General features: G+C 63.8%; 57 protein-coding genes and 1 riboswitch (2 of these 58 only partly in view). Of the genes, 22 read left to right on the forward strand and 35 right to left on the reverse strand.

All coding sequences use genetic code 11. From position 1 onward, the window contains the following. The 3 genes from AB0323_RS13995 to AB0323_RS14005 form a co-directional block, all read left to right on the forward strand. Positions 1-359: the end of an ABC transporter ATP-binding protein gene (locus AB0323_RS13995; protein WP_366177852.1), read on the forward strand. It extends 1,276 nt beyond the left edge of the window; only the last 359 of its 1,635 coding nucleotides appear in the window; the start codon falls outside the window, past its left edge; it ends in the stop codon at positions 357-359. Then, positions 356-1,159, forward strand: coding sequence for an energy-coupling factor transporter transmembrane component T (locus AB0323_RS14000; RefSeq protein WP_366177853.1), 804 nt, complete (start codon positions 356-358; stop codon positions 1,157-1,159). Before AB0323_RS13995 ends, AB0323_RS14000 begins: the two co-directional genes overlap by 4 nt. A gap of 140 nt (positions 1,160-1,299) precedes the next feature. Further along, positions 1,300-2,823, forward strand: a complete 1,524-nt coding sequence (locus tag AB0323_RS14005) for a UDP-N-acetylglucosamine 1-carboxyvinyltransferase (protein ID WP_366177854.1) — start codon at positions 1,300-1,302, stop codon at positions 2,821-2,823. Between the two features lie 142 nt (positions 2,824-2,965). On the opposite strand, the gene AB0323_RS14010 is transcribed toward AB0323_RS14005, so the two are convergent. After that, positions 2,966-3,547 (reverse strand): DUF559 domain-containing protein, encoded by a 582-nt coding sequence (locus AB0323_RS14010; RefSeq protein WP_366177855.1) that lies wholly within the window; start codon positions 3,545-3,547, stop codon positions 2,966-2,968. Positions 3,548-3,697: 150 nt separating this feature from the next. Here AB0323_RS14010 and AB0323_RS14015 point away from each other — a divergent pair, with 150 nt between their 5' ends. Further along, positions 3,698-4,987, forward strand: a complete 1,290-nt coding sequence (locus tag AB0323_RS14015) for a glutamate--cysteine ligase (RefSeq protein ID WP_366177856.1) — start codon at positions 3,698-3,700, stop codon at positions 4,985-4,987. A gap of 11 nt (positions 4,988-4,998) precedes the next feature. Here AB0323_RS14015 and AB0323_RS14020 read toward each other — a convergent pair whose 3' ends face one another. The 4 genes from AB0323_RS14020 to AB0323_RS14035 form a co-directional block, all read right to left on the reverse strand. Then, positions 4,999-6,207, reverse strand: coding sequence for an O-succinylhomoserine sulfhydrylase (locus tag AB0323_RS14020; RefSeq protein ID WP_366177857.1), 1,209 nt, complete (start codon positions 6,205-6,207; stop codon positions 4,999-5,001). Beyond that, entirely contained in the window at positions 6,208-6,618 is a 411-nt protein-coding gene (locus AB0323_RS14025) for a rhodanese-like domain-containing protein (protein WP_284983557.1), read from the reverse strand. It abuts the gene before it with no gap. Further along, complete coding sequence (locus tag AB0323_RS14030) at positions 6,615-6,872, reverse strand: DUF1737 domain-containing protein (RefSeq protein ID WP_284983558.1); 258 nt, start codon at positions 6,870-6,872, stop codon at positions 6,615-6,617. Before AB0323_RS14030 ends, AB0323_RS14025 begins: the two co-directional genes overlap by 4 nt. Positions 6,873-6,882: 10 nt before the next feature. Beyond that, a riboswitch (SAM riboswitch) is annotated at positions 6,883-6,995 on the reverse strand. A 103-nt stretch (positions 6,996-7,098) separates the two neighbouring features. Continuing rightward, positions 7,099-7,458: a hypothetical protein gene (locus AB0323_RS14035; RefSeq protein WP_366177858.1), complete on the reverse strand. Its 360-nt coding sequence runs from the start codon at positions 7,456-7,458 to the stop codon at positions 7,099-7,101. Positions 7,459-7,513: 55 nt separating this feature from the next. Here AB0323_RS14035 and AB0323_RS14040 point away from each other — a divergent pair, with 55 nt between their 5' ends. Beyond that, positions 7,514-7,945: an Lrp/AsnC family transcriptional regulator gene (locus AB0323_RS14040; protein ID WP_366177859.1), complete on the forward strand. Its 432-nt coding sequence runs from the start codon at positions 7,514-7,516 to the stop codon at positions 7,943-7,945. 158 nt (positions 7,946-8,103) lie between these two features. Next, the gene (locus AB0323_RS14045) at positions 8,104-9,135 is read left to right on the forward strand and encodes an ornithine cyclodeaminase (protein ID WP_366177860.1); all 1,032 of its coding nucleotides are present in this window, start codon (positions 8,104-8,106) and stop codon (positions 9,133-9,135) included. A 66-nt stretch (positions 9,136-9,201) separates the two neighbouring features. On the opposite strand, the gene AB0323_RS14050 is transcribed toward AB0323_RS14045, so the two are convergent. From AB0323_RS14050 to AB0323_RS14070, 5 genes are all read right to left on the reverse strand, one after another. Continuing rightward, positions 9,202-9,729: a cupin domain-containing protein gene (locus tag AB0323_RS14050; RefSeq protein ID WP_366177861.1), complete on the reverse strand. Its 528-nt coding sequence runs from the start codon at positions 9,727-9,729 to the stop codon at positions 9,202-9,204. Continuing rightward, entirely contained in the window at positions 9,726-10,127 is a 402-nt protein-coding gene (locus tag AB0323_RS14055) for a PAS domain-containing protein (RefSeq protein ID WP_366177862.1), read from the reverse strand. The genes AB0323_RS14050 and AB0323_RS14055 overlap by 4 nt, the downstream gene beginning before the upstream one ends. Next, positions 10,124-11,872 carry a GMC oxidoreductase gene (locus tag AB0323_RS14060; protein WP_366177863.1) on the reverse strand — a complete coding sequence of 583 codons (1,749 nt, stop codon included), beginning with the start codon at positions 11,870-11,872 and terminating at the stop codon, positions 10,124-10,126. Before AB0323_RS14060 ends, AB0323_RS14055 begins: the two co-directional genes overlap by 4 nt. A 174-nt stretch (positions 11,873-12,046) precedes the next feature. Next, positions 12,047-12,577 (reverse strand): PRC-barrel domain-containing protein, encoded by a 531-nt coding sequence (locus AB0323_RS14065; RefSeq protein ID WP_366177864.1) that lies wholly within the window; start codon positions 12,575-12,577, stop codon positions 12,047-12,049. Between the two features lie 102 nt (positions 12,578-12,679). After that, positions 12,680-13,888: an SLC13 family permease gene (locus AB0323_RS14070; protein WP_366177865.1), complete on the reverse strand. Its 1,209-nt coding sequence runs from the start codon at positions 13,886-13,888 to the stop codon at positions 12,680-12,682. 82 nt (positions 13,889-13,970) lie between these two features. Between AB0323_RS14070 and AB0323_RS14075 the strand changes: the two genes are divergently transcribed. Next, a complete protein-coding gene (locus AB0323_RS14075; RefSeq protein WP_366177866.1) occupies positions 13,971-14,480 on the forward strand; it encodes a DinB family protein in 510 nt (169 codons plus the stop codon). Positions 14,481-14,558: 78 nt separating this feature from the next. Here the strand turns inward: AB0323_RS14075 and AB0323_RS14080 are convergent, their stop codons facing one another. After that, complete coding sequence (locus tag AB0323_RS14080; RefSeq protein ID WP_366177867.1) at positions 14,559-15,500, reverse strand: aminodeoxychorismate lyase; 942 nt, start codon at positions 15,498-15,500, stop codon at positions 14,559-14,561. A gap of 107 nt (positions 15,501-15,607) precedes the next feature. Here AB0323_RS14080 and cls point away from each other — a divergent pair, with 107 nt between their 5' ends. Further along, positions 15,608-17,080 carry a cardiolipin synthase gene (gene cls / locus AB0323_RS14085; RefSeq protein WP_366177868.1) on the forward strand — a complete coding sequence of 491 codons (1,473 nt, stop codon included), beginning with the start codon at positions 15,608-15,610 and terminating at the stop codon, positions 17,078-17,080. 3 nt (positions 17,081-17,083) lie between these two features. On the opposite strand, the gene AB0323_RS14090 is transcribed toward cls, so the two are convergent. Then, positions 17,084-17,533 carry a MarR family transcriptional regulator gene (locus tag AB0323_RS14090; RefSeq protein WP_366177869.1) on the reverse strand — a complete coding sequence of 150 codons (450 nt, stop codon included), beginning with the start codon at positions 17,531-17,533 and terminating at the stop codon, positions 17,084-17,086. Positions 17,534-17,645: 112 nt separating this feature from the next. Here AB0323_RS14090 and AB0323_RS14095 point away from each other — a divergent pair, with 112 nt between their 5' ends. Continuing rightward, on the forward strand, positions 17,646-18,743 hold the full coding sequence (locus tag AB0323_RS14095) for an FAD-dependent oxidoreductase (RefSeq protein ID WP_366177870.1): 1,098 nt from the start codon (positions 17,646-17,648) through the stop codon (positions 18,741-18,743). A 36-nt stretch (positions 18,744-18,779) separates the two neighbouring features. Here the strand turns inward: AB0323_RS14095 and AB0323_RS14100 are convergent, their stop codons facing one another. Continuing rightward, positions 18,780-19,244, reverse strand: a complete 465-nt coding sequence (locus AB0323_RS14100) for a phage tail protein (protein WP_366177871.1) — start codon at positions 19,242-19,244, stop codon at positions 18,780-18,782. 137 nt (positions 19,245-19,381) lie between these two features. Here AB0323_RS14100 and AB0323_RS14105 point away from each other — a divergent pair, with 137 nt between their 5' ends. Then, on the forward strand, positions 19,382-20,962 hold the full coding sequence (locus tag AB0323_RS14105) for an NCS1 family nucleobase:cation symporter-1 (protein WP_366177872.1): 1,581 nt from the start codon (positions 19,382-19,384) through the stop codon (positions 20,960-20,962). Between the two features lie 3 nt (positions 20,963-20,965). On the opposite strand, the gene pabB is transcribed toward AB0323_RS14105, so the two are convergent. The 5 genes from pabB to AB0323_RS14130 form a co-directional block, all read right to left on the reverse strand. Continuing rightward, positions 20,966-23,041 (reverse strand): aminodeoxychorismate synthase component I, encoded by a 2,076-nt coding sequence (gene pabB, locus AB0323_RS14110; RefSeq protein WP_366177873.1) that lies wholly within the window; start codon positions 23,039-23,041, stop codon positions 20,966-20,968. Further along, the gene (locus tag AB0323_RS14115; RefSeq protein WP_366177874.1) at positions 23,038-23,598 is read right to left on the reverse strand and encodes a low molecular weight protein-tyrosine-phosphatase; all 561 of its coding nucleotides are present in this window, start codon (positions 23,596-23,598) and stop codon (positions 23,038-23,040) included. The genes pabB and AB0323_RS14115 overlap by 4 nt, the downstream gene beginning before the upstream one ends. Positions 23,599-23,701: 103 nt before the next feature. Beyond that, complete coding sequence (locus tag AB0323_RS14120; RefSeq protein ID WP_366177875.1) at positions 23,702-24,646, reverse strand: ribokinase; 945 nt, start codon at positions 24,644-24,646, stop codon at positions 23,702-23,704. Next, complete coding sequence (locus AB0323_RS14125; RefSeq protein WP_366177876.1) at positions 24,643-26,070, reverse strand: MFS transporter; 1,428 nt, start codon at positions 26,068-26,070, stop codon at positions 24,643-24,645. The genes AB0323_RS14120 and AB0323_RS14125 overlap by 4 nt, the downstream gene beginning before the upstream one ends. Further along, a complete protein-coding gene (locus tag AB0323_RS14130; protein WP_366177877.1) occupies positions 26,071-27,090 on the reverse strand; it encodes a nucleoside hydrolase in 1,020 nt (339 codons plus the stop codon). 162 nt (positions 27,091-27,252) lie between these two features. On the opposite strand from AB0323_RS14130, the gene AB0323_RS14135 reads away from it, so the two are divergent. After that, the gene (locus tag AB0323_RS14135; RefSeq protein ID WP_366177878.1) at positions 27,253-28,290 is read left to right on the forward strand and encodes a LacI family DNA-binding transcriptional regulator; all 1,038 of its coding nucleotides are present in this window, start codon (positions 27,253-27,255) and stop codon (positions 28,288-28,290) included. Between the two features lie 76 nt (positions 28,291-28,366). Here the strand turns inward: AB0323_RS14135 and AB0323_RS14140 are convergent, their stop codons facing one another. The 7 genes from AB0323_RS14140 to AB0323_RS14170 form a co-directional block, all read right to left on the reverse strand. Next, positions 28,367-28,990, reverse strand: a complete 624-nt coding sequence (locus AB0323_RS14140; RefSeq protein WP_364539007.1) for a LysE family transporter — start codon at positions 28,988-28,990, stop codon at positions 28,367-28,369. A 65-nt stretch (positions 28,991-29,055) separates the two neighbouring features. After that, on the reverse strand, positions 29,056-29,454 hold the full coding sequence (locus AB0323_RS14145) for a type II toxin-antitoxin system VapC family toxin (protein WP_366177879.1): 399 nt from the start codon (positions 29,452-29,454) through the stop codon (positions 29,056-29,058). Beyond that, entirely contained in the window at positions 29,415-29,666 is a 252-nt protein-coding gene (locus tag AB0323_RS14150) for a type II toxin-antitoxin system prevent-host-death family antitoxin (protein ID WP_366177880.1), read from the reverse strand. The genes AB0323_RS14145 and AB0323_RS14150 overlap by 40 nt, the downstream gene beginning before the upstream one ends. Positions 29,667-29,748: 82 nt before the next feature. Continuing rightward, a complete protein-coding gene (locus AB0323_RS14155; protein WP_366177881.1) occupies positions 29,749-30,210 on the reverse strand; it encodes a hypothetical protein in 462 nt (153 codons plus the stop codon). 48 nt (positions 30,211-30,258) lie between these two features. Then, entirely contained in the window at positions 30,259-31,512 is a 1,254-nt protein-coding gene (locus AB0323_RS14160) for a sigma-70 family RNA polymerase sigma factor (RefSeq protein ID WP_366177882.1), read from the reverse strand. Between the two features lie 3 nt (positions 31,513-31,515). Further along, the gene (locus AB0323_RS14165; protein WP_028267572.1) at positions 31,516-31,875 is read right to left on the reverse strand and encodes a YciI family protein; all 360 of its coding nucleotides are present in this window, start codon (positions 31,873-31,875) and stop codon (positions 31,516-31,518) included. 122 nt (positions 31,876-31,997) lie between these two features. Next, complete coding sequence (locus AB0323_RS14170) at positions 31,998-32,813, reverse strand: methyltransferase domain-containing protein (protein WP_284983586.1); 816 nt, start codon at positions 32,811-32,813, stop codon at positions 31,998-32,000. A 188-nt stretch (positions 32,814-33,001) separates the two neighbouring features. Between AB0323_RS14170 and AB0323_RS14175 the strand changes: the two genes are divergently transcribed. Beyond that, positions 33,002-33,400, forward strand: coding sequence for a nuclear transport factor 2 family protein (locus AB0323_RS14175; protein ID WP_366177883.1), 399 nt, complete (start codon positions 33,002-33,004; stop codon positions 33,398-33,400). A 15-nt stretch (positions 33,401-33,415) separates the two neighbouring features. Continuing rightward, a complete protein-coding gene (locus AB0323_RS14180; RefSeq protein ID WP_366177884.1) occupies positions 33,416-34,897 on the forward strand; it encodes a cytosine permease in 1,482 nt (493 codons plus the stop codon). A gap of 202 nt (positions 34,898-35,099) precedes the next feature. Here the strand turns inward: AB0323_RS14180 and AB0323_RS14185 are convergent, their stop codons facing one another. The 3 genes from AB0323_RS14185 to AB0323_RS14195 form a co-directional block, all read right to left on the reverse strand. Next, the gene (locus tag AB0323_RS14185) at positions 35,100-36,326 is read right to left on the reverse strand and encodes a pyridoxal phosphate-dependent aminotransferase (protein ID WP_364539021.1); all 1,227 of its coding nucleotides are present in this window, start codon (positions 36,324-36,326) and stop codon (positions 35,100-35,102) included. Positions 36,327-36,361: 35 nt separating this feature from the next. Beyond that, positions 36,362-37,015, reverse strand: a complete 654-nt coding sequence (locus AB0323_RS14190) for a hypothetical protein (RefSeq protein ID WP_366177885.1) — start codon at positions 37,013-37,015, stop codon at positions 36,362-36,364. Positions 37,016-37,167: 152 nt separating this feature from the next. Continuing rightward, the gene (locus tag AB0323_RS14195) at positions 37,168-38,103 is read right to left on the reverse strand and encodes an NAD-dependent epimerase/dehydratase family protein (RefSeq protein ID WP_366177886.1); all 936 of its coding nucleotides are present in this window, start codon (positions 38,101-38,103) and stop codon (positions 37,168-37,170) included. Between the two features lie 157 nt (positions 38,104-38,260). On the opposite strand from AB0323_RS14195, the gene AB0323_RS14200 reads away from it, so the two are divergent. The 7 genes from AB0323_RS14200 (at position 38,261) to AB0323_RS14230 (ending at position 45,319) form a co-directional block, all read left to right on the forward strand. Continuing rightward, the gene (locus AB0323_RS14200; protein ID WP_366177887.1) at positions 38,261-38,986 is read left to right on the forward strand and encodes a WHG domain-containing protein; all 726 of its coding nucleotides are present in this window, start codon (positions 38,261-38,263) and stop codon (positions 38,984-38,986) included. Between the two features lie 22 nt (positions 38,987-39,008). After that, on the forward strand, positions 39,009-39,845 hold the full coding sequence (locus AB0323_RS14205) for an oxygenase MpaB family protein (protein ID WP_366177888.1): 837 nt from the start codon (positions 39,009-39,011) through the stop codon (positions 39,843-39,845). Positions 39,846-39,852: 7 nt separating this feature from the next. After that, the gene (locus AB0323_RS14210; protein ID WP_366177889.1) at positions 39,853-40,707 is read left to right on the forward strand and encodes a DUF817 domain-containing protein; all 855 of its coding nucleotides are present in this window, start codon (positions 39,853-39,855) and stop codon (positions 40,705-40,707) included. A gap of 334 nt (positions 40,708-41,041) precedes the next feature. After that, positions 41,042-42,907: a molecular chaperone DnaK gene (dnaK, locus tag AB0323_RS14215; RefSeq protein ID WP_366177890.1), complete on the forward strand. Its 1,866-nt coding sequence runs from the start codon at positions 41,042-41,044 to the stop codon at positions 42,905-42,907. 2 nt (positions 42,908-42,909) lie between these two features. After that, the gene (locus AB0323_RS14220; RefSeq protein WP_364539035.1) at positions 42,910-43,593 is read left to right on the forward strand and encodes a nucleotide exchange factor GrpE; all 684 of its coding nucleotides are present in this window, start codon (positions 42,910-42,912) and stop codon (positions 43,591-43,593) included. A 311-nt stretch (positions 43,594-43,904) separates the two neighbouring features. After that, a complete protein-coding gene (locus AB0323_RS14225; RefSeq protein WP_366177891.1) occupies positions 43,905-44,867 on the forward strand; it encodes a DnaJ C-terminal domain-containing protein in 963 nt (320 codons plus the stop codon). A 29-nt stretch (positions 44,868-44,896) separates the two neighbouring features. Then, positions 44,897-45,319, forward strand: coding sequence for a helix-turn-helix transcriptional regulator (locus AB0323_RS14230; RefSeq protein WP_364539040.1), 423 nt, complete (start codon positions 44,897-44,899; stop codon positions 45,317-45,319). Between the two features lie 4 nt (positions 45,320-45,323). On the opposite strand, the gene AB0323_RS14235 is transcribed toward AB0323_RS14230, so the two are convergent. Genes AB0323_RS14235 through AB0323_RS14260 form a run of 6 tightly spaced genes read right to left on the reverse strand, consistent with a single transcriptional unit; the run spans position 45,324 to position 52,345 of the window. Then, positions 45,324-45,959 carry a hypothetical protein gene (locus AB0323_RS14235; RefSeq protein WP_366177892.1) on the reverse strand — a complete coding sequence of 212 codons (636 nt, stop codon included), beginning with the start codon at positions 45,957-45,959 and terminating at the stop codon, positions 45,324-45,326. Between the two features lie 10 nt (positions 45,960-45,969). Then, positions 45,970-48,360 (reverse strand): bifunctional salicylyl-CoA 5-hydroxylase/oxidoreductase, encoded by a 2,391-nt coding sequence (locus AB0323_RS14240; protein ID WP_366177893.1) that lies wholly within the window; start codon positions 48,358-48,360, stop codon positions 45,970-45,972. A gap of 14 nt (positions 48,361-48,374) precedes the next feature. Then, the gene (locus tag AB0323_RS14245; protein ID WP_366177894.1) at positions 48,375-50,033 is read right to left on the reverse strand and encodes an AMP-binding protein; all 1,659 of its coding nucleotides are present in this window, start codon (positions 50,031-50,033) and stop codon (positions 48,375-48,377) included. Positions 50,034-50,074: 41 nt separating this feature from the next. After that, a complete protein-coding gene (locus tag AB0323_RS14250; protein ID WP_366177907.1) occupies positions 50,075-50,965 on the reverse strand; it encodes an acyl-CoA thioesterase domain-containing protein in 891 nt (296 codons plus the stop codon). Between the two features lie 5 nt (positions 50,966-50,970). Beyond that, a complete protein-coding gene (locus tag AB0323_RS14255) occupies positions 50,971-51,453 on the reverse strand; it encodes a cupin domain-containing protein (RefSeq protein ID WP_366177895.1) in 483 nt (160 codons plus the stop codon). A 34-nt stretch (positions 51,454-51,487) separates the two neighbouring features. After that, entirely contained in the window at positions 51,488-52,345 is an 858-nt protein-coding gene (locus AB0323_RS14260; protein WP_366177896.1) for a fumarylacetoacetate hydrolase family protein, read from the reverse strand. 168 nt (positions 52,346-52,513) lie between these two features. Here AB0323_RS14260 and AB0323_RS14265 point away from each other — a divergent pair, with 168 nt between their 5' ends. Both AB0323_RS14265 and AB0323_RS14270 read left to right on the forward strand, forming a co-directional pair. Next, on the forward strand, positions 52,514-52,912 hold the full coding sequence (locus tag AB0323_RS14265) for a RidA family protein (protein WP_366177897.1): 399 nt from the start codon (positions 52,514-52,516) through the stop codon (positions 52,910-52,912). 48 nt (positions 52,913-52,960) lie between these two features. Then, entirely contained in the window at positions 52,961-54,391 is a 1,431-nt protein-coding gene (locus AB0323_RS14270) for an amino acid permease (RefSeq protein WP_366177898.1), read from the forward strand. Here the strand turns inward: AB0323_RS14270 and AB0323_RS14275 are convergent. Then, positions 54,388-55,200: the 3' portion of a PaaX family transcriptional regulator C-terminal domain-containing protein gene (locus AB0323_RS14275; protein ID WP_366177899.1), read on the reverse strand. 60 nt of this gene lie beyond the right edge of the window; only the last 813 of its 873 coding nucleotides appear in the window; its start codon lies off the right edge, out of view — the gene reads right to left on this strand; it ends in the stop codon at positions 54,388-54,390. The two genes, AB0323_RS14270 and AB0323_RS14275, sit on opposite strands and share 4 nt — an antisense overlap.

The following is a 55,200-nucleotide window of genomic DNA, read 5'->3' on the forward strand; positions in this document are numbered from 1 at the left end:
GCCCCAAGCACCTTGGCCACGGCGAGGATCGGGTGGACGAGTTGCTGGAGCGGTTGCGGCTGAGGCATCTCGTGGACGCCAATCCTTACACGCTCTCCGGGGGCGAAAAGCGGCGGCTATCCGTGGCCACGGTGCTCGCCGCCCACCCCCGCGTCCTGGTGCTGGACGAACCGACCTTCGGCCAGGACGCGAACACTTGGGCCGAGCTTGCGTCGTTCCTGTCCGAACTGCTCGACGCCGGAACCTCCGTGGTTTCCGTGACCCACGACCAGGAATTCAGCGACGTCCTGGGCGGCACCGAGATGCGGCTCGAGCCCGCGTTCCATGGCGGGGCCCGGCAGGAAGCGGGTGCGGCATGAGGGAAACCCTGACCCTGCGCGGCAATAATGCCCTCCTGACACGCGCGAATCCGCTGGCCAAGTTCGTCTCTGTCTTTCTGATCACCCTGGTGTTGGCGTTGTCCATCGACTTGGTGTCCGCCTCGACGGCGCTCCTCGGCGAACTGGCGCTGTTCCCCCTCGCGGGGCTCACCGTGCGCTTGCTGTGGAAGCGCGGCTGGCCCCTGATCATGGCGGCAGCGCTTGGCGGCTGGAGCACTGCGATCCTGTCGGCCGACAGCGGCAGGATACTGCTCGACGTCGGGATCTGGTCGATCAGCGAAGGCTCGCTTCAGCTGGGACTCGGGTTCATGCTGCGCGGCTTGGCGATCGCACTGCCGGCCATCCTCCTCATGAGCTGCACCGACCCCACCGACCTCGCCGACGCCCTGGCGCAGAAGGCGAAACTGCCGCACCGTTTTGTCCTGGGCACCTTGGCCGCGCTGAGGCTCGTAGGGCTCATGGCGGAGGAGTGGCAGACCATCGGCATGGCACGGCGCGCGCGGGGTGTCGGCTCGCACGGGAGCCCGCCGCAACGCTTCAAGGCCATGCTCGGCCAAAGCTTCGGGCTGTTGGTCCAGGCGATCCGTCGGGCGTCCCGCTTGGCTGTGACCATGGAGGCGCGCGGCTTCGGCGGTGGACGCCGGACCTGGGCCCGCGAATCCACCTACAGCCGCCTGGACCTTTGGGTCCTGGCCGGCGGTTTGTTCATCGCAGCCGCGGCCGTACTGGCCGCTCAATGGGCAGGTACCTGGCACTTCGTCTGGTTGAAGCAGGGCTAGCGGAGGGCTGGCTTGCTTACGGGGGCAGCTGTCAACCCTTGACAACGTGTATATCGCACGAGACGACTATCATGCCCTAGATTTGGCGTGTTGCATCACAAGTCCTCCAGTCAATAGACCATTTGTGATATTTTCTGGTTATGACGCAACCGACTGCCGAACATGTAGGTCTCCTTCTTCGCGACGCCCGTAGTGAAAAGGGCTGGACACAGGGGCAGCTCGCCTCGGAACTGGGCACCAGCCAGAGCGCCATTGCCCGAATGGAACAGGGCAAGCAGAATCTCAGCCTCCGCATGATCGAACGCCTTGAGTCGATCTTCGGGCGAACCATCGTCAAAGTCGGCAAACGGCAGATGACCCACCTGCGCGTGGAGGGCGGACGCACGCTCTCCGGCTCCGTGGACGTCAACAGCAGCAAGAATGCCGGCGTCGCACTGCTTTGCGCGAGCCTCATCAACCGCGGCACCACCACCTTGCGCCGGCTGGCCCGGATCGAAGAAGTCAACCGGATCGTCGAGGTTTTGACCTCCATCGGTGTCGAGTGCACCTGGCTGAACGGCAACGACCTGCGCATCCGTCGCCCGGAAATCCTTGACCTCGCCTCCATGGACGTCGAGGCCGCACGCCGCACCCGCAGCGTCATCATGCTGCTGGGCCCCCTCCTCGATGAAGCGGCCTCGTATCAGCTGCCCTACGCCGGCGGTTGCGATCTTGGGACTCGAACCGTGGAACCGCACATGCAGGCGTTGCGGCAGTTCGGACTCTCGGTGGAGGCCAAGTCCGGCTTCTATTCCGTGCAGGCCCCGCCGGCCGACGCCGACCACCGCACCTTTGTCCTCACGGAGCGCGGTGACACCGTGACGGAGAACGCCATCATGGCCGCCGCGCACCGCAGCGGTACCACCGTGATCCGCAATGCCAGCCCCAATTACATGGTGCAGGACCTCTGTTTCTACCTGCAGGGGCTCGGCGTCGTGATCGACGGCATCGGGACAACCACCCTGAAGATCACGGGCCGCCCGGCGATCGACGTCGACATTGAGTACTTCCCGTCCGAAGACCCGATCGAGGCCATGAGCCTCATCACCGCGGGCATCGTGACCAACTCGGAAGTGACCGTGTGCCGGGTCCCCATCGAATTCATGGAGATCGAACTGGCCACACTTGAGCAGATGGGCCAGCAGCTCGACATCTCCGGCGAGTACTTTGCCCGCAACGGACGGACGCGCCTGGTGGATGTCACCACCAAGCCGTCACGGTTGCGTGCCCCTGAGGACAAGATCCATCCGATGCCGTTCCCCGGGTTGAACATCGACAACTTGCCGTTCTTCGCGGTCATCGCCGGCAACGCCGAGGGCCAGACCATGATCCACGACTGGGTCTACGAAAACCGGGCGATCTACTTGACCGAGCTCAACAAGCTTGGCGCCCAGGTGCAACTGCTCGATCCGCACCGCATCTACGTCAATGGCCCCACCAAATGGCGCGGCGCGGAAGTCGGATGCCCTCCGGCACTCCGACCCGCCGCGTGCCTGCTCTTGGCCATGCTGGCGGCCCGCGGCACATCCGAGTTACGCAACATCTACGTGATTGAGCGCGGATACGAGGACCTGGCCGAGCGGCTCAACACCATTGGCGCCAAGATCGAGTACTTCCAGGACTGACTAGGTCGGATTTCGGGGCGGGACTCGGACTTCCGGCGGAACATTCTGCTGGATCACCCAGAGTGTGCTTCCTCCCAGGCGCGGAAACTCTGGGGTGTCCGTTCCACCAGAGGCGGTGATCCAGCAGAATCCGCCGTTGCGGTCACTTCCGTTCGCTGTACAGGGCCAGGACGGCGCGGATTTCCTCCATCACCTGCTCCGGGTTGTTCCAGATCTTCTCGGGGGCGAAGCTCAGGACGTCAAAGCCACGTACCTGCGCAGCGTTCAGTCGTGCCATGTCTTTCCTCCATGCCTCCCGGGAGCTGTGGAAGGCATAGCCATTGACTTCAACGATCAACCGCCTGCCAATCAAAAAGTCGACCCGTCCGACACCGGGGATATGAACTTGGCGGCGGAATGGCAGGCCTTCTGATTCGAACAGCAGGCGGGCGCTGATTTCGGGTACGGATTCGGACAGTCCGTCTGCCTTTGCCAACAGCCTTCTGGCGTTTCCGTAGTAGTCGGCAGAGATCTCACTTTCGATCATGGCCTGCGGGATGCCGAACTGCCGCATGGCCGATTGTGCAATGGAAATAGCATCCACGTCCGGCAAACAGGTCAGAGCGTGAATGACGGTGTCTTCTACGGATGCCACGGGGACGGCATTCTCCGGAGAGAGGCGAAGCCCGCCGTGCCTGACGAAACCGCTGCCCCGGCAGTGCCGCGTAGCCAGATGCAAGCGCATGGGCCTGTCTTTGATCCACAGGCCGTAGCGTAAAGCTGCACTCGCCGGGGAATACCGTCCGCCTGGCAGGAGTGATCCGGCAGAATCCGTCGGGCGGGCCGCGAAATCCCGCTCTGTCTTGGCGAGGCTGCCATGGCGCACAATTGATCCGTGCGCACTTTTGGTGTGGAAGAGGAATTGCTGATCGTCGATCCCGTGACCGGCGAGCCGCTCGCGCTTGCCGACGCGCTCCTCTCAGGCCCCGCCCAAGACGGGCCCGCCCAAGGCGGCCCCGCCCAGGACGGCCCCGCCCAGGACGGCCCCGCCCAAGATGGCTTCGACACCGGTCCTACCCTTGAGGAGATCGACGGCCCTGATACCGGCCTGAGCCACGAGCTTAAGCTTGAGCAGATCGAAACCCAGACCCGGCCATGCCGCACTTACGCCGAGCTCCTGCACCAGATCCGCAGGGGGCGGGGCCTCGCGAGCCATGCCGCTCGGCACCACGGCGCAAGGATCGCAGCGTTGGCCACCTCGCCCGTGGACGCCGCTTTGCACACCACTCCGGATCCCCGGTACGCCATCATGCTGGAACGCTTCGGCATCACGGCGCACGAACAGCTCACGTGCGGATACCATGTACACACTTCGATCGAGTCCCCCGAGGAAGGCGTGATGGTGCTGGACCGCATCCGGGACAAGCTCGCTGTCTTCACGGCCATCAGCGCCAACTCACCGTACTGGCGAGGGCTCGCTACCGGCTTTGAGAGCTACCGGACGCAGGCGTGGAACCGCTGGCCCTCGTCGGGGCCGTCGGCCATCTTCGGTTCCTTGGCTGCGTACCGGCGGGTTGTTAGGAGGCTCATCGAAACGGGAGTGTTGCTGGACGAGGGGATGGTTTACTTTGACGCCAGGCTGTCCCGGCACGTTCCGACCGTGGAGGTCCGGGTGGCCGATGTCTGCCTGCGGGCCGAGGATGCGGCCCTCATCGCGGTGCTCATCAGGGCCCTGGTCGAGACTTCCGTTCGTGAGTACCACGCCGGAATAGAGCCGGCGGCCGTGCCCACGGCGCTTTTGCGGATGGCGTCCTGGCAGGCAAGCAACTTCGGACTGCGCACCGAACTGCTGGACTTTGGAACCTTCCGCCCGGAGCCGGCCGCGGACGTCGTCTGGTCGTTGGTGGAGTATCTGGAACCTGTGCTCGCCGAACAGGGTGAATTCGACTTGGTCCAAGCCGGCGTGGCGGCCATCCTGGGCCGCGGCAACGGCGCCATCGAACAGCGTGGTGTTGCCGAGCGCTGGAGCGAGAGCAACGGAGGCACGCCCGACGCCACCGGGCTGGCCGCCGTCGTCGAGCACGCCGTTCAGATCACGATGCGCTCCGAGAAGGACGAGAGCGACACCAAACCGCAGCCCGTCCTCACGTGGGTGCGCCAGGACTGGCGCGAAGCGCCGGGCTAACCCGCTGCCTGCTAGACCTGCTTGAGGGCCCGCTCCAGGTCCCCGATGAGGTCGTCCACATCCTCCAGCCCCACCGAAAGCCGCACGACACCGTCGCTCAGGCCGATCGCCGCCCGGCCTTCCGGGCCCATGGCGCGGTGCGTCGTGGTGGCAGGGTGGGTGATGAGGGACTTGGAGTCGCCCAGGTTGTTCGAGATGTCGATGACGGCGAGCCCGTCCAGCAGCGCGAAGGCCGCCTCCTTCGCAGATCGCCCCGCAGAGGGGAGCAACTCGAAGGTGAGCACGGTTCCGCCGGCCTTCATTTGCTTCGCGGCGAGCTCGTACTGCGGGTGCGAGGTCAGCAGCGGGTACTTGACCCAGCTGATGGCCGGCTGTTCTTCAAGCCATTCGGCGATCCGCAACGCAGACGCCGAGGAGTGATTGACGCGCAGCGCCATGGTCTCCAGGCCTTTGGTCAGGACCCAGGCGTTGAACGCGGAAAGCGAGGGCCCGGTGTGTCGCATGAGCTGCTTGACGGGACCGTCGATGAACTCCCTGGTGCCCAGGATCGCTCCGCCCAGGACCCGGCCTTGGCCGTCGATGTGCTTGGTGCCCGAGTAGACGATCACGTCTGCGCCGAGATCGCCGCAGCGCTGCAGCAGGGGAGTGGCAAAGACGTTGTCGACGACGACGGTGGCGCCCGCCGCGTGCGCGAGCTCGCTCACCGCGGCGATGTCCACGATTTCCTGCATGGGGTTCGACGGCGACTCGAAGAACACTGCCGTTGTCGGCTCGGACAACGCGGCACGCCATTGGTCCAGGTCCGGCCCGTCGACGAAGACGGTTTCGACGCCCCAGCGCGGCAGGATCTCGTTGAGGATCACGAAACAGGAACCGAAGAGCGAGCGGGCGGCAACCACGCGGTCGCCGGCAGCCAGCAACGCACCGAGGGCTGTGAAGACAGCGGACATGCCCGACGCCGTCGCGAAGCACGCCTCGGTGCCTTCGAGCAGGCGGAGTCGCTCCTGGAAGGTGGCCACGGAGGGGTTGCCGTAACGGGAGTAGACAAAGCGTTCGTCCTCGCCCGTGAACGCGCGCTCAGCGGCTGCGGCGGATTCGTAGACGAACCCTGAGTTCAGGAAGACCGCCTCGGACGTTTCCTGGAAGTTGGTGCGGTCAAGACCGCCGCGGACGGCCTGGGTGTCAGGGCTCCAGCCGGCGGCGTCAGGATTGAAAGTCACTTAGATGTTCCCCAGGTTCGTCGGAAGTCCACGGTTTTTCCAGCCGTTCACGGTTCGCTCACCGTAGCGGTCCGGCTCGCCCTCAAAGCCCTCAAGGACGTTGTACGAGGTGTAGCCAGCCTGCGTTGCGGCGATGGCCGCAGCGATGGAACGCTGGCCGGAGCGGCAGAGGAAGACCAGCTCGGTGCCATCTGCTTCCGGAGCCTGCTGCGTCAGCTGTTCGATGAAACGCGTGTTGGGGATCCCGCCGGCAAGGTTCCACTGGATGAACAGGGGATCGTTTTCGGTGGCTTTGGTGTCCGGGATGCCAATGTGTGCCCACTCGCCTTCGGTGCGGACGTCCACCAGGATGGCGCCCTGCTCCAGTTTGGCCCAGGCGTCGTGCGGGCTGAGGTCGCCTGCGTAGCTCATGCGTGGCCCTCGCCGTCGAACTCTTCGTCAAGCTGATCCACGGCATTGGCAACGGCTGCGTCCGCGCTGGCGATCGCCGCGGGGAGGACGATGGCCTGCGCCACAATCACGTCACTGCCGTTGAACGTCGCGGCCGGGCTCCCGTGCAGCACGTATCCCTCAGCGAGGGCGGTGGAGATCCGCTCGCAGAATTCCTTGGTGTCAGGGCCCGTGATGAGACGGTAGGAGAGTTTTTCTTCGGTGGGTTCAGGCATTGGTGCTCCTCAGTCACGCTTGCAGTTCGAAAGTGTCGATACGCCGAGTAGTCACCTGAGGCACCCCGCCGGAGAGAGGGTTGCCGACCAGCAAGTCAGGGCTTCGCGCTGGTGCTCATTACTCAAGAAGAAAATAACATCTACGACGGCGGCCTGCATCACCGGCCGTCGTCATGTTCCGTAACCGGGCGGCAGTCAGGCTTGCCAAGGCTCGGAACCGGTAGCTCTAGGCCTCGGTTTCATCGGGCAGCGGTTCCAGGCTCGCCTGGATCCGGGGAGGAATGGCGTCAAACCGCGACGCTACTCCTGTGGGGGAGTGATGAAAGGTGGACCCTTGATGCTTCCGGATTTCCAGCAACTCGTGTACGGATATCCCGGTGGCCGTGGCGAGCGCATGGAGCGAGAGACTGTTGTGATGAGCCAAAGCAAAAACCACGCCTGACAGGGCTTCGAAACCTTCTGTCTCGTAGATTTCCTTCACCAGGTTGGACATACCGTTCGCATCATCGATTGATCCCTGTGACGCACCAGTCGCCATGGCCGTCAGCGACCATGCAGCAGAGTCGGGGCTGATGTAGATGCTCATGTCGATACCCTACGGACTCAGGCCCGCTGGGGGAATGGGCGATACGTTTATCTTTATGGCAGCACTCACCGACCTTGACCGTCAGCTCCTCTCCGCCCTCCGGGAGGACGGCAGGGCGTCCGTGGCGAGCCTCGCGCGCAAGCTGGGCGTCGCCAGGGCAACCGTGAATAGCCGGCTCGAGCGTCTTGTCTCCACCGGAACCATCGTTGGTTTCACGGCGAGGGTGCGCGACGAGGTCGATCCACTTGCTATTAGAGCTATCGCGCTCATTGCCGTCGAGGGACGATCGGCCGACAAGGTCATTCGCCAGCTTCGGGGATTCCCGGAGATTTGGGCGCTGCACACCACCAACGGCGGATGGGACCTCGTGGCCGAGCTACGCACGGAAAGCCTCAGCGACTTTGACCAGGTACTCGGGAGGATCCGCGGCATCGCGGGGATCGTCAATAGCGAGACGAGCCTGCTGCTCAGCTCCGTCCTGCGGTAGTCGCCCGCGTAGGACGCGCGCCGAATGATCATTATGTACAAACGCTTTCGTCATTTTGTACAGATTTTCAATGAAAAGTACATACTTTGGCAATTGTGGATGCATATCGCCGCTCCGTAGCCTCGTAGCAACAGTGCTTATGAGGGAAAGGAGCGCACATGACGCGCTTTGTCGATGTCCGCAATATGGTTCGCTGGACGGCCGGGCGGGGTCCGGAGACCATCATCTCGGGGATGATTCAGTACTTGGAAGACGACTTTCGGCGGTGGGAGTCTTTTGACAAGACTCCGCGGGTGGCAAGTCACACCCCATTCGGGGTCATCGAGCTGATGCCCACCAGCGACCAGGAAACATACGGCTTCAAGTATGTAAATGGACACCCTTCGAATCCAGCGCGTGGCTTCCAGACCGTGACGGCTTTCGGTGTCCTGTCCGACGTCCACAACGGCTACCCGACGTTCCTCGCAGAAATGACAGTGCTGACAGCGCTGCGAACGGCGGCCACGTCCGGTATGGTCGCGAAGAAACTTGCGCGCCCCGATGCCCGCGTCATGGCGATGATCGGAACCGGAACCCAATCGGAGTTTCAGGCCCTGGCCTTCCGGGCGTCCCTGGGTATCAACAGTGTCAGGATCTGGGACACGGATCCGGCGGCGATGGATAAGTTCGTCCGGAACATGGCTCCGCTGGGCTTCGACGTCACCATCGCTGGCTCAGCGGCCGACGCGGTGGAGGGCGCCGACGTGATCACCACGTGCACGGCGGACAAAGCCAACGCCACTATCCTGACGGCAGACCAGGTTTCGCCCGGTGTCCACATCAACGCGATCGGTGGCGATTGCCCGGGGAAGACCGAACTCGACTCTGCCATCCTGCGCCTCGGCGATGTCTTTGTGGAATTCGATCCACAGACGCGGATTGAAGGCGAGATCCAGCAGATGTCCGCCGATTTCCCCGTCACGGAATTCTGGCAGGTCCTTGGCGGGCACGCTCCGGGCAGGACCTCCAGGGACCAGATCACCATATTTGATTCCGTGGGCTTTGCGATCGAGGACTTTTCCGCCTTGCGTTACCTCCGCGATGCCGTTGAGGGCTCAGAATTCTTCGAGGAGATCGACCTGGTCGCGAACCCTGATGACCCCAAGGATCTCTTCGGTCTGGTGCGGGCACTTTCTCCGATCGGATCCTGAAAGAAGCCTGGTGCGCCGGCCCCAGAACCGGCGCACCAGACGTTTTTATCCGGCCATCCGGCCGCGCTATACGGCCGCGAGGCGCAGGATCAGCTCGGCATGCCCGGGGAACCTCAAAACGAGCGATTCGATGTCCCGTGCCGTCGGTTTCGCGGAGTCCGATCTCTCGTATCCCGGTGAGAGGCTGCAGCTGACCAAGGCGAACCCCGGACCGGCCAACTCGGCACCGAACCAGGTGGAGTTCAGGGCAACTGCCTGCAACGTTTCGCCTGCCTCCGGATCCGACCCCAACACGGCCTCGGAATAGCCAAAGTCTTGATATCCAAGCTCCCGGGAGAAGGTATGCAGCCTGATGGGCGTCCCCACGTGGAAGAACCACAGTTCATCCTGCTTGAGGGCGTGCAACTGGAGAAACTCCCCGGACTGAAGCAGGTACCAGTTGGAGCTGTAGAGCGGATGGTCGACGCCGAAGCGCGGAGGCAGCGCCGAACCGGCTATGTCCTCGTTGCTGACCAGAGCGTGTGCGAACCAGCCGCCCACGATAGCGGGTGACATGTCCAGCCGTTTGATCCAGTCCTCTGCGGCGGCAGTCATGTGACCGGATCCTTCAGTGAGAAGCAGACTGTGATCCCGATGATCTCCTTGCTGCCCAGCGCACGCAACAACCCTTTTTGGGTCACGATGTCCACATTCACCATGCCGCCCTCCTTGCTGGGGACGGCGATGGTTTCGTGGAAGTTGAGCAGCGGCTTTCCGCTCGCCATCACTTCCTTGTCGTGGGCAACGTGTTCCGCGCGCGAGTCCTGGCGTCCGATCAGCTCCGACTTGCGCATGCCCACCAGGTCCGCGAAGTTCTGGTTGACCCACAGAAAGACCGAATTCGCGTCCTTCACCACCCAGTACACGCCGTCCTGCCGGTCCAGCACATCGGCGACGCTCATAGGCGGCACTGTGGGGAGGAGCGCCGGGTCCAGCGCCGGGGCGACGGTCATGGCGCTGCCGCCGCTCCGCCGTCGGCCTCCAGTCTTTCGGCGAGGTCCTGAGCCAGGGCCACCATCGTCATGGTCGGATTCCAGGAACCACCCGTGGGCCAGAGACTGCCGCCGGTGACGAAGACGTTCTCCACGCCGTTGAGGCGATAGTCGATCCCGACGACGGCGTCCTCCTCTTCGCCGATGGGCAGGCTCGAGCTTTCGTGGACCAAGCCCGGTACGCGGCGCTCCGGGATGGCGGGACGCGCGGCACCCCAGGTTCCTGAATCGGGATCTCCGTGCCAGTACTCGACGCGCTCCGCGCCGGCCGGGGACAGGACCCGCTCCAGCATCTGGAAGGTGCCTTCGTCCATGGTGTCCCACGTGTCGTCGTCGGTGGCGTTGGCCAGCACCTGCAAGGTGACGTTGCAGGTGGGGTCGGCCCCGCCGGACAGGCGCAAATGGTTCTCCGGGTTGCTTTCGTCCAGTTCGCCGAGGACGGCACAGACGAACACCAAGTAGTCCTCCGAGGACCGCAGTTGGGCGAGCGAAGCCGTGGCGACGACGTCGGGGGCGTAGCGTTCGGACTTCTGGGCGTTCTTGTCCGGGCAACGGTCCGAGAGGACCGATAGCTGCACGTGGTACTGCATGCCGACCGGACTCTTGCCTGCCAGATAGATGGCCGCCAACTCGAGCTCGCCGAGTTGTTCGCTGAAGTCAAAATCCTTGCGAGGTACCCGGGCCACCACAGAGGTGATGAAGTGGGCGCTGAAATGCCCGCCTGCACCTTGTACCTGCGGGAAGGAATTCAGGACAAGGGTTGCCGGCGGAAGTGTGCCCATGGCCAGGACCAGGTTGGCGTTGCCGATGTTCACCACGCCGCGGTTGGTGTTCAACGCCGTGGCCCGTCCGTCCTGCTGGAGCACGCTCAGCACGGTGCAGTCCGTGACCATGCGAAGAGCGGCGCCCTTGCCTTGGGACTCAAGTGCCGCTTGCTTGTCCGTCAGTTCCAGGAGGACTGCCGGCGTCGAGAACTTCGCGAAGTCCACGCCCGATGTCGCGCCGGTCGCCGCGGCGAGCGGGGCGGGCATGCTGCGGGTGGCGGAATCGATCTTGTGCAGGCCAGCCTCAAGCCTTTCCTGGAGGGCTTTCTGCATGATTCCGTAGACGGGCCGGGTGTCGTTGATGAGATCGACGACGTCGGCCGACCGTCCGGCGTCGATCTGGTCCGCCGAAACCACGTTGAGCAGGTCTTCCGCCGACGTGAAGTGCGACTTGGCGGCGTCCATCACCGCCCGTGGCCAGCCCCGCATCTCATCCTCCTCGGGGCGGGGGCACCACGCGCTCCACATGATGCTGCGTCCGCCATAGAAGGGAACCATGCCGTGCTGCCAGGAAATCCTGCCCGGCGGCTGGGTGGCCGTGGCAGCGGCCAAGGTCCAGGGAAAGGTCTCGGAGATGCCTCCCAGGGTCTCCTTGTAGGGCAGCGGCAGGTTTTGGAAATGCTGTGGCAAGAAAAACGGACCCCGTTCAATGATCAGGATCCGTGCATGCGGGTTGACCGTCAGTGTCCGTTCAGCAAAGGCGTAGGCGCAGAAACCGCTGCCGATGACGATGTGGTCGAATTGTTCTTCTTCGCGGACTTTTTTCCATTCCCCCTCGGAGAGGAAGAAAACATGATCCATGACCTTCTGGGGCGAGGGATCCTGGGGTCCGGGCGTGGGAAAACCGTGATTGAAATTCTGGGACGAAGAAACTGCACTCACAATGATGCCCTCCATCAACTTTGCTGATTCCACGGCACCGTGAAACCAGGTGCCCACTGGGCCTAGAGGCAGATCACCCTTCCCCAGCAGAGTTCACGGGACTAGTTAACTACTGCGGGCATGGCGGCACAATAGCGTTCGGCAAGCCAAATTTTCGGCTGCAGCCCGGGGCGGTCAATGCCCTGGTGGCCGATGCGGGGGCGGGCCGGGGTGCGGAGGCTGGGGTACATGTTTGTGCAGGTGCGGCGGACGCGGGCCACCGTGCGGCGGATGCGGGCCGGGGTGCGGCGGCGGGGGTGGTGGGCTGCCGTGCGGCTGCGGGATCTGCGGGGCCATTTGCACCGTCCCTCCTTCGTCGGTCTCGGGATCTTCATCGGATTCCTCGGTCGCGAGCCCGTAATAGTCGTAGAGTTCCTGCTCCTGGGTCTCCGTGATCATGCCGCGGTCGCTGTCGATGCGTGGGCCGTTCTTGACCTTGTCCTTGGCGAAAGCCACCCTGATCACCGAATTCTCAAGACTGGCTCCCGAAAGCGGAGCGAAAGACTCGGACATGCCGAACAAGCCGGTCCGCACGGTGACGAATACAGGATCCCCGGAATCACCGCTGGTGAAGACCTGTTCCACTGAGCCGATTTTCTCCCCGGCGGCGTCCACGACAATCCCTCCGTTGAGGACGATGTTGTCGATGTCCTGCAGGCTGAGCATGGGGCGCATCCTTCTCGTCTGGGTTTCCGGCCGTGCAGGCCAAGCTGTTCTACATTCTGTCCTGATTCCCCGCCCCCGGCGACAGGCACGCGCCGAACGCACTCACTGTCCGGTGGCTCCGGTGGCTGCGAGCACTGCCACGGCCGCAAACACGGTCAGAGGCGCGACAATCAGTCCGAAGATCGCATAGCCCTTCCACGTAATCAGGACATTCATCCGCGCGAGCCGGTCGTGCCACAGCAAGGTGGCGAGGGATGCCCAAGGGGTGATGATCGGGCCCGCATTGACTCCGATCAACAACGCCGCCATCCGCACAGGCGTCCCAGCCAGCGGTTCTGCGAGCAGGTACGCAGGCAAATTGTTGAGGACATTCGAACCGGCGGCGCCCGTCGCGGCGAGCCGAACCAGATCCAGGAAGCCATGGCCTTCTCCGGCCAGGTGACCCAGCAACACAGGAGCTCCCAGATGCCTGACGGCCTCCATCACCAGAAAGAGGCCCGAAGCGAACAGCAACAAGGACCAAGGAATCAAGGAAACCTTGAGAGCCCGGGGGCGCCGGAACGCGAACATGATGCCCAGCACAACAGCCCCGGCCAGGGCCGGGATCCATACCGGGACCCCCGACACCAATGCGGGCAGCAGCAACGCCAGAACCACAGCACTGCATCCGAGCAGAACCCGGTCCGCCGCCGCAGGCCTGGATTCAGCTCCGGATGGCTGATCCGGCCTGATCCGCCCGACCGGGATCCGTGAATAGCGCTTGCGCAGATCCCGCCGGAAGACGATAGCGATGAACAACAGCGGTACGACGACGGCCGCAAGGGAGGGTGCCCACATCAGGCCGGCGAACCCGCCCGGAGTTATACCGCCAAGGCTGTGCTGGGCCAGAAGGTTGGTCAGGTTGGAAATAGGCAGCAGCAGGCTTGCCGTGTTGGCCAGCCACACCGTCGTCAGCGCGAAAGGCAGGGCCGGCAGTCCGGCTTGTCGCGTCACGCTGACCACTACCGGGGTCAGCAACACTGCCGTTGTGTCCAAAGACAGGAAGACGGTACTGAGCGTCGCGAAGACGGCCAGGAACAGCCATAGGAGAATGCTGTATCCGCGGCCCCAATAACGGAGCCGACGGGCAGTCCAAAGGAAGACTCCGGCCTCACTGCACAGCTCGGTCACAACCGTCATCGCGACGACGAACAGCAGGATCGGAGCCACCCGGTCCACGAGTGCCATCAGATCGGTGAAAGGCAGGGCGCCGGTGGCGATCGCCACGGCACCTGCCACAAGCAGAACCGCTCCAATGATCGCCAAACGCATGAACGGAGTCTATTCCCCGGCGTGCGATCCTCTGGCCACCAACGCTAAGCTCGGATCACGTCGATTTTGACTGAATTCCTGCTTGACGGAGAACATAGGTGCAACTGTGACGCTTGCCGAGGACATTTTCAACCGGCCAATTCGGACCCAATTCGAGGCTTTCATAGACGAGCACCGGCGCGCGCTCAATGACTGCTTGAACGGGTTGACGGAGGAGCAGTCCCGGCGGTCATTGGTCCCGTCCCGTACCACCTTGCTGGGCCTCGTGAAACACGCGACCTTCGTGGAGAAGGTCTGGTTCGACGAAGCCATCACGTGCCGTTCCCGTGCCGAGATCGGTATCCCTGCGACGCCGGACGAATCGTTTATCCTCGATGACGGCGACACCATCGCGTCAATCCAGCAGGCACACCGCGAGGCATGCGAAGCATCGCGCCGGGCGACATCGTCCTTGGGGCTCGACGACATGCTCAACGGCAACCGACGCGGCCCGCTCCCGCTGCGCTGGGTCTACCTCCACATGCTCCGCGAGCTTGCTCAACACTGCGGGCACGCAGACATCCTGCGCGAGCAGATCACCGCACCCAAGTGACTCGCAGTAGATGTCGTTTAGGGCGCTCTAAACGACATCTACTGCTAGCTAGTTGGGCAGGAGTAGCGGCAGCGGGTCCTACTCGATCCCCGCGAACAGCTCGTTAAGTTCGGCTGTCAGCTGTTTGCGCATGGCCGGGGTGCCGATCTCCCTGCCGTCCACATGGTTGACGGGCGCGATGAGCCGGATGCTCGAGATCAGCCACACCGCATCGGCGTCGAACAGGTCTTCCGGGACCAGCGGGCCGTAGCCGAGCTCCCATCCCGCTGCCTTTGCCTTGGCGAAAAGGGCGTCCTGGGACGTGCCCGGCAGGATGCCGCTGTCCAGTTGCGGAGTGATGAGGCGCTTGACCGTGCGTACCGCGCCGGCGCCGTCGTCGACCGTTTCAACGTGGGCCAGCAACACCGTGGAGGTCGGACCCTCCAGAACACGGCCGTCTGTTGAGGTGAAGATGGCGTCGTCCGCGCCTTGCTTGTGCGCGTAGCGCAGCGCGGCCATGTTCACCGCGTAGGAGAGAGTCTTGGCGCCGAGCAGCAGCCAGGGGGCGCGGTCGCCCGCCTCGGTGTCGAAGCCACGGTCAAGGAGTACGACGTCGATGCCCGTCTCGCGCTGCCGGCGACTGCCCGCGGGGGACGGCGAAGCCTGGACCCAGCACGTGGGAGTCGAGGCGCCTTCGACTCCGCGTGTCACGAGAAGCTTGACGACTACCTCGTCCTCGGCTGGGCTTGGCGCGGGGAAGGTGTCGCGGAATTCCGTGATCGCGGTGTCGATGGCACGGCGCCAGACGTCCTTCCCGGGAATGTCGAGGTCCAATGCGCGGGCTGAACTCTCAAGCCTGTTCAGGTGCGCTTGCACCTTGCGCGCACGGCCCTCGACGGCGAGCAGGGACTCGAAGACGCCGTCACCCCGGGTGGCACCCAGGTCGGTTGCCATGAGCTGCGGCTGGCTGGAATCGGCGATGCGGCCGTTTTCGAACGCGGGATCCAGGAAAACGAGGACCGTCGGGGCAGGTAAAGTCATGCTTCCAGCTTAGTGCTGGCCCACAGGACGAGCAGTCGGGAGCGGCGCGCCAGATAGGCTGGGGTGATTGTTGGTTCGTTCATTGGTATTGATAGTGGGGGTGTGGGGTGCTGTTTCCTTTTCAGTTCGGGACAGAGTGGACTTGGCTCCTCGGCGCCTGGGCCATCGTTGAGATCGTGCTGCGCGTCGTGCTGCTCGGCGTCATCCCCGGAAACCGCCGCCCCACGACGGCCATGGCGTGGCTCCTCGCCGTCTTCCTCGTTCCGTCTGTCGGATTCGTCCTGTTCCTGTTGTTCGGCAATTTCCGCTTGTCCCGCCGTCGTCGGGAGCAGCAGGAGCAAGTCAACGATCGGGTGCGTGCAGGCACTTCGGCGCTCGCCGACGTCGTGAGCAATTACTCGGGACCCGAATGGGTGACCTCGGCTGGTGAACTGAACCGGCGCCTCGGCTCGCTGCCGATGGTGGACGGCAACTCCGTGGAGCTGTTCCCCGGCTACGAAGAGTCCATCAAGGCCATGGCGGAGGCCGTCCGGGGGGCCAAGAAGTTCGTCAATGCGGAGTTCTACATCATGAGCAGTGACTTCGTCACGGACGACCTCCTCACCGAGTTGGAAAACGCAGCAGCGCGCGGTGTCAGCGTCCGTCTCCTGTTCGACCACATCGGCACGCTGCGGATCCCAGGCTACCGGCGGCTTGTCCGCAGGCTGAAGCGCGGCCAGATCCAGTGGCGCCGCATGTTGCCGTTGTTGCCCATCCACGGCCAGTGGCGCCGTCCGGATTTGCGGAACCACCGGAAAATCCTGGTGATCGACGGCGAAATCGCCTTCACGGGCTCGCAGAACCTGATCGAGCCCTCCTACAACAACCCCAAGCACCGGCGCGCCGGACGTAAATGGGTGGAACTCATGGCGCGGATGGAGGGGCCGATCGTTGCTACCCTCAACGTCGTCTTCGCTACCGACTGGCTCAGCGAAACCGATGAATCCCTCGAAAACCAGTTGCAGGTCGCAGTCCGGGCGACGCCCGGCCGAATGACGGCCCAAGTGGTTCCCAGCGGCCCGGGGTTTGTCACGGAAAACAATCTGCGCCTGTTCAATACGCTGATCTACTCGGCCCAGCACCGCATCTCGATTTGCAGCCCGTACTTCGTGCCCGACGATTCGCTGCTGTACGCCATTACGACGGCGGCCCAGCGTGGCGTCGACGTGGAACTTTTTGTCTCCGAGAAGGGCGACCAGTTCCTCGTCCACCACGCCCAGCGCTCCTACTACGAGGCGCTGCTGGAAGCCGGGGTACGGATCTACTTGTACCGCGCGCCGTACGTGCTGCACGCCAAGCATTTCACCATCGACGAGGAAGTGGCCGTCCTCGGCTCCAGCAACATGGACATGCGCTCCTTCTCGCTCAACATGGAGGTGTCCGTGATGCTCCTGGGCGCCGAGGCCGTGGACAGCATGCGATCCGTGGAGTCGAGCTACCGGGAAATGTGCCGCGAGCTGACCTTGGAGGGCTGGCTGCACCGGCCGATGCTTGCCAAATACGTGGACAACGTGGCGCGGCTGACCGCCACGCTGCAGTAAGGCTCAGTCCTCGGCGCAGGCCTCGTCCGCGGGTTCGCCGTGGATCCTCGACAACAGTCCGTGGAGCTGCTGGAGCTCATCGGCGGAGAACCCGGCAAAGGCCTCCTGCTCGACGTCGGCCACCGCAACTTCAATCGACGCCACCGCGCGCTTGCCTTCCGCAGTGATTTCGACGATATGGCGACGACGGTCGGCGGGATCGCGGCGTCGTTCCGCAAGTCCTTCGCGTTCAAGGTCGTTCAGGACCGCTACCAGTCCGCTCGCATCGATGGAGAGGGCATCAATCAGGCCTTGCTGACTGAGCGGCCCGGACTCGTCAAGCCGGCACAGCAGCACGGCATGCCTTGGGCTGAGCCCGGAGGAGTCCAACGCTTGGCGGAGTCGCGTGTTCATGATGCGCCCATGGCGCGCCAAGAGAAACCCCAGTTGCTTTCCTGCTGCCGAAGAACTCATCAGGAAAACCTTATCACCGAGGAAATTATTGATGATCTCCAATCGTTGTCACTCATAAACGATCTCGGCGGCACGGGCCGAGCAGCGTGAGCTTTCTACCTAAGGAGTTCCCATGAACAACCAGGCTCCGCACCCTACTGTGGTGGTTATCGGCGGGGGCTACGGTGGGATCTCCGTAGCCAAGGCCCTTGACGAACACGCGACGGTTACCTTGGTGGAGCCCAAGGACGCTTTCGTGCACAACATCGCGGCCCTCCGATCTGTGGTCCAGCCGGATTTCCTGCCGCGGATGTTCCTTCCCTATGACCGTCTGCTGGCGCACGGCACGGTACTCCGTGACCGCGCAGTCCGGGTCGACGGGCATACCGTCGAGTTGGCTTCCGGTGCCAGCCTGGCGCCGGACTACATTGTCCTCGCGAGCGGTTCCAGCTACCCCTTCCCGGCCAAAAGTGATCGAGTGGTCACCACCGACGCCATCGCCCGCTACCGAGCCGCGCATGACGACCTCAAACGCGCCGACAGGGTGATGCTGCTGGGCGCCGGGGCTGTAGGCCTTGAATTTGCAGGCGAGATCGCGGCTGCATGGCCAGAGAAGGACATAGTGATGGTGGATCTGGCCCCGGACATCCTTCCCGGGCCGTACGATCCTCGGCTGCGGGTTGAAGTCAACCGGCAGTTGGATGAACTCGGCGTACGGCGAATTCTGGGGCATTCGTTGGTGCAGTTGCCTCCGGTTCCTGCGGGTGAATTCGCCACCTTTACCGTCAGCACTACGGACGGTACGTCCATCCAGGCGGACATCTGGTTCCGCTGCTATGGAATAGCCCCGCAGACGGACTATGCGGCGGGAGACCTCCTTGCCGCACGGACCGCCGAGGGCTACCTGGACGTCACCGGCGAACTCCGCGTTGTGGGCTTCGATAACGTCTACGCCTTGGGCGACATTTCGGCGATCGACGTGAACAAAGCCGGCGTCGCCGGACGCGAGGCCACTGTGGTTGCCAAGAACATCCAAGCCCAGATTGAGGGCTCCGCGGAACTGGCCGCTTACACGCCGTCGAAGCCCGTCATCATCCTTCCGTTGGGACCGTCCGGCGGCTCGGGACAACTGCCCGACGGTGAGATCGCCAGTCCGGAGCTGATCTCCCAGATCAAAGGCCAACACATGATGATCGACCGCTACGTCGAAATGTTGAACCTTGGCGCATGAGCCGGCTGCGGCATCGCCTGGAAGCTGAGGCCAGGGTCAGTACTCACCCTTGATCACGAAGAAGGAGCCGCGGATAACTCCTGCTAGCTTCGACTTCTGGCGAGCGAATTTGAAGCGTGACGCCAGTTCTTCCGGGATCTCCATGCCGTCTGCGAGCTTGAATCCGACCGCTCGCTTCCCGCCGGCCTCGATGCTGTACATAATGTTGATCGACAGCCCGGACTCGTAGAAGACGTAGGCCATCCGCAAACCGTCGACTTCGAAGGCAGTCGCTTCCAGCGGGAGGGAGCTGATGACGATGTCACGCTCGTCCTTCAGGATGCGGCTGACCCGCTCGACCACCTCGGGTACCTCGCTGGCAGGGCTCACAGTGAATACGTGGTTGTACTTGTTCCGGTAATAGCGGCCCTCGTTGGCGCGCAACCCGGCAAGGGCCTCGGCAACGGGCGACGATTCCAGCCCGGCAGTAGAAACATTCTCGAAGTCAACGATGTGCGGCATGCACCCTCCTGGTGAGACGTATTTGGACCAATGCTAACGTGACGACGTTCCGGCGCTCCCGAGGGGGCTTTCCTTCGCGCCGCAATGGGTCGATTCTGGAGTTCCCAGCATGTTTGGAAGCGTTCTTCGGAGGCATCATGGCGCGGAAAAACCAGTCCCCGGCTGTGCAGGCACCGCGCGAGCCAGGAGACGAATACCCTGAGAAGGTCCGAATCCTTGCCGAGGGCCGGTTGGTCAGCGACAGGCTGTGGAACGCGGACCTCGCACCGGCCCGGCAACGAAACTGGAGGGTCCGCAGCCTCTTCGCCCTGTGGATGTGCGATGTCCACAGCATTGCCGGTTACACGTTCGCGGCCGGCCTCTTCATCACCGGCCTGGTGGGTTGGCAAGTCTTCCTGGCCTTGGTCCTCGGCATTACCCTGGTCTACTTCCTCATGAACTTTGCCGGGACGGCCGGACAGAAAACCGGCGTCCCGTATCCGGTCCTGGCGAGGATGTCCTTCGGCCTCTTCGGTGCCAACCTGGCCGCCCTGATCCGGGCACTCATCGCCATCGCGTGGTACGGCATCCAGACCTGGCTCGCTTCGGAAGCCGTGCTGGTGCTGCTGTTTTCCGTGTGGCCCCAGTTGACCTCGCTCGATGGCCCCGACGTGCCGCGCATCCTTGGCCTGACGCCGCTGGGCTGGGCGGCTTTCCTGGTCCTTTGGGCGGTCCAGCTGCTGGTCATCCGCCGGGGCATGGAGACGGTCCGGAGGTTCCAGGACTGGGCCGGTCCCGCCATCTGGGTGGCCATGTTCGCGCTCGCGATCTACATCCTGACGCAAGCGGGCAACAAGTTCAGCCTCTCGATCCCCGGCGTCGCGCCTTTGGACGGCCCGGCAGCCTTGACCCAGTTCTTCTCTGCCATCGCCCTGACAGTCACCTACTTCGCGGCGCTTCTCCTGAACTTCTGCGATTTCTCCCGGTTCTCGCCGGACCGCAAGACCATCCTGCGCGGCAACTTCTGGGGCCTGCCAGTGAACTTCATCGCCTTCGCCCTGGTCACCGTGGTGGTCACGGCCGGGGCGGCGTCCTACTTCACCGCGGACCAGTATGCCGGGCAGGACATGTTCAAGGTGATCACCGATCCGGTGGCGATCGTCCAGGCGATCAGGAATCCGTGGATCACCATCATCGCCGCCGTCACGTTTGTGGTGGCCACGATCGGCATCAACGTCGTAGCGAACTTCGTTTCGGCCTCCTACGACCTCGCCAACGTGGCCCCGCACCGCATCGACTTCCGCCGCGGCGGCCTTATCAGCGCAGTGCTCGCAATCCTGATCCTGCCCTGGAACCTCTTCAGCAGTCCCGTGGTGATCGTGTACTTCCTCGGTGGCCTGGGCGCGCTGCTTGGTCCGTTGTTCGGGGTGATTTTCACGGACTTCTTCCGCATCCGGCACCAGCGCTGCAAGGTCTCGGACCTGTACCACGAGGACGAGAACGGACTCTATTTCTACACCAAGGGCTGGAACCTCAAGGCCATTGCCGCGCTGATCCCTGCCGCCGTCGTCGCAGGTGTTTTGGCGCTCGTCCCGGCACTGCAGACCTTCCTCCCGGGAGGCTCGGGCCTGGGCCCGTATTCATGGTTCGTGGGGGCAATCCTTGCCAGCCTGATCTACTACACGATCACCCGCAACGACGCCCGGACAGTCCGCGCCCGGACCGAGGAGCACGACTGACTCTCAGGTAGTGGGAAACTCCGCGCCGAGGGCCGAGAGCACGCCGAACGCCTTGGTCCGGATTTCGTCGTATTCGTCCTGTGGTGTGGAGTCCGCCGTGATGGCCCCTCCGACCCCTAGGCTAAGCGTGCGTCCGCCGTCGCCGTCGGGACCCATCACCAGGGTCCGGATCACGACGGCGAGATCCGTCGCCGCGTTGAGCGAAAAGTAGCCGATCGCGCCCGAGTAGACTCCACGGGGCCCGGACTCCAAGCCGTCGAGGATGTCCATGGTGCTGATCTTCGGGGCGCCCGTCATGGACCCGGCGGGGAACGCGGCCGCCACGGCCTCGGCCCGGGGTGCTCCGGGTCGCAGCCGGGCGTCGATAGTGCTCACCATCTGGTGCACCGTGGCGTAGCTTTCCACCGCGCATAGCCGGCTGACGGTCACCGATCCGGGCACGGCGAAATGGCTGAGGTCGTTGCGCAGCAAGTCCACGATCATGATGTTCTCGGCACGGTCCTTGAGCGAGGATTCAAGGCCGCGCCGCAGGGCCTCGTCGATGACAGGATCGTTGGCCCGGCCCCTCGTGCCCTTGATCGGCTCGGCCCGCATGCCGCCGTCGGAGGTTATCCGCAGGAAGCGCTCTGGCGAGGTACTCGCGACCGTCAGATCGCCGAACCGCAAGTAGCTCGCGAACGGTGCCGGGTTGCGCTTGCGCAGCGCGAGGTAGCTCTCCCACGGGTCCAGCCCGGGATCCGGGGCGGTCACGGCCGTGGTCAAGCAGACCTCGTACGTGTTGCCCTCCGCGATCTGGTGCTGGGCGTCGGTGATTTTGCTTTTGTACTCGTCCTCGGTGTCGCGGCTGGAGAACTCGAGCGTACCGCTCCCGACGGCGGGATCCCCGGCCGGGTGCCTCGTGCCGGCCCCTAGGGGTGCCGACGCGGACAGCACGGCCTCGCGCGCACGCCCAAGCCATTCGCCGGCGTCGGGAGCATCGATGGCAAGCAGCCAGACGGCAGCGTCACGGTGGTCGATCACCAGGGCCCGGCCGGCGAAGAGCAACGCCGCATCCGGAGTGTCGGCCCGGACATCGCTGCCACCGGTCTCCCGCTTCAGTTCATAGCCGAGGTACCCCAACCAGCCGAGCGTGAATTCGCAGTCATAGCCTTCGGGTGCACGCAAGGCCTTCCGGCCCCACACGGTGTCCAGCCAGCGGAAGAAGGGGCCGGTGGTCTCCACGGTGGCGCATCCGGCGCTGATCCGGGTGGCTCCGGAACTGTGCATTACAGCCTGGCCGAAGGAGCCGCCGTCGTCCGCGAGGATACTGAAGCGGCTGCGTTCGGCCGCGGCATTGAAGGATCCTGCGTCGCCGACTGTGTCCCTGGTGGAGGACGTGTTGGAGGAATCGAGCCAGACGGCGTTGGCGGACTTGGCGTACAGCGCTTGGAACAGGGCCGCGGCGTCCGGGGTTGCGTCGATCCGTTCGGCCTTGAGCTGCAAGCCGCGGCGTGCCGAGAGTTCGGGACCGAGCACGGGGGAGAGCGAGGGGAGGTAGTTCAGCGCCTGCAGGGCGTCATCCGGAGCATCGCCGTCCGCCCGGTTCAGCACCCGGACGTCAACGTGGTCGAGCACGCCGTCGGTCTCCAGCCACTCGTCCTCCTGCGCCGCCCAGCTGTCCCAGAACGGTTCGTAGCTGCTGCCGTCCCGGGCCATCGCACGGTGCCGTCGATCGTCGTCGGGAGCGTCCACCCAGACCACGGCATCCAGCATGGGCCGGGCGGCACTCGCGGCTGCCCCGACGCCCTCGACAATCACGATTTCGGCAGGCAGGGTGACGTGGCTGCGGCCGTCGTAGTGTTTCTCCCAGTCCCAACTGACCCACTCGGCGGCGTTCCCGTGCCGCAGTGGTGCCAGGACAGTGGTGACGTATCGCTCGATGCCCGCGGCGAGGCCGTTCCAGCCCGGATAGATGTCCTCAAGATGGAACAGCGACACCTTGTGATGCATCCGGAGGCGGGCGGCAAGTTCGACGGCGAGGGTGGTCTTTCCCGCGCCTGAGCGGCCATCGATAGCGATGATCACGGGTGCTGGGGTCATGAAATAGAGCGTACCTGCTGCGGGTCGGGGTGCTGTGCGTGCTGCCTGGCGGCAAGGACGTCCCGGGTGGAAGCGACGATGCCGGGGACGGCCGCTTTGATGAGGTCCCAGGTGACGTCGAAATCGTGATGGCCGCCGTACCAGGGATCCTCGATGCCCAGGTCCAAGGTGCTCCGGCCTGCTACGGACGGGTCGAAACTGCGCAGCATCCGGATCTTGGCCAGTGCCTCCGAATCCGGGGCGGCCTCGTGGAGCCAACCGTAGTGATCCACGTCGAGGGCCAAAATCAGGTCCCGCTCCCGGAACCACTCCTCGCGCCAACTCCTCGCGATGTGACCCTCGGAGCGGATGCGGTGTGCCGAAAGGACCCGGGCTGCGCGTGGATCGATGGGGTGTCCGGCCTCGTAGGACGTGGTTCCCGCGGAGTCCACAACCACCGCTCCACCGAGCCCTCCGGCGTCGAACGCTTCAGTCAACATCAGTTGCGCCATGGGTGAGCGGCAGATGTTTCCCGTGCAGACGGTGATGATGCGGTATGGGCTCAACGCTGAGTACATGGAGCAAGCATGGGGGATACCACCCTGTCTTGGCTAGTGAAAATTACAGAATTTGTAAAGTCGCTGGTGGAGGCGTAAAAGCGCCTGCACCCTGGCGGCTTGGTCAGGAAATCCGCAAGTGCTCCAGGACTTCCGCAGCCCCGGGGTAGGCGGCTTGGGTGCCTTTCTTGGTGGTGGCGAGGGCTGCGGCAACCGAAGCGAACGCCGCGGCTTCGGCCAGGGTTTCCCCCGCGGCGAGGCGGGCCGCTATGGCTCCGGTGAAGGCGTCCCCTGCACCGGTCGTATCCACGGCATTGACCTTGGTGGGTGCGATCCGCGAGATCTGTTCCCCGGATACGGCGAGCGAATCCAACACCACTGAGCCGTGGGAGCCGAGCGTAACCAATACCCGTTGCAATCCCCGCTCGGCGAACTGGCTTCGGACAGGCTCCCAGGCGCTTGCGTGCGCGCCGGGGTGGGGCATCTCAGCGTCGCCCAGGAACATGGAGGCCTCATGGGCGTTCACCAGCAGCACATCGCTCAAGGCGGCCAGGCTTTGCGGGATCTCGGCGTATGGCGAGAGATTCAACAGAACCGTTGCTCCGGCGTCGTGCGCTGCTTTCGCGGCAGCCTCCACGGTCTCAAGGCTGACCTCCAGGCAGAGGCAGAGCACCGCGGCGTCGTCGAAGGCGTCCGCCGACACGTCCGCCGGGGCGAGCGTTCCGTTGGCACCGGCCGAAATGATGATGTTGTTCTCACCATGCGCGTCCACCGCGATAACCGCGACGCCGGTGGCCACCTCCGCGGCACGGCGGACGCGCGAAACGTCCACCCCGGCCCCTTCCGTGGAGGCGATGAGCATGTCACCGTTGGAGTCGTTTCCGACCGCGCCGATCAGGCTTACCGTGCCGCCTAGCTTGCTCGCAGCGACGGCCTGGTTGGCACTCTTGCCGCCGGGATTGACCGCAAATCCGTTGCCGTGGACGGTTTCGCCCGGGAGCGGGAGCCGCTCGCAATAGATGGTCAGGTCGGCGTTCAAGGACCCGACGACGACGATCCTGCGGTTCATTTTTCAACCTCGGCTTCGAGGGGCTTGGGGATGAGCAGCGACGCCGCGAAGGCGGCGACAGTGATGGCAAGGCCCACGACGACGACCGTCAAGTACGAGGCCTTGGTGTCGCCCAGCGCCGAGGTCGCCACAAGGACGGCCGGCAACACCAGGAAGCTCAAGCCGGCGCCGAGGTTGAAGGCGCCGGCGTTCATGCCGGGCAGGAAACCGGGGTTGCCGGCAGGGGAGAGGACAACTCCGAGTCCGTTGAGCATGATGTTGACCGTACCGGCGTACATGATGCCGAGCAAGGCCGTTCCCACGATCATGATCGGCAGGCTGCTGAGGCCGAAGAACGCGATGATTGCCAGGGCCGCGATGCTGCCCAGCATTCCGATGCGCAGGACTTTGGTGTAGCCGAGCACGGGCGCGAGCCGGCCGCTGATGGGTCCGAATACCCAGCCGAGGAGGGCGTACGGCGTGAGGATCATGAGTGACATCTCGGTGGGGCCAACCCCGAATCCCGGTGCCGCGGCCTGGACGTAGGCCGGGACGATGCCGTTGATGACTGCGAAGATGCCGGTCATGGCGAGGGTGGTGGTCAGCAGGGGCGCCCACGTGGAACGCTGGCGGAGGTGGATCGTTTCCACCATGGGTTGCTTGGAGCGCTTTTCGGTCCTCCAGAACGCGGCGAACGCGGCCGCGGCGACCACAATCAGTCCGATCGCCAGCATCAGCGTCCCGGAAGAGAATGCGCCGACCAGCTTGGATCCCTCATTGAGGGCTGTCAGGAGTGCGCCCACCGCGATGACAATGAAGAACACGCCGCGCCAGTCCATGCCTGTACCGGCGGCAGGCTTGCTCTCGCCGGCAAGGATGGCGATCAAGGCCGTGGCCACGATTGCGAGGCCGACCATGAGCCAGAAGATGCTGCGGAATCCGAAGTGCTCGGCGAAGTAGCCGCCCACGAAGGAGTCGACGCCGGCAACGCCGCCGTTGACTGCCGTGATGAGGCCCATGAGGGCTCCGTACTTGCGCGGGTTGTTGACCGCGGAGCGCAGCATGATGAGGCACAGCGGGACGGTCGGGCCGCTGACGCCCTGGACGATGCGGCCCACGAAGAGCCATGTGACGTCGGGCGCCATGGCTGCGATGACCGAGCCGACGGCCATGAGCAGCATCATGCCGAGGAGGATCTTCTTGCGGCCGACGATGTCGCTCAGGCGCGGCAGAAAGAGTGAGAACAAGGCCGCGGCGGTGAAGAACCAGGTCTGGGAGAGGCCGATGACTGCCTGGTCCGTGTGGAGTTCGTTGCCCATGGTGACCAGGGCCGGGCTGAGCATGGAAGCGTTGAGCTGGAAGGCTACGCAGGCGGCCAGCAGGGCAACCATGAGGGCCGCGACGTTGCCGCGGTTGGTCTTGGTTTCGTTGATGAGGGTGGTCATTTACTTGGCCTCTCCTGCGATGCTGCCAGCCACGGCGGCGGCGGGAGCGCCGCCGTCCTCGGGCTCGCCGATGCGGATGATCGCGTCGGTGACGAGGTTCCAGAACTTCTCGTGGTCGAGGTCGACGGCGACGGAGGTGTGGCAGTCGGCCGGTGCGGGGGCGCGGAAATCGGCCACGGTCATGCCAAGCGTGAGCTTGCCCTGCAGTTCGATATCGACGGGGACCTTGCGGGTAGTCATCACGCTGGGGTCGATGACGTAGGCCACGGCGCAGGGATCATGCACCGGGGGATAGTCAAAGCCCTGGGCGCCCTTGTAGGTCTTGGTGAAGAACTCCATCAGTTCCATGACGAACTTTGCCGGCTTGGTGCCCACGGCGGCGATCTTCTCAACGACCTCGGGAGTGGCCAGGGCCTGGTGCGTGAGGTCCAGACCGACCATCACCACGGGCCATTTTTCGTTGAACACGATATGGGCGGCCTCGGGGTCGATGATGATGTTGAATTCGGCCACGGCACTCCAGTTGCCTACGTGGTAGCCGCCGCCCATCAGGACAACTTCCTTGACGCGTTCAACGATGCGCGGCTCCTTGCGGGCGGCCATGGCGATGTTGGTGAGTCCCGCAGTGGGGACCAGGGTCACTGTGCCCGGCTCGTGCGCCATGATCGTTTCGATGATGAGGTCGACGGCGTGGCGCGGGTCCAGCTCGATGGCGGACCGGGGTTGCTCGGGGCCGTCCATGCCGGTTTCGCCGTGGATGTCCGGCGCGGTTTCGATGGAGCGGACGAGTGGGCGGTCGCAGCCGGCGGCAAAGGGAACACCGGTGATGCCGGCGATCGTGCCCACCGACAAGGCGTTGCGGGTGACTTTTTCGAGGGTCTGGTTACCCACCACCGTGGTGACGGCGAGCAGTTCGATGTCCGGGTTGCCGTGGGCCAGCAGCAGGGCCACGGCGTCGTCATGCCCGGGATCACAGTCCAGGATGATCTTCTTGCGTTCACGGGTCATGGTGGGGTCCATGTTCATCTCCACGTCATTGGGGCCTGCCGATGCAGGGCGCTAAAGCATTCAGAGGAATTCTGGCACTGGCTTGCGTCTTACGTCAAACGCTTAACGCTCATTGCGTCAAGCGTTTGATGCCTTGCGGCGAGGGAAGGGGCTGATTCCCGCTACGATCGTTGTATGGAATCCGCGGAACGAGTGCACCGGGCCTCCAACCGTACGCAGCGCGTCACCGCGGCGATGGTGGCCTCCCTGGCAGGGGTCTCGACTGCGACCGTGTCCCTGGTTGCCAACGGCAAAACCCAGGGCAGGGTCTCCGAAGACAACATTTCACGGGTCCGCCAGGCTATCGCCGAACTCGGCTACGTGGTGGATGGCATCGGCAGTTCTTTGGCCAAGGGCGTGAGCTCGATTGTGATCCTTGTGGCGCCGGACATTTCCAACCCCTTTTTCGCCAAGGTCATCGCGGGAGTCCGGGAATCGCTCGGATCCGAATACCAGCTGTTGCTCTCCGTGACCGACGCCGGTGAGTTTCCCCGTTCGGAGGACGTCCGAAAGCTTCTGGCCCTTCGTCCCGCCGGTCTGCTGGTGGATGCGCCCAACGCAAGTTTCCTGGAGGAGCTATCCGTTGCCGGGCCGCTGGTCCTTCTCGACGCCCCCGGCCTCGAAGCCTATGCTCCATCCGTGAACCTCGATGTTGCCCATGGCGCCCGTGAATTGGCCGCGCATCTTGCGGCCTCCGGGCACAAGCGGGTTGCCTACGTGGACAGTGTGACGGGCACAGCCACGTTCGAGGTGCGCCGGGCGGCGTTCCTGGATGAGGCAGTCTCCTGCGGCATTTCCGTTGCGGACGCCCACATCATCGGTACCACCATCGACGTCGGCGCTGCCGCGGCTGCCTTCGCAGCCGCCTGGCCGGACTGGCAGCGTGACGGGGTCACCGCCGTCGTCTGCGGAACGGACACCCACGCCTACGGTGTGTTGCAGGAAGCCCGAGTGGCCGGTGTCCGGATTCCGGAGGAACTCGCTGTTGCCGGCTTCGATGACCTGCCGTATTCGGCCACGAGCAACCCGAGCCTGACCAGTGTGCATTTGCCGGCCACTCCGTTGGGACTCAAGGCCGGCGAACAACTCCGGGGACTGATGGAAGGCCGTGAGCTGGAACAGCCGCAGCTGACGCTTGAGAGCTCCTTGGTGGTGCGCGGGTCCACGCGGTAGGTTTCCCCCGTCGATTGCTGAGCAAGTGCCGTTTTGAGGCTGGAAAACGACATTTGCTCGGCAGTCGATTGCTGGCCTAGTGGATGACAGCGAGCAGGACGCCGACGGACATGAACAGCACGCCGAAGGTGCGGTTCAGGACCTTTTGTCCGTGCTCGTTGTGCGTGAACCGTTGGAATGAACGGGCTGCCAAAGCGAAGAAGAACCACATGACGCAGATGTCGATGAAAACGATCGTGCTGCTGAGGATCAGATATTGCGGAATCAGTGGCTGCTCGGGGCGGATGAATTGCGGCATGAAGGCCAGGAAGAAAACAATCGCCTTCGGATTGAGCAGGTTGACCCACACGCCTCGCTGGAACATGGACCATGCTGGCTCGTTCCGTCGGGCCTCCACTTTCTCCTTGTCCAGGTCAGGCCGGTGGAGGAACTGCCGGATGCCCATGTACACCAGATATGCGGCTCCCGTGTAGCGGATCACGTTGAAGACCACAGGCGAGCTGGAGACCAGAACACCTACCCCGAGCGCCACGACCAGGATGTGGATGATCAGTGCCGTTTGCTGGCCCAGCACTCCCCAGATGGAACGGCGGAATCCGGAGTTGAGCGAGTTGCTCATCGTGGAGATGGCGCCGGCGCCGGGAGTGAAACTGATCAGGGTGCCGGCGCCTACCAGTGCCAGCCAAAGCGAAATTTGCACCAATCCAGCTTATGCCCGGAGGGCGGTGCGGCAGGACATGCTGATGCGTAGTAACCGACGAGCGGTTACCAGAGCGACTCAACTAACGGGAAGCTATGGAATTCTTGATCGGCCGTGATGACCACCATCGATTCCACAATTGCTTGGGCGGCGATCAGCCTGTCGAAGGGGTCCCGATGCTCCCAATCGAGTTTCCCGGCCGCAAGCGCGTGCACGCTCCGGATGGGTAGCTCCTCGTTGCACAGTTCGGCGACGTGCCGGGCATAACCCAGGAGCAGTCCCTCCAAGCCCGGAAGCCTACCCAGCTTGTGCTTGTAGCCGATCTCGTAGGCGCTGGCGGATGATGCCACAAGACGATTGTCGAATGACTGGATTGCACGTCTTGCCTTGGGTGAGAGCTTCCTTGGTTCAGTGAGGGCCCAGATCAGGGCATGCGTGTCGAGGAGGTAAGGGGTGCTTCCCACAGCGCAAGTTCCTCCTCGTCCATGGGCTCTAGGAAATTGTCCGGGAGTTGCCCTTTGACGAATCCAAGGCGGCGCTTGGTGGGCCGCTCGATCTTCACGAGCCGGGCAACGGGCTTGCCGGCTTTGGCGATGACCACATCCTCGCCCCGTTCAACCATGTTGAGAAGCTCAGAAAGGCGGGTCTTTGCCTCCTGGACGTTGTACTGCGCCATGTTGACCAAGTCTAGTTGGTCAACCTCTGGAAAGTAAGGCTCAGTGGCACTGTGGATGCTTCTGGCCCACGGTCGACGAAGCTCAGGCACAATGGCCATACCTCGAGTGCATCCAGTGAAGCATCGTGTCCGGGAGGTCGTCTCCCGAAGCATATTGGTCAAAGTAGGAGTGCGGGCCATTGGACATGTATCCGGTCTCGTCGATGCCAAAATGGCCGATCATGTGAAGCCCGCGCTCCTCGGCGACACCCTTGAGTTTCTTCGCTTCCTGGAGGATTGGCTGCTCATCGTAATAGTCGTCCTCGGCCCAGATTCCGGCGTGCGCGATCGCAAAATACTTGGAACCCTCGAGATCCAGATGTTCCAGGATGGTGTCCTGGAACGGATTCAAGCTGCCTTCGAAGGACTCTGTAACAACCCGGATGCTATCCAGCTGCATCTCGGCGTCGAGGCCGATCACGACGAGCCGTGGGTAGAGCTTTTCTTCTTGGTCGATGAGCGGACGGGCGAGAATCTGGAGGTCAAAGCCTGCTTGAATAATCATGGTTCGAGGCTATTCGTGGCCGCGGACCACAAACAGGGATCACTTCGCCTATGTGGACAACTGCCCGAGCTTGGCCGCCTTCACGAGGAGGTACTGCCGTTCCTGCAGGCTCCCTGTTTTCTTTGCCGCGGCAAGAAAGCATTCCCGGGCACCCGGAAGGTCGCCGGACATTTCGAGCAGGTGGCCGCGGACGGCGTCGAGCCTGTGCCAGTCTTCCGGGCCCTTCTGAAGACCCGCCAGCAGCTCGAGGGCCGCCCGAGGCCCCTCGACGATTGCCACTGCGACTGCCCGGTTGAGCGTCACCACCGGGCTTGGCGCCACGGCTTCGAGGACCGTGTACAAAGCAAGGATCTGCGGCCAGTCGGTCTCCTCCGCGGAGGCCGCCTCGGAATGGACCGCGGCGATCGCGGCCTGCAGCTGGTAGGGTCCCGGCCGCCCGACCCCCAGCACCGCCGACAACAGTTCAAGGCCCTCGGCGATCTGCCCCGCGTCCCACAGGCGGCGATCCTGCTCGGCGAGCGGCACCAGCATCCCGTCCGGGAGGGACCTCGCCCGGCGTCGTGCATCGGTGAGGAGCATGAGGGCCAGCAGTCCACCCACCTCAAGCTCGCCCGGTAGGAGGCCGCGCAGGAGCCGCGTAAGGCGGATGGCCTCCGCCGTGAGGTCTTCGCGCTGCATGGATGGCCCGGAACTAGCCGCGTAACCCTCGTTGAAGATCAGGTACAGGACGTGGAGTACGACGCCGAGCCGCGCCTTTCGCTCGCCCGGTTCCGGGAGCTCGAAATGGGCCCCCGCCTTCTTGATGCTCTGCTTGGCCCGGCTGATCCTCTGGCCCATGGTGGCCTCCGGGACAAAGAACGCGCTGGCGATTTCCGCCGTCGTGAGCCCTCCGACTGCCCGCAAAGTCAGTGCCAGCTGCGAGGGTGCTGAGAGGGCGGGGTGACAACAGAGGAAAAGGAGTGCGAGGGTGTCTTCCGAAAATCCGTCTGTGTCACCGGTCGAAGAAGGCTCCTCGCGAGGCGGTGGTTCCAATCCCGCCGCGCGTTGTTCCCGTGCCTGCCGGGCGCTTTCGCTGCGCCAATAGTCCACCAAGCGCCGACTGGCGACCGTGAGCAGCCACGCCCTGGGATTGTCCGGGACGCCGGAAGAGGGCCATTGCAATGCTGCCTCGAGCAGCGCCTCCTGGACGGCATCCTCGCACTCTGCGAATTGGCCGTACCTGCGGACGAGCACGCCAAGGACCTGCGGCGCAAGCAAGCGCAGCAGGTCCTCGAACGTGGATTCACCGGAAGGCTCGGCCAAGCGCTAGACCTCCGGGGGCTCGTCCTGGACGCGACGAAGCTCCACAACCGGCGCGTACTTCACGATGCTGGAGCAGATTTCCACGGCCCGTTCTTCGCTCGCGACGTCCACCACCCAGTAGCCGATGAGGGATTCCTTGGCCTCGGCGAAAGGTCCGTCGGTGGTGATGACCCCGTTGTCCGTCTGCTTGACCAGCTTGGCGGTGCCGGGGTCAGCCAGCCCCGCGTTGAAAACCATCTCGCCTGAATCGCTGAGATCCTTGTCGATCTGGATCATGAAGCCGATCATTTCCCTGATCCACTCGGGATCGGCGGTTTCCATCATGCCCTCGGCAGAACCAAACATCATGATCATGTATTTCATCTCGAACTCCTTATCAGGGCGCTCCGTGTGGGCGCTTTCGTTCATGGGTCGGAACTACGGGACGGTTTTCGACATGGTTGATGGAAAATCCCAGAAAATATTTGGCGGGCTGCCCGCGGCCGCTACGCTCGCGCGATGACTTCCCCGTTCGGGATCAGGAAGAAGCCATCATCCGTGGAGCCCCAACGGTGCCAACCGGCGGCGATCCGGGCCAGGTCAGCCTCGTTGGCCAGGCCATATTCCAGCGCCTGCTCGGCAAAGGCGGAGTGCAGGACGCGTTCGCTCCACACCCGCGACTGCCAGCGGCGCTGCTGCGCGGTGGCGTACAGCCAGTTGCTGCTCGAGGGTGCGACGTCGGTGAAGCCCGCCTGCTGCGCCCACGACACGAGCCGCCGCCCGGCGTCGGGCTCTGCTCCGTTCCGCCGGGCGATCTTCTGGTAGAGCTCCATCCAGTCGTCGAGCTCCCGGACCTCCGGGTACCAGCTCATACCGTGGAAGTCGGCGTCGCGCACTGCCACGATGGCGCCGGGTTTGGCCACGCGCCGCATTTCGCGCAGCGCGGCCACGGGGTCGGTCAGGTGCTGCAGGACTTGGTGGGCGTGGACGAGGTCGAAGGTCTCGTCCTCGAAGTCCAGATCGTAGATATTACCGGTCACGAATTCCACGTTTTCCACACCACGTTCGGCCGCGAGCGAGGCAGCCTGGGCCACGATGTCGGCGGAACGGTCGAGCCCGACCACCTTCGCGGGAGCCACCAGCTCCGCGAAGTCGCAGGTGATGCTCCCAGGTCCGCATCCGACGTCGAGCACTGACGTCCCGGCGGTGAGATGCGGGATGACAAACGCGGCAGAGTTCTCGGCTGTGCGGGAGGCGTGGGCGCGTACGACGGACTCGTGGTGGCCGTGTGTGTAGACGTCTTCAGGCTTCTGCTCGTTCATAGGGAAACGCTACCCCGATGGAGCGGAAAGCGGGCGGAACTGCCCAATGACTCTTCACGAAATATGTTGCCTAAAAGGCATCAGCTGTTGCATGATGAAAAAGTGATCCATATCACCCCGAGCACACCCCCGTTCGGCGGCGACCTACGCCGGCCAGCAGGGCGTTCCAAGCCAGAAATGGAGAATAGATGAGCCTGCAGCTAACGCCGGAAGAAGTCACGTCGGCAGCGGAACGGATCGTTGCGGCCTATTCGGCCATGGACGAGGACGCATATTTCGGCTCATTCGATCCGCAGGCGACCTTCTTGTTCCACGGGACCTCCGAACGGCTCAACAGCCGGGACGACTACGAGGAGCAGTGGCGCACCAGGGTGTCCGAAGGCTGGAAGGTGATCGGCTGCCGCAGCAGCGATCCATTCATCCAGATCTACGGCACAACTGCGGTTTTTTCCCACAGCGTGGCTACCACTACGGAGGAGCGGGGACAGCGGGCAGTCACTGAGGAGCGGGAAACCATCGTGTTTACCCGGACCGGCTCCGGCGGCATCAAGGCCGTGCACGAGCACCTATCACTCAACACTTTCTGATCACGGAGTCCAGCAATGACGACAGAAGCATCCGACCAGCCCAGGGCGCGGCCCGGCGCACCACTGATCGAGGTCCGCTCAATCGACTGGGTTCCCGATAACGAACGGCACGGCCGCCTGTGGCACCAAGCGCCGCTTTGGTTCCTGGGCAACTTCCAGTACTTCTCCATCCCGATCGGTTTCATCGGCCCATCGATGGGCCTGTCCCTCGGGTGGACGGTGGTGGCCAGCGTTCTGGGCATTGGAGTGGGAACCATTTTCATGGCCTTCCACGCCTCTCAGGGTCCAACCATGGGCCTACCGCAGATGATCCAGTCGCGGGCCCAATTCGGGTACCGGGGCGTGGTCGTTCCGTTGATCGCCACCCTTTTCACCTATGTGGCCTTCAATGTCGTTGATACCGTGCTCCTCGGTGACGGCCTTGGCAGTGCTTTCGGCTGGAATCCGGCACTCATTGCCGTTGTCGCTGCGGCGGGCGCCGCGGCCCTTGCGATCTTCGGCCATGACTGGCTGCACAAGGCATTCCGCGTGCTGCTCTACGTTTCCCTGCCGCTGATGCTGATTCTGACCATCGGAGTCATCACCGGAAACGCCGGCGGAGCCGAAAGCACCACGCAGTACGGCTTCAACTGGGGCGCGTTCATGGCGCAGTTCGCGGCGGCAGCGGCATACAACATCACGTATGCCCCCTACGTCTCCGACTATTCGCGATACCTGCCGTCCAAAACCAAAAGCCGGTCCGTCATCGCTGCTGTGTTCTTCGGTGCATCGTCGTCTGCGATCTGGCTGATAGTCCTTGGGGCGTGGCTCGCGATCCGGCTTGGCGCCACCGATGGCCTTGCCGGACTCCAGCTGGCAGGAAACACTGTTTTCGTGCACCTCGGTGATGCTACGGCGTTGCTTTCGGCCATGGCCCTGGCCGCCACTATGGGAATGAACGCCTACGGCGGGATGCTTACCGTATTGACCACGGTCGATTCCATCCGGCCGATCAAACCGACCCGCAACGCCCGGGTCATCACCATCCTCGTCCTGACGGCGGTGTGGTACCTCGTTGCCAGCACCATCACTTCGGGGGCTGTCACCACGGTGTTCTCCTCCCTGACCCTCATGCTGTACCTTCTGGTTCCCTGGACGGCGACGAACCTGGTCGACTACTTCCTGGTCCGCAAAGGCCATTACGCCATCACGGACCTGTTCACTGCCAAGGGCATCTACGGTGCCTGGGGATCGCGGGGCTTGCTCTCGTTCGCCATCGGGCTCGTCGCTGAGGTTCCCTTCATGGTGCTGCCCCAGATCGGTTCCTGGAGCTACACGGGACCCGTTGCCCAGGCCTTGGGCGGCGTCGACATCGCCTGGCTCGTCGGGCTGCTTGTCACTTCCATCGCCTACATCCTGCTCAGCCGCTCACTCAACGTGGCTGCCGAAGAGGCGGCACAGCTAAGCAGCGATCAAAAACTCGGCCGCGAAGAAGAAGCGACGACCCCTGTGCATTAGTGACCCCTGGGCATGCTTCTGAGCGAGCATTGGGGGAAACCCGGCGATTGGTGAGCGAGCGTTGGGGGAAACCCGGCGATTGGTGAGCGAGCGTTGGGGGAAACCCGGCGATTGGTGAGCGAGCGTTGGGGGAAACCCGGCGATAGGTGAGCGAGCGTTGGGGGAAACCCGGCGATAGGTGAGCGAGCGTTGGGGGGAGGGCCTACTCCTGGGGCCGGTTCCGATAGGCCGCCAGGAACGTGGCGATCCTTCGCACCGCCTCCTCGATCTCGCGGACGGACGGCAGGATGACGAAGCGGAAATGGTCCGGGGCGGGCCAGTTGAAGGCCGAGCCGTGAGAGACAAGGATTTTCTGGTCCTGCAGGAGATCGAGGACAAATTTCTCGTCGCTCTCAATCGGATAGACATCAAGGTCCAGCCGCGGGAACAAGTACATTGCCCCGGCCGCGGGAACGCAGCTCACTCCGGGGATCGCGGTCAGGAGCTTCAAGGCCAGGTCCCGTTGTTCGCGGAGCCGGCCTCCTGGCCTGATGAGTTCCTCGATGCTCTGGTAGCCGCCCAGGCAGGTCTGGATGGCGTGCTGCGCCGGAACGTTGGAGCACAAACGCAGGGAGGCCAACAGCTCCAATGCTTCACGGTATTCAGCGGTTGCCGCGTGCGGGCCGGTCAGGGCAACCCAGCCTGCACGGTAACCGGGCATGCGGTAAGCCTTGGAGAGGCCGCTGAAGGTCAGGACGCATATGTCGTCTGCCACGGAGGCCATGTGGATGTGCTGGGCGTCCTCGTAGCGGATCTTCTCGTAGATTTCGTCCGAGAAGAGGACAAGATCATGCTTGCGGGCCAGTGCCGCGAACTGCTCCAGGATGTGGCGGGGATATACCGCGCCCGTGGGGTTGTTCGGGTTGATGATGACGATGGCCTTGGTGCGCTTGGTGATTTTGGCTTGGACGTCGGACATGTCCGGCCACCAGTTCTGGCTCTCGTCGCAGAGATAGTGCACCGGGTTGCCGCCCGTGAGGGTCACTGCGGCCGTCCACAGCGGATAGTCCGGCGCGGGGATGAGGACCTCGTCGCCGTTTTCCAGGAAGGCCTGCAGCGTCATGGAAATCAGTTCACTGACGCCGTTGCCGATGAAGATATCCTCGACGCCGATATTCATCAGGTTCTTTGTCTGGTAGTACTGCGAGATCGCTGTCCGCGCAGTGAAGATGCCCTTGGAATCGCTGTAGCCTTGGGCGCCGCGGAGGTGGTGGATCATGTCCACCACCACGGACTCCGGAGCTTCCAGTCCGAACGGCGCGGTGTCACCAAGATTCATCTTGAGGATGCGGTGCCCTTCGGCCTCCATGGTCTTGGCCGCTTGGAGGATGGGCCCACGGAGTTCATAACGGACGTTCTGTAGTTTGCTGGAGTGCTGCATCGGACGCATGGTTGATCATTTCACGTCCTGGGGCCAGTTATCCCTCATTCCCAGCGGATGATGACCGGCAGGCTGCTCGTATTGGCCGCGACTTCACGTTCAGTGCCGCGGACTGCCACGACAAAATGCTGGAGATCGTCCGCCGAGGCCAGGACTTCGAAATGGCCGGTGGGATCGCTCACGACGGCGGTTCCGGACGAATGCGGGCGGATATACGCCTCAGGGATGCCCTTGTTATGGACGTCGACCAACCTGCCGTGGATGAGGCGGGCCACCGCGGCGGCGGCAAGAAGGGGTTCAGCGACGGGAGGTTCAGAAGGCTCGTCGAGGCTTATGCCGATGGGGACGCGGACCAGGAAACCGAGGCCTTGGCGGATGCCGGCGTCGTACTCGTCCGGCTGGAATTCGCCGCTGGAGACCACGGAATATTCGGTGTTCTGCTCGATGGCAACCAAGAGCTTTTCCATGTTGTCCAGCTGTGTGGGACCATGGCATTCAACGGCCACCTTTAGCTCAAGGTCCAGCAGCGGCCCCTCCCGCCGGGAACGGCCCACCCTGTTCATGGCAACGGCATGGACCGTGACAGGGGCATCGACGGATTGACCGGTGGGTGGTTCGGAACCATCATCGAAGCGCACGCGCACGGGCGAGACGGCGTCGGAAAGTATCCCGAGGAGCTCGGTCAGGGATGATCGCACAACACCCACGGTGACACTCCAGTCCACAAAGTGGTCCAGCTAGCCGTTGTGCTCTACGTTACTCCCGCATTGGTCCACGAGTCACTCGGATTCAGGCGTAACTCCATTCGATGGTTGCCTGTTTGGCGTTATATCGTTGCGTCGAATAGGGCTCAGCGGGCAGCCACGGTTTGCTGATCCCGCCACCAGGCCACTGTTGCCGCCATCGCGTCCGCAAGCGGCGTCGGTTCCTGCCCGAGCTTGGCCTGGCTCGCGGTGGAGTCCATGACGAATGGCCGTTCGAACTGGTACAACATTTCGGCCAGCTCCCGCATGTCGGTGGAAAACAGGCCAAGGGTCCGGAGCAGCCAGCCTGGAACCACACTCAGCTTCGGTTCGGGAACGCCGGCCGAGCCGGCGAAGTCTCCAGCGATTTCCCGCATGGTCATTGCCGGTCCTGTGGGTGCGTGCAGCACTGAGTTCCAGAGTTCGGGCTTTTGGGCCGCGGCGATCATGGCTGCGGCGAGATCCGGGACGTAGGTGAAGGAGTGCGGCTGCCCGGCGCTTCCGAGAACCTGGACCGTCTTGCCTTTGAGGATCAGGGGGACCATGCGCTCGCCTGCGTGCGCCATGCGGGCCCGTGGCCCGAAGAAATCGCCCGCCACCACGCTGACGGTGTTCGCCGGGTGGGCTTGCCGGGCCTTCAGCAAGGCGGAGCGGATCCCGCGCTTGCCACCGGCAGCTTCGCGCGGGCTGCTTTCAGTCATGGTCTTGTCCGGCTCGCTGTAGGAGTACAGGCTCTCAGGGAAGACGACGACGGCGCCCGCCGCCGCCGCGGCGTCCATCACCACCCGCTCTGCTCCGGGAAGCTCGGCCGCCCAGGCTTTGGCGCGGTAGGCGGAACCGTGGATGCAGTGGAAGACGGCTGCAGCACCGTCGAAAGCTTCCGCCAGCTTGGCCGGGTCGGAGACATCCACGCGGAGCTTCTCGACCAGAGGGTGGTCCGGGCCGCTCCCGGAGCGGGTCAGGACGCGCACCTGTTCTCCACGTTCCGCGAGTTGCTCGGCAATGGTCCATCCGACGGGGCCTGCTCCTGTGACGACGTACATGGTGTTGCTCGCTTTCTAGCTGGGGATCAAATTCTCGGGTTGTAAGCCTCATTCGAGAGCAGTGCTCTCTGAATTCAGGATGGGCTCTTTCGAATCCCTTGTCAAGAGCACTGCTCACATTTGTTGCCAGTGCTCTCCTTTGTGGCATGCTGGATGCATGAGCCTCCCTCCCGCCGCAGCGGCCAAATACTCGACGCCCCGCGAGCGGGCCCGGGCCCAGACGGTGGCGGACATCATCCGGCTGGGCCGCCGGCACCTTGCCGTGCATGGCGCGGCGGGCTTGTCCCTGAGGGCTGTTGCGCGCGATCTTGGCGTGGTGTCCTCCGCTGTGTACCGCTACGTTGAGAACCGGGACGAACTGCTGACCCTCCTGCTGATTGACGCTTACGGCGAGCTGGGTGACGAAGTGGATGCCGCCGTCGACGCCCTCCCCGGGGACGACTACCGCGGCAGGTTCCTGGCGCTTGGGCGGGCCGTTCGTCAGTGGGCCCTGCGCGAGCCGGCACGGTACGCCCTCCTGTTCGGCAGCCCGGTGCCCGGATACCAGGCGCCCGCCGAGCGCACCACCGAACCCGGAACGCGGGTGATCTACCGGATGGTGGGGATCTTCGACGCCGCCTACCGCGCAGGTGCCTTGGCCGCCGAAGGTGCGCCCGCCGTCGTCGTTCCTCCCGCTCTTGCCGCAGACCTGGCGGCCATCCGGGCCGAACTGGGCGTGTCCGTTCCGGAGCCTGGGCTGGCCAGGGGCGTGCTGGTGTGGACGTCGGTTTTTGGTGCCGTCAGCTTCGAGGTATTCGGCCAGTACGGGGCTGATACCTTCGCCGCGCGCGACGAGTTGTTTGAGCACCAGCTTGAGGTGCTGCTGGGGATCGTCGGGTTGTAGGCGCCGACGGTAGAGTGTCTAGATGGCTCGCGGACTTGCTGACATCGGCGCGGAGGGCGTTTTGCTCGCCGGAGCAGGACGCGCCATCCTGATGCAGATCGCCAATCCCGCGGTCGGTCACGGCGTAGCCGAACACAGCAATTTCGCCGAGCGGCCACTGGACCGGCTGCGTGCAACCATGACGTACGTCTACGCCGTAATCTATGGCTCGGACGAGCAATTGGCTGCGGTGCGCCGGGCTGTGAATCGTGCGCACGCCCCTGTTCGCCGGTCAGCGGACGAGGGGTCGACGGGATACAACGCCTTTGACGCCCAATCCCAGCTCTGGGTGGTGGCGACCCTCTACGACACCGCCGTCACCGTTTACGAAAAGGTCCATGGAGCCCTCGACGACGAGACGGCCGATCGTGTCTACCGTGAGTATGCGCGGATCGGGACAGCGTTGCAGCTTCCCGCCGAGCTCTGGCCTGCCGACCGCAAGGCCTTCGCCGGCTATTGGGACGAATCCGTGCGGAACCTCGAACCGGATGCAGCTGCATTGAGGGTGGCTCGCGAACTCCTGTACCCCGCGGGTGGGCCGTTCTTGATGCGGTTGAGCATGCCGTTGGTCCGGCTGCTTACTGCGGGCCTGCTGCCGGAGCAGATTCGTGCGGGTTTCGGACTTCCTTGGAACGCCCGGGATCGGCGCAGCTTCGACGGCACCATGCGGCTCTTGGCGGCGGCTTATCCAAGGCTGCCCGAAAAAGCCAGGCATTGGCCGAAGAACTACTATCTTGGCCGGCTCGGGCCCGGCGGGCCCGGCCCTGGCGAGTGCGGGCCCGGCGGGCCCGGCCTTGGCGAGTTCGGTCCCGGCGAGTAGGGCGCTGATGCGTGAGCTCACCGCGGTAGAGGAACTTATCGACGGGAGCGCGAGCCGCTTCCTGGGGAGTGCACCGGTCCAAGGGCTTCGATCCAGGCTCATTGAGTTCACCGTCTTCGGCCTCAAGCAGGCATGGGCGTGCATCTTCGGCGCTTCGCTCCTTGCCGTCATTTTCGCTGCCCACCTCTGGTATCCGGCCAACGCCGGCCTCGCGAGGAACGATTTCCTGACGATCGCCGCCGTCGTGATCCAAATCCTGATGGTGGCCACGAGGCTGGAAACCTTGCGCGAACTCAGGGTTATCGTGCTCTTCCACATGGTGGGAACGGTCATGGAGTTGTTCAAGACCGACGTCGGCTCGTGGTCCTACGAAGCCGAGGGTGTCCTCCGCGTCGGCGCCGTTCCGCTCTTCAGTGGCTTCATGTACGCAGCGGTTGGCTCGTACATGGTGCGGGTTTACCGGGTTTTCGACCTGCGTTTCGACAGGTATCCGCGACGCTGGATCACCGCGGTCCTCGCTGCGGCCATCTACCTGAACTTCTTTTCGCACCACTACGTCGTTGACGCCCGCTGGGTCCTGCTGGCCGCCGTGGTCGTGATCTATGGCCGGTGCGTGATGTACTTCAGGGTGTTTCGACGTCGACTCCGGATGCCGCTGGTCCTGGCATTCCTGCTGGTGGCGCTCTTCATCTGGATTGCAGAGAACATCGCCACCTGGTCGCACGCCTGGCTGTATCCGAGCCAACTGGATGGCTGGCATTTGGTGTCCCCGGACAAGCTTGGCTCGTGGTTCCTCCTGATGATCATCTCCGTGGTGCTGGTGGCATGGGTCTACAAGCCGATGCCGCCGGACTCCGCCTGACGGAACACCCGCCGTCGACATCGCCGGAACGCTGCGGACTCGCCGGAGCGCTCACGCGAACCGGCACCGTTCCCGCGAGTTCGACGTCGGCCCTCTGCGTTCTCCCACGGCGAAATCGGCCATAATCCCTGAGTTTCCGGGGTTCTTGAGCCCACAGGGAACAGGGTTGAGCGTACTCCACTCAACTTTGGATTGACATTGAATGAGGGCTGAGTACAGTTGAGTGCAGAACGCTCAACTAGCCGAAGGTTGAGTGCTCCCCGCCCTCCAAGCCCTCCGCGGGTATCGGAATCGGGTGAAATCTCCATCGTCGGCCATTGAAAGGAAGCAACATATGTCACGCGCTGTAGGTATCGACCTCGGAACCACTAACTCCGTCGTCTCTGTTCTCGAAGGTGGCGAGCCCACCGTCATTGCCAACGCCGAGGGTGGCCGCACCACGCCGTCGGTCGTTGCATTCTCCAAGTCCGGTGAAGTCCTGGTTGGTGAAATCGCCAAGCGCCAGGCCGTCAACAACATCGACCGCACCATCACGTCCGTAAAGCGCCACATGGGCACCGACTGGTCCGTCGCCATCGACGACAAGAAGTACACGCCGCAGGAAATCTCGGCGCGTATCCTCATGAAGCTCAAGAACGACGCCGAGAGCTACCTCGGCGAAAAGGTCACCGACGCTGTCATCACCGTCCCGGCCTACTTCAACGACGCCGAGCGCCAGGCCACCAAGGAAGCCGGCGAAATCGCCGGCATGAACGTTCTTCGCATTGTCAACGAGCCCACCGCCGCTGCACTTGCCTACGGCCTGGACAAGGGCAAGGAAGACGAACTCATCCTGGTCTTCGACCTCGGCGGCGGAACGTTCGACGTCTCCCTGCTGGAAGTCGGTAAGGACGAAGACGGCTTCTCCACCATCCAGGTGCGCGCCACCGCCGGCGACAACCGCCTCGGCGGCGACGACTGGGACCAGCGGGTTGTTGACTACCTGCTGAACCAGCTCAAGGTCAAGGGCATCGACCTTTCCAAGGACAAGATCGCCCTGCAGCGTCTGCGTGAGGCTTCGGAGCAGGCCAAGAAGGAACTCTCCTCCTCCACCAGCACCAACGTCTCCCTCCAGTACCTCTCCGTCACCCCCGACGGCCCGGTCCACCTGGACGAGCAGCTGACCCGCGCCAAGTTCCAGGACCTCACCAAGGACCTGCTCGAGCGCACCAAGAAGCCGTTCCACGACGTCATCACCGAGACCGGTATTAAGCTCTCCCAAATCGACCACATCGTGCTCGTGGGCGGTTCCACCCGTATGCCCGCCGTCTACGAGCTTGTGAAGGAACTCGCCGGCGGCAAGGAGCCCAACAAGGGCGTCAACCCGGACGAAGTTGTTGCCGTTGGCGCAGCCCTCCAGGCCGGTGTGCTGAAGGGTGAGCGCAAGGACGTTCTCCTGATCGACGTCACCCCGCTGTCCCTCGGTATCGAAACCAAGGGCGGCGTCATGACGCACCTTATCGAGCGCAACACGGCCATCCCCACCAAGCGTTCCGAGACCTTCACCACCGCTGACGACAACCAGCCGTCCGTGGCCATCCAGGTCTTCCAGGGCGAGCGTGAATTCACCCGCGACAACAAGCCGCTGGGCACGTTCGAACTGACCGGAATCGCTCCGGCACCGCGCGGCGTCCCCCAGGTCGAGGTCACCTTCGACATCGACGCCAACGGCATCGTCCACGTCTCCGCCAAGGACAAGGGCACCGGCAAGGAGCAGTCGATGACCATCACCGGCGGCACCGCGCTGTCCAAGGAAGACATCGACCGCATGGTCCGTGAAGCCGAGGAGCACGCAGCCGAGGACAAGGCACGCCGCGAGGCTACCGACACCCGCAACACTGCCGAGCAGCTCGCCTACTCCGTGGACAAGCTCATCGCCGAAAACGACGACAAGCTGCCTGAAGAGGTCAAGACCGAGGTCAAGGCCGACGTCGACGCCCTCAAGAAGGCCCTCGAAGGCACCGACGACGCAGCAGTGAAGACCGCTTTCGAGAAGCTGCAGCACTCGCAGTCGAAGCTCGGCGAAGCGATCTACTCGCACGCAGGTTCCCCGGATGGCGCAAGCAGCGCCGCCGGTGCTGAGGGCGCTCAGGCCGGTGCCAAGGGTGCCGACGAGGACATCGTCGACGCCGAGATCATCGACGAAGACGAAAAGAAGTAAACATGCCTCACCACGGCAACGACGCAGAGCACTCACCTTCCAGCAACGAGGGCAAGCCCGACGAGCGTGAAGGAGCCGGTCAGCAGAAACCGGTCATCCGGGACAACCGCAAGGTTGACCCGAAGACCGGGGCCGCACGCCACACCCAAGGATCGGCAGCTGATTCCAACGCCGCTGCCGCCGAGGGCGACGCCCTGTCCCAGGCTGAGGAAATCCTCAACGGCATGGAGGTTCCGGCTGAAGAGTCGGTAGCCCCCGGTGCCGCTGCAGAAGCAGAGGCCGCGGAGCTCCGCAACGACCTCCTGCGCCTGCAGGCTGAGTACGTCAACTACCGCAAGCGCGTCGAACGCGACCGCGCCGTCGCAGGGGAAATGGCCGTCATCGGCGTCCTGAACTCCCTGCTGCCGGTGCTGGACGACGTCGACGCCGCCCGCCAGCATGGCGACCTCGTGGACGGCCCGTTCGCCGCGATCGCCGCCAAGCTGGAGAACGCGCTGAAGACGTACGGCTTGGAGCGCATCGCGGAAACGGGAGTCGACTTCGACCCCACGATCCACGAAGCGCTCATCCAGCAGCCGGGCGAGGACATCGAAGTAGACACCGTCAGCCAAGTGCTGCGCTCCGGCTACCGGTCAGGCGACCGCGTGCTGCGTGCGGCACAGGTGATTGTGGCTGTGCCGGCTTAGCTGTGCTCGCCGCGCTGGGTGTGCTCGCCGCGCTGGGTGTGCTCACCGTGGCGCTTCGCCGGATATGGGGCGGTGCCCGCTCCGCGGTGCCCTCCACACCGCCGCCCCATATCCGGCTTCGCGCCCGCTGTAAGCTCGCCTGAGGTGAGATGACAGCAGGCGCGAAGCGAAGCATAGGCCCCGGGAGTGGCATCGGGCCTGCCGGAGCGTGGCGGCTGAAGTCCGTAGGACTTAGCCGCCACGCGAAGGGGCGGGGGCCTATGCATCGCGCAGCGCACGCAACTTAACCAGAAACGAAAGAGAGAAGCCGAGTGGCCAGCCAGGACTGGGTTGAGAAGGATTTTTACGCCATCCTTGGTGTCGCCAAGGACGCCTCTGACGCTGACATTAAGAAGGCGTACCGCAAGCTTGCGCGGAAGTACCATCCGGACACCAATTCCGGGGATGCTGCTGCCGAGAAGAAGTTCAAGGACGTCTCGGAAGCCTATTCGGTGCTTTCGGATGCCGAGGAGCGCCAGCAATACGATGCGATTCGCGCTATGGGCGGGGCACGCTTCGCTCCGGGCGCAGCTCGCGGCGGGCCGGCCAATGGCGGCTTCGAGGACCTGTTCGGCGGGCTTTTCGGCGGCGGACGCCAGCCGGGCGGTGCCGGCGGCATCCCACCCGAGTTCGCTGACCTCTTCGGCGGCGGCTTCGGCGGTGGACAGACCGGGTTCCAGCGCGCACCGCAAAAAGGCAGCGACCGCACGGCGTCGACCTCAATTTCCTTTGCGGGCTCCATTCACGGCACCACGGTGAGCCTGCGCGAAAGCAACGGCAACGTCATCGACGTGAAGATTCCCGCGGGCATCAGGGACGGCCAGAAGGTCCGCCAGCGCGGCAAGGGCAACCCCGGCGCAGCCGGCAACGGGGACCTCATCATCACGGTGAACGTCAAGCCGCACGATTTCTTCCACCGCGACGGCGACAACATCCGCATCCACGTGCCGGTCACCTTCGCGGAGGCAGCCTTGGGTTCCAACATCCACGTCCCAACGCTCGACGGCGACACCGTCACCGTCCGCGTCCCGGCCGGCACGCCTTCCGGGCGAACGCTCCGGGTCAAGGGCCGCGGCGTCAAGACATCGAAGGGCACCGGGGACCTGCTGGTGACGATCGACGTCTCCGTCCCGCAGAACCTCAACAAAGAGGCCGAGGAGGCCGTCAAGGCATTCGCCGCGGCCACCGCCGACGCCGATCCTCGGCACGACCTGGCCGCCAAGGCCCGCTTGTAGCGGCACGACACATGGGAGGGGACGCAGGCATGGGGATCGACATCAACCAGCCGATCTTCGTCATCTCCGTCGCGGCCGAACTGGCTGACATGCACCCGCAGACCCTGCGCCAGTACGACCGCCTCGGTATCGTGTCGCCGAGCCGTGCCCCGGGCAAGTCCCGGCGTTACTCCCAACGGGACATCGACCGCTTGCGCGAAGTCCAGCGGCTCTCCCAGGAGGGCGTGTCCCTCGAGGGGATCAAGCGCATCCTCGAACTCGAAAACCAGGTGGCCGCGCTGCAGTTCCGCGTGGCCGAGTTGAGCGAGGAATTGCAACGCCGGCGGAGCCCGATGGAGGCCCGTATTTTTGCTGCGGGAGCAGCGGGCGACGTCGTCAGCCTGGCCCGCGGGCAGCGCCCCCGGGCGCGGTCCCAGGCAGTTGTTGTGTGGCGGCCGCGTCCGGGGGAGTAGTCCTCTAGGCCTGCGAGAGCGACGCCAGCAGCACGGGCGCTTCCTGCCCGGCCCACGTACCCCGCAGGGCATCCGAATTTTGCGGACAGGGTGTCCCAAGGTCCAGGACACGATTTACCAGCAGCGTGAGCTTACCGGCGTCGATGCTGGTGACGCCGTCTTCGGTGACCGGGGCGGCCGGGTTCACCGAAGGGACTTCGCTACCGGGAGCTCCACTGCCTTTGACTTTGACGGAGCTGGCGCGTGGCTCCAAGGCGCCGTCGACGTCCACGAACTGTCGGGCTTCCTCTTGTCCAGTGAGGATGGCGGCGGCCAGGGCAGTGACGTAGACGGGATCGGCGCAGGCGTCGTACACCCACCTCGTGCCCAACACCGAGTGTTCCATGGTGCCGAGCAACGAGTCCTCCCCGCCGGGCAATTCCGAACCCCGGTAGCTCAAGGGAACCTGATAGACCTTGCCGCCGTGGGAGACCAAGTGGGTCTCGAGGCCGACTTCGCCGTCCGGATCATCGAAGCGGTACGCGCCGAGCAGCTCGGGCGGCGCGGAGCCTTCCTTGGTGAACCACGGCTGGGCGGGCAGGTACTTTTCGATGAGCTCAAGTTTGCTGGGACTCAGGGTTGCTCGATGGATGATAGCCATGCGGTCCAGCCTAGTTGGCCAGTGCGGGCGCGGAGACTGTTCCCGGGGTCCAACGCAGGTGCGTTTTGTCGGCGTCGGACTCGCGCTCTTTCAAGAGCGAAAGCCTGGGCCTAACGGCATCCGTGCGGGAGCTCGGCGGTTTTCGTCGGCCCGCCCGGAACTGCGGCACCCACTGCGCCCCGGGGCCCTGGTATTCCTGCTCGGCTGCGGCGTGGAGCGTCCACTGGGGGTCGAACAAATGCGTCCTGCCCAGTGCCACGAGGTCGGCCCGTCCCGCAAGGAGGATGGAATTGACGTCGTCATAGCTGGAGATGGCACCGACGGCGATGACCGCTGCTCCGGCGGGTGCGGCGACCTCCTGGCGGATGCGGTCGGCGAACGGCGTCTGGTAGCTGCGGCCGAAAGCCGGTTGTTCTTCCTTGGCTACCTGGCCGGTGGAGACGTCAATGCCCGCGGCGCCATGGGCCACGAATGCCCTCGCGATGCCGAGCGAGTCGTCTGAGGTGTTGCCGCCTTCGATCCAGTCCGTCGCGGAGATGCGGACTGTCACAGGCTTGCTGGCAGGCCAGGCGGCCCGGACGGCGTCGAACACTTCCAGGGGGAACCGCAGACGGTTCCCCACACTGCCACCGTATTCGTCCGTCCGGCGGTTCGACACGGGTGAGAGGAACGAGGAAAGCAGGTAGCCGTGGGCGGCATGGACCTCAAGTAGGTCGAAGCCTGCCTCTTCGGCACGGAGGGTCGCGGCCACGAACTCAGCCTTGATGGCGGCCATTCCTGCGTGGTCGAGTTCCACAGGCGTCTGGTTGCCACGACCGTAAGGCAGGGCCGTCGGTCCAACAGCCTGCCAGTTGCCGGATGCGAGCGGTTCGTCGATGCCTTCCCACATGAGCTTGGTGGAGCCCTTGCGGCCGGAATGACCCAGCTGCGCACCGATCTTGGCCGTCGAGTTGGCATGGACGAAGTCCACGATTTCCTTCCAGCTGTCCCGCTGTGTGTCCGTGTACAGGCCCGTGCAGCCGGGGGTGATCCGCCCGGTCTTGGAAACACACACCATTTCGGTCATGACCAATCCGGCGCCGCCGAGTGCCTTGGAACCGAGGTGCACTTTGTGGAAGTCGCCCGGGACGCCATCCACCGCGGAGTACATGTCCATGGGGGAGACGACAATGCGGTTCTTAAGCTCCAGCCCCCCGATCCGGAACGGTTGGAACATGGCCGGGGCAGTCTCCGTCAGTCCCTGGGACTCGGCGAAGTTGCGGTCCACGGCGTCGGCGAATTCCGGGTCGCGCAGGCGCAAGTTCTCCTGCGTGATGCGGCGGCTCCGGGTGAGGAGGTTGAAGGCGAACTGCGTCGGATCCTGCTCCTTGTATTGGGCAATCCGCTCGAACCATTCAAGCGAAGCCTGGGCGGCGCGCTGGGTGGATGCGACAACCGGACGACGCTCCGTTTCATAGGCAGCCAACGCCGACTCCACATCCGGGTGCTCGCGCAGGCACGCGGCGAGTGCCAGGGAGTCCTCCATGGCCAGTTTGGTTCCGGAACCGATGGAGAAGTGTGCGGTATGAGCCGCATCGCCGAGCAACACGACATTGTTATGGCGCCAGCTCTCGTTACGGACGGTGGTGAAGTTGATCCATTTGGAGTTGTTGGACAGGACCTCGTAGCCGTCCAGTTCTTCCGCGAAGATCGTGCGGATCTTGGCAATCGCCTTCTCGTCGGACACCCCTGGCGGGAAGACGTCGGTTGCGGTCTCGTCGAAGCCTGCAGCCCGCCACACGTCCTCGTGCATCTCGACAATGAACGTGGATCCTTCGTCGGAATACGGGTAGCCATGGATCTGCATGACGCCCCATTCTGTTTCCTTGACGAAAAACTTGAACGCCTCGAACACCTGGTCCGTACCCAGCCACATGAACTTGTTGGGCCGCAGGTCCAGGCTCGGAGCGAAGGAGTCCGCGTACTTCGCGCGGATCTGGGAGTTGATGCCATCCGCTGCGAGGACCAGGTCGTAGTTGGCTTCAAGCTCTTCCACCGGCGGCGCAAGGGTCTGGAAACGCAGGTCGACGCCAAGCTCGGCGCACCGGCGCTGAAGCAGTTCCAGCAGTTCCTTGCGACTCATGGCCGCGAAGCCCTGGCCACCCACCGTCACCGTTTCGCCGCCGAAGTGGATGTCGATGTCGGACCAGCGGGCGAAGCGCCGGCTCATGTATTCGGCCACGACGGGGTCGGCGTTGCCGATGCCGCCGAGAGTCTCGTCGGAAAATACGACGCCGAAACCGAAAGTGTCACTGGCAGCGTTTCGTTCCCAGACGGTGATCTTGTGCGAAGGGTCGAGCTGCTTCATCAATGCCGCGAAGTACAGGCCGCCGGGGCCGCCTCCTACGATTGCGATTTTCATGCTGTTGCTCCTTCTCAGGCCTGGCCCAAGCCTGCGCCGGCAAGCTGTTCGGGGTCGTTGTCGATACGGTCGCGCAGCTTGAAATGCTGCAGCTTGCCGCTGGGATTGCGGGGAAGTTCGGCAACGAACCGGATGTCCCGCGGGTACTTGTAGGGGGCGATCGTCCGTTTGACGAAGTCCTGTATCTCCTTGCGCTTCGCGTCATCGCCCTTGACGCCTTCGCGCAGGACGATGAATGCGCAGACGACGCTGCCGCGTGCTTCGTCGGGCCGGCCGATGACGGCGTTCTCCACCACGTCCGGGTGCAGGTCTATGGCGGTTTCCACCTCGGGGGCGCCGATGTTGTAGCCGGAGGAAACGATCATGTTGTCCGACCGGGCCTGATAGGTGAAGTACCCGTCCTCGTCTTTCGTGAAGGTATCGCCGGTGACGTTCCAACCGTTGACCACATAATTCGCTTGCCGGGGGTCGTCCAGGTAGCGGCATCCGGTGGGGCCGATGACGGCGAGCCGGCCAAGCTGTCCGGGCCCCAGTTCCAGGCCCTCGTCGTCGAGGATGGCTGCCCTGTACCCGGGCACGGCCCGTCCGGTGGTGCCGGGCCGGATGTCATCCCCGGACGCGGAAATGAACACATGCAGCAGTTCGGTAGCCCCGATGCCATTAACGAGCCGGAGACCGGTGGCCTCCCGAACGGCTTCCCACGTTTCCTTGGGCAAGTGTTCGCCCGCCGAGACCGCTACCCGGAGCTTGCGGAGCAATGATCCGCGGCCTTCCTTGAGGATGGCCCGGTACGCAGTGGGTGCGGTGAACAGGATGGTGGCCCCGGCAGCGGCGGCACTCTCGGCGAGTTCCACGGGGGTGGCCCGTTCGGTCAACAACGAGGATGCGCCGAAGCGCAGGGGGAAGACCACCAGCCCACCGAGGCCGAACGTGAAGGCGAGGGGTGGTGAACCTGCAAACACATCGTCGGCGGTCGGCTGCAGAATATGGCGGGCGAAAGTGTCGGCGTTCGCGAGGATGTCCCGGTGGAAATGCATGGTGATTTTGGGCGTGCCTGTGGTGCCGGACGTCGGGCCGAGCAGCGCGACGTCGTCGGCGGAGGTTGGCACGGCAGCGAACTCGCCGCTCTTGGCGGCACAGCGGGACGCGAGGTCGCCGGCGTCGTCTGATCCGTAGGAGAGGACAACGGTGTCCTCTCCTGCCGCCGCGAGCAGTTCATCCATGAACCGGTGGTCGGAGATGGCTACGGCCGGCCGCGTAAGGCTGATGAGCGTGCCGACCTCGCTGGAACGCAACATCGGCATGGTGGTCACAACGACGGCTCCCGCTTTGAGCACGCCAAGCCAGGCTGCGACAATCCAGGGATTGTTCGGCCCTCGCAGCATGACGCGGTTGCCGGGCACCACCCCGAGGTCCTCGGTGAGGACCTGGGCGACTTGGTTGGCGCGCTGCTGCAGCTCACCGTACGTCCAGATTGTGCCGTCGGGGGTCCGCAGCGCGGGGCGCCCGGCACCATGGCTTGCAACGGCGTCGTCAATGAGGACCGCCGCTGCGTTGAGCGTCGCCGGGTACTGGAGTTCCGGCAACGTGAATTCAAGGGTCGGCCACGTGCCGGCCGGTGGCAAATGGTCGCGGGTGAAGGTGTCCACGTGGGCTGATCTCAACATTGTCATGGCCACTCCTTTCAGTAATACGGCGGATAAGTCGATGGTGTTCAGGAGCCGGCGCGGATCATGCCTTCTTGGGCAACCGTTGCCAGCAGGCGTCCTTGCCTGTCAAAGAAACGGCCCGTGGCCAGCCCCCTGTTGCTTTGCCCGGACACGGCCTCCTGGGCGTACAGGACCCAGTCATCCGCGCGGCCGTCCCGGTGGAACCACATGGAGTGGTCCAGGCTGGCCGTGGCGAGTCCGGGGCTGGACCAGTGGAGCCCGTTCACCCGGAGGAGAGGCTCAAGGATGGTGTAGTCGCAAACGTATGCCAGCGCGGCCCGGTGCAGATCCGCCGTCGTGTGTTCGTCACCGGCGTCGGGCAATTGCTCGAAGGCTTTCACCCAGATTGCCTGATTCGCCACGGAATCGCCTTCGACCTGCAGATATACCGGTCCGGGAATGTGTCGCATGTCGAAGCTGCGCTTCGAGGACCAGTACTCGGCAGCAGGCCCCTGGACCCCCTGGAGCACCTCGGCGGCACTGCGCAGGGATTCGGGTTCGACGGCGGTGGGCGCCAGTGGCTGGAACTCCGGACCGTCTTCGGGAACCTGGAAGGAACCCATGGCTGCGTACACGGTCTTGCCGTTCTGGTGTCCACGAACGCTGCGGGTCGAGTATCCACGGCCGTCGCGGAGGCGTTCGACCTCGTAGCGGACCGTTGCCCCGATCTCCACCGGGCGCATGAAGTAGCTGTGCATGGAGTGCAGCTGCCTGTCGGCATCGACCGATCGCATCATCGCTGCCGCGGCCTGGGCCACCATGTCCCCTCCGTAGGCTTTGGGCCACGGAACGTACTGCGAAGTGGCTTCGTAGGCTTCGTCGTGGATCTGGGCAGGGACGGCCGTCAGCTCGATGGCTTTGAGGAATGTCTCGGAGGTCAGGATTCCAGTGGACATGTCCATCAGGCCCTGCGGAAGTCTGCGAGGGTCTCGTCGGCAACGTCTTCGAGGTTGACCACGAGGTTCTCCGGGGTGCGCGCGGTGAGCCACACGAGTTCTTCGGTGACGGACATGTTGGCCTCGACATGCGGCATGAACGGCGGGACGAATACCCAGTCGCCGGTTTTCATGTCCAGGAACTCGGAGTAGTTCTCGCCGAAATAGATGCGTCCGTGGCCGCGGAGCACGTAGCCGCCGGTTTCCGCCTCGCCATGGTGGTGCGGCAGGGAGCGGTAGCCGGGAACGTTGGACACCTGCCCGAACCAGATCTTGGTGGCCGGCGTGTGCTGGATGCTGACGCCCGAGACGCGGACACAGTCGCCGGACTGGGCCGTGTTGGTGTCCTCTTCGCCGGCGCGCGTAACGACCGGAATCACTTTGCCGTCGGCCTGGGCGTAGATGGAGTTGTCGCCTTCGAGGCGGTAGTCGGTAGCGGTTGTGTTCATCGTGGTCACTCCTTTTGAAGTGCTCGGTATTGGCTTAGACGTTGGTGGGGACGGGTGCATGGATTCTGAATTGGTTTTCCAGCCTTCCGATCCCGTCGATTTCGGTGGCGAGGACGTCGCCGTCGTTCAGGAAGCGCGGCGGTGTCATACCCATCCCCACTCCGCCGGGCGTACCAGTCAGGACAAGGTCCCCGGGACGCAGGATAGTGAACTGGGAGATGTAGGAAAGGAGTTTCGCCGGTCCGAACACCAAGGTGCTGGTGTTCCCGTGCTGCACCAGCTCGCCGTTGACGTAACCGCGGACCTCCAAGTCGCCGTCGACCTCGTCCGCGGTCACCATGACCGGTCCCACCGGGGTGGTTCCGTCGAACGCCTTCCCTTGGAACCACTGCAGCGTGCGGTTCTGCCAGTCGCGCATGGAAACGTCGTTGGCGATTGTGTACCCCGCGATTGCCGCGTGGGCGTGGTCCTCGTCCGCGCGGAACAGCTCGGAGCCGACGACGACGGCCAGTTCGGCTTCCCAGTCGACTTTCGCGCTGCCGTGGACATGGATGGTCTCAGCCGGCCCGATAAGGGTGTCCGCGTACTTCGCGAAGAGCGTGGGGTATTCCGGCAGTTCGCGGCCCATCTCGTGAATGTGGTCGCCGTAGTTCAGCCCGCAGCAGATGACTTTTCCGGCCCGTGGAAGCAGAGGCGCCAGCTCGCTGTCAGGTGCGGAAACCGTACCTGATCCGGAGGCTGCAGCGAAGGCGGTTGCCACGATCGCCCGCCAGTCCGGGACGGCGAGAAGTGCTCCGACGTCGTTGGCCGGCAGCGGTACGTAACTGTTCCCGCCCAGAGCGAGCGCCGCCGTCGTGCCCCCGTCGGCTGTCCGTAAGGTGGCCAGCTTCATGCGTGTTGTCCCTTCGTATGCCGCCGATTCCTGCATTCATTCCGATGCGCCTTCTGATGTGTCGACTTTTTTACGATCGTCACATATGCTCAACGTAGCACGGCGGGGAATGATCTGCACAGGGATTTTTTCGAACATGTCGCAGCCGCCACCAAGAGGAGGAACAACATGAGCCACAAGACCGTCAATCCAGTGTCGCTCCCCAAGCCGTCGGGCTTTGCGCACGGAATGCTTGCCGGAAACACTCTGTTCTTGGGTGGTCAGACGGCCCTGGACAAGGACATGAACATCGTTCCCGGCGGGATCGTGGAACAGTTCACCCAGGCGTTTTCCAATGTGCTGACCACCCTGCGCGAGGCGGGCGGATTACCCGAGGACCTGGTCAGTGTGACCATCTACCTCACCGACGTGGACGACTACATGGCCAACGGCCGCGAGATCGGAAGGATCTGGCGCGAGATGGCCGGATCCGAGTATCCCGCCATGGCTGGAATCGGCGTCACGCGGCTTTGGCAGAAGGAAGCCCTCATCGAGATCCAAGGCATCGCCGTCATTCCGGAGCGCTAGACCCTGAGGCACTAACCTCCCCAAGAAGTTCCGAGCAAGGAGACAACGATGTCACACAGCTTCGACCTGATTAAAAACCGCGAGAGCGGACTCAAGCGTGAACTCACCAGCCCACAGTTGACCATGATCGCGCTGGGCGGCGCGATCGGCACAGGGCTTTTCCTCGGAAGCAAGTTCGCAATATCTTTCGCCGGACCCAGCGTCCTGCTGAGCTATGCGATCGGTGGCCTGATCGCGGTGATGCTGATGGGCGCGCTGGCTGAGATGACCGTGGCCCATTCGACCACCGGGTCCTTCGGGGCTTTCGCCGAGCACTACATCTCGCCCCTTGCCGGATTCCTGGTGAAGTACCTCTACTGGTCCTGTGTTGTGCTGGCCGTGGGCACCGAAGTGCTTGCGATCGGTGGCTACATGAAGCTGTGGTTCCCGGGAGTTCCTCCGCTGGTCTGGATCTTGTTGTTTGCCGGTGTTCTCATCGCGGTCAACATGTTCAACGTCAAGGCCTTCGGCACCCTGGAATACTGGTTCTCCAGCATCAAGGTGTTCGCCATCCTCGGATTCATCCTGCTCGCCGCCATCCTGGTCTTTGGAAAGCGGGAGGCCGGCTACGGAATCCATAACTACACTGCCGAGGGCGGGTTCTTCCCCAACGGCGTGTCCGGCATGTGGGTGGCCGTGATTGTGGCGATCTTCAGCTACCTCTCGGTGGAGATGATCGCCATTGCCGCGGGCGAAGCGAAGGATCCGGGAACCGCCGTCAAGAAGGCGTTCAAGGTCACCGTATTCCGTCTCTTCCTCTTCTACATCCTGACCCTGGCGCTGATCCTGGCCATAGCGCCCGTCAGCCAGATCCTTGCCGGAAACAGCCCCTTCGTCACTGTCATGCAGGTCATCGGAATTCCGTTCGCCGATTCCGTCATCAACGTCGTGGTGATTGTGGCTGCTCTATCAGCCATGAACTCGCAGCTCTATATCTCCACGCGGATGATGTTCAGCTTGTCCCGAGCCGGGCAAGCCCCTGCCGTGTTCGGGCGGCTCCACAAGAACGGTTCCCCAGTCAATGCACTGATCCTCTGCACGGGCGGAATCGCGGTGGCGGCGTGCGTGTATGCCCTGAATCCGGAGTCTGGCTTCACCTTCATGATGGCGTTGTCCATGTTCGGGGCCATGGCCACGTGGCTCATGATCTTCGTGACCCACCTGGCGTTCCGACGCGCGGCGAACCGAGACGGGACGACTCTGTCATACAAGCTGCGGTTCTACCCGGCGGCGTCCTGGGCCGGAGCCATCCTCATGGTTGCCATCATGGCCACGACGTTGTTCGTTGACGCTTTCCGGATGACATTGATCTTCGGGGTTCCATTCGCTATCGGGATCGTCGTCCTCTACTTCGTCCTGAAGAAGGGCCGCAGAGGCTCCGCTTCGGGAACTGCAGAGTACGACGTCGACCGGAACCTGGAGGGGGCGGCGCACTCCTAGGGTGTTGTGAGGACCTGGCCGTGGATGAGCTCGTGCGCGTGCGCGGCCGCGAGGGGCGCGGCAAGGCGATGAACCGCCTGGAACGTCTCGCGAACCGCCGGACCGCGCCAATCCTTCGGGAGGTATTCCAGCGGCAGGTTCGGGTCCCGGTACGGGAAGCGGCGCCACAGGGTCAGCATGGGGATGTAGTAGCGAAAAGCATCCCGGCGCAGCTCGGCGGTCGAGTTGGCCAAGGCGGCCTCGGGATCATCCCCGACCAGTCCCGTCCAAAGATCTCCCGCGCCTTCGTAGAGGTCCAGGAATTCGGCAAATTGCTCGTCGATGGCCTTCAGGTCCCACCATTCGGCCACCTTCGGCCGCATGGGGCCCTCAAACAAGTAGTCGCCGCGGAAGAAGTCCACAAACTGAACAAGCCCGCGCGAGGCAAGCCGCTCACGGGCTTGTTCAAGTACTTGGGCCGGTGCGATCCATACCCCGGATGCCACGGACCCAAAACCGAGCCCGGACAGCTCTGATCGCAGTTGGTGCCGGCGGTTCCGCATTGTTTCGGGGACGGAAAACACGGCGAGCACCCAGGATTCCAGCTCGGTGGAGCGATCGGCGGCGAAGATTCTCCGGTCGCCCTCGCGGAAAACATCCAGAACAGTGTCGGACAGTTCGTATTTGGCGACGCCGTCCTGGCGGACACTTTTGAGGACACCCTTGGCTTTGAGTCGCGAGACTGAGGAACGGACTCCCGGCGCGTCGTAGCCGAGGTCGCCCAGCATGGAAATCAGGACGGAAACAGGGAGGGCATCGCCCGAACTCCG

Source organism: Arthrobacter sp. NPDC080031, from assembly GCF_040702485.1.
Lineage (GTDB): Bacteria > Actinomycetota > Actinomycetes > Actinomycetales > Micrococcaceae > Arthrobacter.

Excerpts from the sequence above, each read along its gene's own strand:
- AB0323_RS14185 (WP_364539021.1), bottom strand. The coding sequence starts at position 36,326 with ATGCGTCCGATGCAGCACTCCAGCAAACTACAGAACGTCCGTTATGAA.
- AB0323_RS14005 (WP_366177854.1), top strand. The coding sequence starts at position 1,300 with ATGACGCAACCGACTGCCGAACATGTAGGTCTCCTTCTTCGCGACGCC.
- AB0323_RS14150 (WP_366177880.1), bottom strand. The coding sequence starts at position 29,666 with ATGGCGCAGTACAACGTCCAGGAGGCAAAGACCCGCCTTTCTGAGCTT.
- AB0323_RS14025 (WP_284983557.1), bottom strand. The coding sequence starts at position 6,618 with ATGAGCTACGCAGGCGACCTCAGCCCGCACGACGCCTGGGCCAAACTG.
- AB0323_RS14050 (WP_366177861.1), bottom strand. The coding sequence starts at position 9,729 with ATGACTGCCGCCGCAGAGGACTGGATCAAACGGCTGGACATGTCACCC.
- AB0323_RS14120 (WP_366177875.1), bottom strand. The coding sequence starts at position 24,646 with ATGAACCGCAGGATCGTCGTCGTCGGGTCCTTGAACGCCGACCTGACC.
- AB0323_RS14175 (WP_366177883.1), top strand. The coding sequence starts at position 33,002 with ATGAGCCTGCAGCTAACGCCGGAAGAAGTCACGTCGGCAGCGGAACGG.
- AB0323_RS14260 (WP_366177896.1), bottom strand. The coding sequence starts at position 52,345 with ATGAAGCTGGCCACCTTACGGACAGCCGACGGGGGCACGACGGCGGCG.
- AB0323_RS14250 (WP_366177907.1), bottom strand. The coding sequence starts at position 50,965 with ATGTCCACTGGAATCCTGACCTCCGAGACATTCCTCAAAGCCATCGAG.
- AB0323_RS14095 (WP_366177870.1), top strand. The coding sequence starts at position 17,646 with ATGAACAACCAGGCTCCGCACCCTACTGTGGTGGTTATCGGCGGGGGC.
- AB0323_RS14170 (WP_284983586.1), bottom strand. The coding sequence starts at position 32,813 with ATGAACGAGCAGAAGCCTGAAGACGTCTACACACACGGCCACCACGAG.
- AB0323_RS14065 (WP_366177864.1), bottom strand. The coding sequence starts at position 12,577 with ATGCTCAGCCTGCAGGACATCGACAACATCGTCCTCAACGGAGGGATT.
- AB0323_RS14155 (WP_366177881.1), bottom strand. The coding sequence starts at position 30,210 with ATGATTATTCAAGCAGGCTTTGACCTCCAGATTCTCGCCCGTCCGCTC.
- AB0323_RS14100 (WP_366177871.1), bottom strand. The coding sequence starts at position 19,244 with ATGCCGCACATCGTTGACTTCGAGAATGTTTCTACTGCCGGGCTGGAA.
- AB0323_RS14055 (WP_366177862.1), bottom strand. The coding sequence starts at position 10,127 with ATGACCGTCGCCCCGGCGCTGGACCCGGCGCTCCTCCCCACAGTGCCG.
- AB0323_RS14220 (WP_364539035.1), top strand. The coding sequence starts at position 42,910 with ATGCCTCACCACGGCAACGACGCAGAGCACTCACCTTCCAGCAACGAG.
- AB0323_RS14265 (WP_366177897.1), top strand. The coding sequence starts at position 52,514 with ATGAGCCACAAGACCGTCAATCCAGTGTCGCTCCCCAAGCCGTCGGGC.
- AB0323_RS14230 (WP_364539040.1), top strand. The coding sequence starts at position 44,897 with ATGGGGATCGACATCAACCAGCCGATCTTCGTCATCTCCGTCGCGGCC.
- AB0323_RS14130 (WP_366177877.1), bottom strand. The coding sequence starts at position 27,090 with ATGGACCCCACCATGACCCGTGAACGCAAGAAGATCATCCTGGACTGT.
- AB0323_RS14045 (WP_366177860.1), top strand. The coding sequence starts at position 8,104 with ATGACGCGCTTTGTCGATGTCCGCAATATGGTTCGCTGGACGGCCGGG.
- AB0323_RS14070 (WP_366177865.1), bottom strand. The coding sequence starts at position 13,888 with ATGCGTTTGGCGATCATTGGAGCGGTTCTGCTTGTGGCAGGTGCCGTG.
- AB0323_RS14235 (WP_366177892.1), bottom strand. The coding sequence starts at position 45,959 with ATGGCTATCATCCATCGAGCAACCCTGAGTCCCAGCAAACTTGAGCTC.
- AB0323_RS14040 (WP_366177859.1), top strand. The coding sequence starts at position 7,514 with ATGGCAGCACTCACCGACCTTGACCGTCAGCTCCTCTCCGCCCTCCGG.
- AB0323_RS14200 (WP_366177887.1), top strand. The coding sequence starts at position 38,261 with ATGAGCCTCCCTCCCGCCGCAGCGGCCAAATACTCGACGCCCCGCGAG.
- AB0323_RS14245 (WP_366177894.1), bottom strand. The coding sequence starts at position 50,033 with ATGACAATGTTGAGATCAGCCCACGTGGACACCTTCACCCGCGACCAT.
- AB0323_RS14035 (WP_366177858.1), bottom strand. The coding sequence starts at position 7,458 with ATGAGCATCTACATCAGCCCCGACTCTGCTGCATGGTCGCTGACGGCC.
- AB0323_RS14000 (WP_366177853.1), top strand. The coding sequence starts at position 356 with ATGAGGGAAACCCTGACCCTGCGCGGCAATAATGCCCTCCTGACACGC.
- AB0323_RS14080 (WP_366177867.1), bottom strand. The coding sequence starts at position 15,500 with ATGACTTTACCTGCCCCGACGGTCCTCGTTTTCCTGGATCCCGCGTTC.
- AB0323_RS14205 (WP_366177888.1), top strand. The coding sequence starts at position 39,009 with ATGGCTCGCGGACTTGCTGACATCGGCGCGGAGGGCGTTTTGCTCGCC.
- AB0323_RS14195 (WP_366177886.1), bottom strand. The coding sequence starts at position 38,103 with ATGTACGTCGTCACAGGAGCAGGCCCCGTCGGATGGACCATTGCCGAG.
- AB0323_RS14255 (WP_366177895.1), bottom strand. The coding sequence starts at position 51,453 with ATGAACACAACCGCTACCGACTACCGCCTCGAAGGCGACAACTCCATC.
- AB0323_RS14180 (WP_366177884.1), top strand. The coding sequence starts at position 33,416 with ATGACGACAGAAGCATCCGACCAGCCCAGGGCGCGGCCCGGCGCACCA.
- AB0323_RS14010 (WP_366177855.1), bottom strand. The coding sequence starts at position 3,547 with ATGCGCTTGCATCTGGCTACGCGGCACTGCCGGGGCAGCGGTTTCGTC.
- AB0323_RS14105 (WP_366177872.1), top strand. The coding sequence starts at position 19,382 with ATGGCGCGGAAAAACCAGTCCCCGGCTGTGCAGGCACCGCGCGAGCCA.
- AB0323_RS14135 (WP_366177878.1), top strand. The coding sequence starts at position 27,253 with ATGGAATCCGCGGAACGAGTGCACCGGGCCTCCAACCGTACGCAGCGC.
- pabB (WP_366177873.1), bottom strand. The coding sequence starts at position 23,041 with ATGACCCCAGCACCCGTGATCATCGCTATCGATGGCCGCTCAGGCGCG.
- AB0323_RS14240 (WP_366177893.1), bottom strand. The coding sequence starts at position 48,360 with ATGAAAATCGCAATCGTAGGAGGCGGCCCCGGCGGCCTGTACTTCGCG.
- AB0323_RS14030 (WP_284983558.1), bottom strand. The coding sequence starts at position 6,872 with ATGCCTGAACCCACCGAAGAAAAACTCTCCTACCGTCTCATCACGGGC.
- dnaK (WP_366177890.1), top strand. The coding sequence starts at position 41,042 with ATGTCACGCGCTGTAGGTATCGACCTCGGAACCACTAACTCCGTCGTC.
- AB0323_RS14210 (WP_366177889.1), top strand. The coding sequence starts at position 39,853 with ATGCGTGAGCTCACCGCGGTAGAGGAACTTATCGACGGGAGCGCGAGC.
- AB0323_RS14125 (WP_366177876.1), bottom strand. The coding sequence starts at position 26,070 with ATGACCACCCTCATCAACGAAACCAAGACCAACCGCGGCAACGTCGCG.
- AB0323_RS14270 (WP_366177898.1), top strand. The coding sequence starts at position 52,961 with ATGTCACACAGCTTCGACCTGATTAAAAACCGCGAGAGCGGACTCAAG.
- AB0323_RS14090 (WP_366177869.1), bottom strand. The coding sequence starts at position 17,533 with ATGAGTTCTTCGGCAGCAGGAAAGCAACTGGGGTTTCTCTTGGCGCGC.
- AB0323_RS14165 (WP_028267572.1), bottom strand. The coding sequence starts at position 31,875 with ATGAAATACATGATCATGATGTTTGGTTCTGCCGAGGGCATGATGGAA.
- AB0323_RS14115 (WP_366177874.1), bottom strand. The coding sequence starts at position 23,598 with ATGTACTCAGCGTTGAGCCCATACCGCATCATCACCGTCTGCACGGGA.